The following is a 57,671-nucleotide window of genomic DNA, read 5'->3' on the forward strand; positions in this document are numbered from 1 at the left end:
TTAACAATGCGTGCGGACACAAGCGGACGCTTGCGCCATGGGTTTATATATTTATAATCTTAGTTCCCGGCGAGTCTGGAGACTCGCTTCATCTTAATTCATGAGTCTCCCGAAATCCTTCGGGATAAATTCCGACGCGCGCCAGTATTTTTTCCTTCAACGGACTAAGCAATCAATAACTAGCTACTGATTCCCGTTTTTGGCCTGTTTTCCGCAAAACAAGCCAAAAACGGGAATCACATAACCTTTAGTAACAGTCTGTAAGAAGTTGACTTCGGGATTGGTAGTAACTGAGCGGGTTGTTAAGTTTGGTCTGGCAGATGGTTTCCAAAAGAGCCGTTACGTCTTTCTGCATAGACAAAGACCCGCAGATCATCAGCACGCCGCCCTTAGCCAAGGTATCGGCAATAAAATCACCGTCGCGGTCAATCAAATCGCTTACATACTGCTTTTCGCCTTCGCGGGAGAAGGCTACGTGCAGGTTGGTAAGCTTCTGGGCCAACTGCTGTTCTTCTAGAAAATCTTGGTACGTACTGAAGGACGCCTGACTCCTGAAGCCACAGTACAAGTGACAGGCCGTTTTTGGGCTGTTTTGGTGAACCATGCCCAAAAACGGTCCTATGCCGGTTCCATTGGCAATCATGACTACCACGGGCGCTTTCCGGGGGAAATGAAAATGGGCATTATTCAGCAGGCGGGCCTGCATTGTCTGGCCTTGGGTTAACCTATGCAGGAAACCAGAACCTAAACCGTTGGGGTGCAAGCGCACGCTAATCTGTAATTCACCATCAATAACTCCAAGGGAATAAAGCCTCTCGCGGTGGTCGTTCTCAGGGTAGATGGCCAGCAAGTCACCAGAGGTTACGTTGGTGCGCTTGGCAGGCTTTAACCTGATTAAGAACGTCCCTTCTTGATGGTTGGAGCCAGAGTTGGCGGTTACCGTGAAGGTGTCCAGGCGGTGACGGTTGGCTTGCATGAGCTCAGGCAGAACTGTCATGGCCACGCCGCTCTGTTGAGACCAGGCTTCGGCCCAAAGCGCAAACTCCTGCGGCGACCGGTCATTGACCGTGTGGATGTCTACCAACGGCTCTGCCCAAGACTGGTGCGAAAGCCATTGGTGCACTTCAAAAGCATATTGGCAGAAATCCGGATAGGCATGTGACCCGAAGCCCACCACCGAGAATTTTACCTCTTGCGCTTGTGGAACGGTCTCTACCAAGGAGGCGAATTTCTGAGCGTTGGAAGGTGCATCTCCCAGGCCATACGTGGCCGTCAAAATGAGCAAATGTTCGGCTTTCGGGTAGACGGTGTAGTGGTTCAGCTCAGCTAAAAAGGGTTGCTCGCCTTGCTTTAATAACTGCTGGTAGACGGCCTGCGCAAATCTATTCGTGCTTCCGTTTTCTGAGCCCACCAAAATGATGAAGCGAGCTTCCTGGGCTGTGTATTTATTCTTGACGCGGTTGGCTCTGCGCTTAAGGGTAATGGCAAAGCCCGAGTAAATAAAGAACAGAATATTGCCTGAGGCCACCGCCAGAATAATCGCCCAGAGAATAGAAGTCCTGCCCGTGTGTACATCCAAACTTAGGGTAGTGAGGCGCTGGGTAGTAGGATATTTTACTTCGCCTAAGATGTCTCCTGTGATTTGATTGACGGCGAGCTCACGGTCCTTGAGTTTAACCGTGTAATAATCTTCTGGGTCTTCAGAGAACGGGAATTCAATAGATTCTACCTGCGCAAAGGTGGTGTTCTGGAAAAGCGTAAACGCTGGCAATGCCTTGGCCGGCGTGGTCTTGATGGCGTCAAAATCAACCTCGGTAGAGACTTTTTCATTTTTGATGAGCTCAAATCTTTCCAGAGACAGAAACGTGCCGGTCACGGCCAAGAGGAAAATAGGAATCAAGGAAAGGCGGCCAAGCACTACGTGGTAATACTGCGCAAAACTGTCTTTGACGATGCGGGTGAAGAAGCGCTTCAGGCCCCGCTGGCGCTGGATGATGAGAATGGTACCCGAAATGGTAATCAATAAAAGCAGAAACGCGGTGAGGCCTATAAAAAACCGACCAGTCTCTTTTAAAAAAAGGGAGCGGTGCAGGTTAGTGACCCACTGGAAGAATTCATTCTGGGGCTGAGGCTTGCCTAGAATTTCTCCGGTCAAAGGATGAATGTAGGCTTCTACACTTTCCCCATCAGCGTCACTGCCTTTGAGCAAAACAAACTGATGCGCATCTACGGACAGCTCTGTGATGTCTGGGTAGCGCTTTTTGAGGGCAGGAAGTGACTGCGCCAGCGTTATTTGGTCAATGCCATCTACTTTGTACGGCTGGGCGTTTAGAACCACTGGCTCAAAAGCCAGCAGAATGCCCGTAATGGATGCTACCGCCAGTAAAAGAAAAGAAGATACAGCCAGGGCTAAGTGGCTGTATCTCCAGATGGATATGGTCATGTGCTAGATTAGTTGGCGCTGAAGCGGACGTAACGGATAAAACCGGTGCCGTCATTTTTGGCCGAAAGGCTGGCAGTAGTCAATGGAATCTCCAGATCCTTTACGTAGTATTCCTTGTCTTCTACTGAGGTTTCAAAACGTAGTTTGTAGCCTGCGTTGATCTTGGCGGTCTCAATGTCAAAGGTGGTAATGCTCCGGTCGCCTCCGGCTACAGAGGCACCCGTGATGGCGCTGATGTTCGCCTTCTTTTTAGTCTGAAACTTATGCCACTCTTTTAGGCTGGTGTACCATTTTTTGTCGGGGCCCATCACGTAGAGCGTCTTCTCGTATTGGCCTTTGGGGTTGATGAGGGAGACGACAATGTAAGCGCCTTCGCCCACGTAATTAGACATCTGCAACATGCACTTATATTTGGTAGTCTGCGCCGAGGCCTGGAAAGAGAAAAGACCCGCGATGATGGCTACCAGACACGCTCTGAAAATCAACTTCATGTTATTGCTTTAAGAAATCAATAGATACTTTGTTTTTGGTTAGGAGCTCATTTTCCTTGGCCAATGAGTAAGCCGTTTCTTCAAACTCGGTGGCAAGGTTTTTTTGGGCTCCAATGGAAACCAGATACTTCAAGAGGACATCGTCTTTAGACAGCATGGCCGCTTTGTGCAAGACCGTAATGCCTTCTTTGTTCTTGGCGTTCACGTCTAGTTTCAAAGGCTCCAAACGCTTCAACAAGGCTAGGTCATTCTTAGTAACTGCGGCATGGTACAAGGTGCTACCGTCCTTCTGCGGGGCGGCAAAATTAAGTCCCTTGCTTTGCAACAGTGCCATTTTGGTGCCAAACTCATCTGTAGCAGCTGGGGCGGAACCGGGTCTCGGCACTGCATACGACTGTACCAGGTGGTAGGCCAGGTTAAAACCGTCTTTGTCTTTGACGTTAATGTCAGCTCCTTTATTTAATAGAAGCGTCACCACTTCTGGCGAACTGCTCTTCACGGCCATGGTCAAGGCAGATTCCCCTTTAACGTTTACCGCGTTGATGTTCTGTACTTTTGGTAACAACAATTCTACCGTGGCGGCATCTTTGCCTGCCGCGGCATACATGAAAGCCGTGTTGCCTTCGGCGTTGGCCTTGTTCACGTTCACGCCTTTGCCCAAAAAATAAGTGACCAATTCGGTTTGGTTAGGTCTGCGCACCAAGGCATGCAACACGGTCTCGCCGGTTTGGTCTGCAAAGGCAGGGCTTAGTTTAAGGTCTTCTACCAGGTACTTGAAAACTTCTAGTGTGTTGGGGCCGCGGCGTGAGCCTTGGGCTGCCATAATGAGGGCGTTGTCGTTGTACTTCACACCCTTCTGCAACAAGCTTTTCAAAAGAGCCACGCTGGCCGTTTTGGCGGCATAATTAAAGGCCGTGTTCCCGTTGGCGTCCACGTCTTTCAACGTCAGGCCTTTGGTAGTGAGATGATTGGTGAGCACGAAGTCCTTGTCATGGGCAATGGTCATCAATAGCAGGTTTGCGCCGTCCTTGTACTTTTTCTTCGGGTCCAAACCTGCTTTGAAGAAGGCATCATACAACGCCGGATTGGTCTGTCCACCGTTGGCGGCAAACGCGATAGGGGTGTTGCCGTTGCTGTCCTGGAAGTTCATGTCAGAGCCTTTGGCTAACAGGTACTGCACCAGCTCCACATTGCCTCTGTTGGCGGCCCAGTGCAGGTAAATGCGGCCGTCATGGGTAGGCTTGCCTACTTTGTTTTCGGGTTGATCCAGCAAGAACTTGATGGTAGCTAGGGGAGCATCATTGTTAATGGCGAGCACCGTAGGGTCAAACATGCCGGGGTTGTAGGCGGTGGCGCTGTTTCCTTTGGCCATTTCTGCCTGCACGGTGGCCACGTCTGGGGTAGACTTCCAAAACGCCTGCTCCAAAAGCGAATTCTTCTGTTGCGCCTGAAGGCCTAAGCAAAGTAAGAAGAGGGGTAACAGCAATAGTTTTTTCATGACGTATGTGTTGTGCTTAGAACTAGTTAAGGACAATGATTTTTTTGGTTTTAGCCCTATTCAAAAAGTAACCCCGCTTTGCAAGTGTGCATCCTGAAAGGTAAACGGCAGAAGGTTTTAATTATTTAGACTAATTCAAAATAATACGCAAATATACTATCTGCCCACAGATAACCATGGATTGATTAGAAAAATAATAGTCAATTAGTAAGGTAAGGCAAGGCTTGAATTTTCACCTGAAAGTAGAGAAGGAGAAGTCTTTCGTTTTTGGCCCGTTTCCCAGAAAATAAGCTAAAAATGGCTTTTTACAAATTAGGATAACTTATCAAGTTCCAGTCGGTTACCAGATCTAGCTACTTGCTAACTGTTCTCCCTTTTGTATCTTCAAGCAAACGAAACTGCCATGGACCAACGCATCATCAACCTTTTTGACGAGTACACCCACGAGCCGCTCACGCGCAAAGAGTTCATCACCAGACTGGCCAAACTGACCGGAAGCCTGACCTTGGCCATGTCTCTATTGCCCATGCTGGAAAACAACTACGCGCAGGCGGCCACGGTGGCAGACAAAGACATCAAAGCCGAATACATTACCTATGCTGGGGCAGAAGGTGTGACCATGAAAGCGTTCCAGGCACGGCCCGAAGGCAAGAAACTAGGAACGGTACTGGTCATCCATGAGAACCGGGGTTTGAATCCACATATTAAAGACGTCACCATGCGCGTGGCCCAGGCAGGCTATCTGGCCATCGCCCCTGATGCGCTTTCTCCGTTTGGTGGCACGCCCACCAACGAGGACGAAGCACGCGCCATGTTCTCCAAACTGGATGCCCAACAGAACCTGACCAATTTCTTGAAAGGACTGGAGTACCTGCAGAAGCATAAAAAAGGGAACGGAAAAACCGGGTGCGTGGGCTTCTGCTGGGGCGGGGCCTTGGCGGCTCAACTAGCTATACATTCTCCAGACCTGGACGCCGCGGTCGCGTATTACGGCCGTCAGCCTGAGGCAGCAGACGTACCCAAAATCAAAGCCGAACTGCTCTTGCATTACGGCGGCCTGGACGAGCGCGTGAATGCCGGTATCCCCGCGTTTGAGCAAGCCCTAAAAGCGTCTAATGTCCAATACCAGCTGTTTGTTTATGAAGGCGCCAACCATGCCTTTAACAACAACACCTCGCCGGCCCGCTACAACGAAGCCGCCGCAAATCTGGCTTGGGATAGAACGCTGGACTTATTCAAGCGCAAACTCAAGTAATCAGTAATCAATAACTCATTTAAAAAGGGAGCCCAATACGTTAGGCTCCCTTTTTATTTTGAAAGCAAAGATCTGCTCCATTCCACTAGGCTTGCTTGATTGTTTTGCATGGGTGGATTAGGTTTGGTAAGATACACGCTGTCTTTCTTCCAGTAAGCCGCGGTACCTACGTTTACCCAGCCATTAAGGCTATCTTCTTTGGGGGCAATATCAATAAAAGTGATGGAAGGAGGGACTTTGGTTAAAGGAGGAAGAGCACAAGTCTGGCAGTTTGAAGTAGTCAGCGTTTTATAACGTGCCTGCATCTCTTGATCATACCTAGCGGCTGTTCCTGTAATGAGGTCTGTGAACGCGGCGGTGATTGGGTTTTGCTGAGTTAACACGTATAAAACGAAAAGCAAAACAGCAACGGCTGGTACCAATTTAGGAAAAGCCAGAGGCAAGGAGGCGGTGCTCAAGTGGTTACGCACTAGCCAGGCCTGCAAGATATAGAACCAACCTAGGAGCAGGTAAAAGTAGATCACATTCTCTAGTCTTGGCGTAGGCCGCTCCCCGGTAGACCATACAAACAAAAAGTGCATGGCAAACAGCGTTACCAAGTAGAAGAATCCTACCAACCTCAAGTCTAAGGAGAAAAGCTTAGGTAGTACCGAAGTAGCCGATTTTTTAGGGCAGATATAGAGGATGTACACTAAACACCCAATCAACAACGGGATGGCCCACTTCATAAAAGCCACCATTGTCAACCCTGTAGCATAGGCAACAGACCAAAGAAGGTTTTGGGACTTCGCCTCGCCAACCATTCTTTGGTAATTGCCCGGGGCCATCACCATCACCAGCGCCGCGGCCAGACAAACTATAATAATGGCCGACAGGTGCACGCGCATTCTAGATTTCTGGCGCCAGTGATTGACAAGAAGCAGGCAGAGTGAACTCATCAACATAATGAGTGCCATTTCATTGGAACCAATGATCATGATGCCCAGAAGAGAGACTAGCACCGCATATAAGAACTTGCTACCCGCATGCTCGGTCAAACTCATTCGGTGAATAAAAACCAAGATCAACAAAAACAGCAAGCAGGAGACCGTGTAGGTGAGAAAGCCTGTGAGCCAGTAGAAGGATTCAGGCAGACTGGGGCATTGGACTAGGTACAGTAGGAAAAGCAAAGCGGTTAACGCCTTTCTGTTGATGGCAGGCCAAGTGGCTTTGAGCAACGCTTCCACCACTAGATACAACCCTGCCGCAAATCCTAGAATCATGAAAAAAGAGACGATGCGGTAACCCATAAAGGAGCCGTAACGCAAAGGATTCAACTGCAAAATGGCCGTCCCGAAATACCTGCCCGACCAATTCAAGTACGTCTCTTTTTGAATGGCCCAGAAACCTTGCTGGCTGTCTCTTAGGGCATAGCCGTAATCATCGGCGGCTGGGTGAATGTATTGGGTGAGCCAAAGCAGGACACCTAGCACCAGTAGGGCCAGTAGGAGAAGAGAGGTGAATACCCATTTTTCTTTGAAGAAAGAGGAAATCCTCATGGTGGTACTTCGGTTCTGGCTTAGTGAGAGATTCTGTCTGGTGACGAGGTCAAATATAGTCTTTCCTGTTTTAAAAGCGCAGAAGGGTTTTGGCCGTTATCCGTAGAAAGAGCAAATTACAGCCTCATTTGATTCTTACGTGTATGGCATATACTCCTTCACCAACGCGCTACAGCGCCATGGAATACCGCCGCTGTGGCACCAGCGGTTTGCAATTACCGGCTCTGTCTCTGGGGCTATGGCACAACTTCGGGCATGTAGATGTGCTGGAGAACTCCCGCCAAATCCTGCATGATGCCTTTGACGCCGGCGTTACCCATTTTGACCTAGCCAATAACTATGGTCCGCCGCCCGGCTCCGCAGAGGAGAACTTCGGGAAGATTCTGCACGAGGATTTCCGGGACTATCGCGACGAACTTATTATTTCTACCAAGGCCGGTTACCGCATGTGGGACGGTCCGTACGGTGAGTGGGGATCCAGAAAGTACCTTATCTCTAGCCTGGACCAGAGCCTCAAGCGCATGAAGCTGGATTACGTGGACATTTTCTACAGCCATCGTCCAGACCCCAACACACCTCTGGAAGAGACCATGGGTGCCTTGGATTCCATTGTGCGCCAAGGAAAGGCGCTGTACGTGGGCATTTCTAATTATGAAACTCCAGAAGCAACGCGCGCCATTGAGATCTTAAAAGAGCTAGGTACGCCTTGCCTGATTCACCAGCCCAAGTATTCTATGTTTGTGCGCTGGGTAGAGGAGAGCCTGCTGGACCTGCTGGAACAGCAGGGAGTAGGTTGTATTCCGTTCTCGCCGCTGGCGCAGGGCCTGCTTACCAACAAGTACTTGAAAGGCATTCCAGAGAACTCACGCGCGGCTAAACCTCATGGGTTTTTGCAGGAAGAAGAAATCACTCCGGAGCGGGTACAACAGATTAACCAATTAAATGACATAGCCCAAAGCCGCGGGCAATCCCTGGCGCAGATGGCTTTGGCCTGGCTGTTGAAAGACCCTCGCGTGACGTCTGTCTTGATAGGGGCTAGTACCCCGGCGCAATTAGCAGACTCGCTTAAGTGCATGCACAACACCAAGTTCAGCGCTGAAGAGCTATCGCAGATAGAAGCTATTTTGCAAAATAAGTAAAACCGTTTTTGGCTTACTTTCCAGAAAACAGGCTAAAAACGAACGGCTCCCTCTGAAAGCAGGTGGAGCCGTTCGTTTTTATAAAGTGCTTTTAAATAGCAGGGTTTGCTTTATAAGCCTCCCACAACTCGTCTACGGTTTTGCCGGTAAGGGCTTGCCAAACTTCAGGGGTGTAGGTTTGGTTGCGCATGTGGGCGTCTAAAGTGTCCACTAATTTCTTGTTCACCTTTTTCTCAGCCCAGAGTAGAAAGCGGGCAGTGATGCGGTAGCTGTTGGTGTAGTGGTGCTTCTCTGTCAGGTCAGGCAAAGACCAGTTGGCGCCGGCATTGTCCACGCCGTACACGTGGCGCACATAATCGGCAATGCCTTCGGTGAGCCAGCCGGGCCCGCTACTGGGCGGATACGCCTGTACCAAATGCATGGCCTCATGGGTGATCACGTCAATGTCGCCGGGGCGTTTTTGCAACCACTTGGAGGCGATGGTGATTTTGCCATCGTGCGCGTAGGCCACGCCTGCATAGGCCGTGTCGATGGTGAGCGTCACGGTCTTGACGGTTTTCTTGTTGAACCGCTTGGCTTCTTTGGGGTAGACCTTGAAAAAGGCGTTCACCAATTTGTCTTGGATGGCTGGGTCAAACGTTGGGTCCTGGTTCACGAACCTAAGGGTGTACTTGCCTTTTTTGATGGTGGTAGTTTGGGCATTGGCTTGATGATGTAGAAAGCCGAGGGCAAAAACTAAGAGAAGGAAGAGTGCTTTTTTCATTCAATGTAATTCTTGGGAAGAGAGCGTTTTCTTCTTTTCTGTCATCTTGGAAAGATCTTGTGGGCAAACTGGAGTAGCGTTTATTTAAGCGCTGGTCTAGCTTGCTCACAAGGTCCTTTCAGGATGACAAAAGAAAGAGTATTCTGGTGATAGTAGGATTTTTACTCCTTTACTGCTTCGGGGAGAACGAATATGGGAAGGCGCTTTCTTGGGTGCCGCGGTTGGTGTTGGGCTTATCCGTCATGTCAAACTTGAGACGGCCCCCTTTCATCAGGTCGAAATGGTCCACCCAGTTCTTGTCATAGCTTTTGCCGTTCACCTTTAACTCCTGCACATAGCGATTTTGGTCGCTGTTCTTAGGGGCTTCAATCTCCACCTTCTTGCCGTTCTCTAGCGTCAACGTCATCTTCTGGAAAAGCGGCGCGCCCAAAACGTACTGCGTGGTGCCGGGGCAAACCGGGTAGAAGCCCATAGCGCTGAACACGTACCAAGCACTGGTCTGACCGTTGTCCTCATCTCCGCAGTAGCCGTCTGGGGTGGGCTTGTACATGCGGTTCATGGTTTCGCGGGTCCAGTACTGGGTTTTCCAGGGCGCGCCCGCGAAGTTGTACAGATAAATCATGTGCTGGATGGGCTGGTTACCGTGCGCATACTGGCCCATGTTGGCAATCTGCATCTCCTTTATTTCATGAATCACACTGCCGTAATACGTGTCATCAAACACCGGCGGTAAGGTGAACACCGAGTCCAGCTTCTTGACGAAGTTTTCTTTCCCGCCCATCAGATTCACCAGGCCCTGCACGTCATGAAACACGCTCCAGCTATAGTGCCAGCTGTTGCCCTCAGTGAAGGCGTCTCCCCATTTAAAAGGGTTAAATGGCGACTGGAACGTGCCATCCTGGTTTTTGCCGCGCATCAAGCCGGTGCTCGGGTCAAAGAGGTGGCGGTAGTTTTGGCTTCGTTTGGCGTACAAGTCAATGTCTGCCTGCGGTTTCTTGAGGGCTTTGGCCAGTTGGTAAATCGCAAAGTCGTCATAGGCATACTCCAGTGTACGGGCGGCGTTTTCGTTGATTTTAACGTCATACGGTACGTAGCCCAGCTTCTTGTAATACTCAGCGCCCTTGCGGCCAATAGCCGAGATGGGACCTTCATTGTTAGCTCCGTGCAAAAGCGCCTCATACAGTTTCTCAATGTCATAGCCGCGAAGGCCTTTCACGTAGGCGTCTGCCACCACTGAAGCCGAATTGTTGCCCACCATGATGTCGGCGTAGCCCGGGCTAGACCATTCAGGTAACCAGCCGCCCTCCAGAAAGTCGTTGACCAGACCAGCCTGCATCTCTTGGTTGATACTCGGGTACATCAGGTTCAGGAAAGGGTATAGGGCTCTAAACGTGTCCCAGAAACCGGTGCCGGCAAACCTGTAGCCGTCGTGCACCTGACCGGTGTAGGGGCTGTAGTGCACAATCTTGTTGGCCGCGTTCACCTCGTACATCTTATGAGGGAAGAACAGCGTGCGGTACAGGCAGGAGTAGAAGGTGCGTTGCTGTTCATCAGAGCCGCCTTCCACTTCAATGCGGCTGAGGGCCTTGTTCCATAGGCTGCGGGCCTTCTCTTTGGTCTGTTCAAAACTGTCCTGGGCCAGTTCGCGCTGCAGGTTCAATTCTGCCTGCTCAAAACTGATAAACGACGAGGCCACTTTCAGATTCACCTTTTCGCCTTTGGCCGTCCTGAACCCAATGACAGCGCCCGAGTGGTTAGAAGTCAGTTCCAGCGAATCTTTCACCAGCGTATTGCCTCTGAACGTGCGGGAAAACGTGAAGGCCTTGTCTACATAGATGACGAAGTAGTTCCGGAAGTTCTTCGGGTTGCTGCGGGCGGCGCGGGTGGTATACCCAATGATTTTCTTCTGAGCCGGAAGCACCTTGATGTACGAGCCTTTGTCCAGCGCGTCAATCACCAGAAAAGAGCTGTCAGCTTTGGGGTAGGTGAACCGGAACTGGGCGGCGCGCTCCGTGGGCGTAATCTCTGTAGTCACGTCATGGTCTGCCAGGTACACGCTGTAATAGTAGGGCTTGGCGACTTCGGCTTTGTGTGAAAACCAGCTGGCGCGGCCGTCTTGGTCAAACTTCAATTTGCCGGTCACGGGCATGATGACAAATTGCCCATAGTCATTCATCCAGGGGCTGGGTTGGTGCGTCTGCTTGAAGCCCCTGATTTTGTCGGCAGCATAGGTGTAGGCCCAGCCGTTGCCCATGGTGCCGGTTTGCGGTGTCCAGAAGTTCATGCCCCAGGGCACGGCAATGGCTGGGTAGGTATTGCCGTTGGAGAGGCTGGGTTTGGAGTCGGTGCCCATGAGCGGGTTGACCAGCTCTTCGGGGGCAGAGGTTGTTTTTTTCTTTTGGCTGAATGTTTCAGAGGTGGTAAAAGCCAAAGACAGGAGGAGCAGGGAGAATCTGAATAGACGGTTCATGCGTTTTTGGGCTATTTCCAGAAAAATAAGCGGAAAATGGCAGATTTCCATTTTTGATTTTTGGTTGCTCCAGCTGATAAGAATGTAGCCGTATTAACTTCTCCGCAGTTGTTGGTGTTCTCACCAACGACTAAAACTGCTATTCAAACTAACTAGCCAATTGCAACACATTGCGCACGGCTTTGGCTATGCCTGAGGAATGCCGCTTTATTCGGTGCCCTTATGCCCTTCGTTGCATTGCTGCCGCCAAGCGCTCGCGGCCGCGGGGCCCCGTCTTCCCGCCTCGCGCTGTACCAGCTTGCCTCTTCTGCGTGGCACCGCCTTTGGCTGGGTAACCAATCCTGCCTGTTTTAACCGCTAATCTGTCAGAGGTGGCAACCTGCTTAGGCGACTCGCCGGAAAGACTGGATTCGGGTGCGGGTAGTAAAGGCTTCTACTACTCGCAGACTCCCCCCTCGAGGGGGGTGAAGGGGGGTGTTTACACCAGCATATAAATCAACCAGCAATCAACAATTATCAATCAACAATCAACAATAACATTGTATTAGGCTACTATTCTAACCATCTCCCTTTAGGAGAAGAGATTGCTCGTTTTTGGGCTACTTTCCAGAAAACAGGCCAAAAACGCAGTAAATAAAAAAGGCAGGAGAAGCTCCTGCCTTTTTAGTGTGTATGAAAGCTAAAGAAAATTTTATTTGCCCTGAGTTGCTAGAAAATGGATGAAGTCACAAACAGTTTGCAAAGGCACATCGTCTGGAATTTCTACCTGAAAGCGTTTTTCCAGGTCCCAGATTATCTCCACTATTTGTAAGGCATCCAGTCCTAAATCTTGGTAAAGGTGGGCGGTGGGTTTCAGTTTGGAGACCGGGAGCTTGGTGCGTTTTTGAATGAGGTGTATCACCCGCTCTTGTAGAGAAGGCGCTAATAGGGTAATCATAACTTCTGTGTAAGAATATGAAACAGATGGAGGTTGGGTAGAAGAAGGGAAAAAAACGGGCGCAAGATGCGCCCGCCTTTCTATATCATTCATTCAGGTGGTATTTAGACGATTGCCACGTGGCCGTGGTGTTCTTTCTGTGCTTCCAACTCAGCGGTTTCGCGCTCCAGTTCTTCGGCGGTTTTGTCAATTAAGACAATCTCCTCATTCTTATCCCAGCCAAACTTAGCCAAGATGCGGTCGAAGCCATAGTAGATGATAGGCACCACAATCAGGGTCAGGAACATGGACGAGCTCAGACCGCCAATCAAGGCCCAGGCCAGACCGTTCTTGGTCGCGGCTACGGAACCACCGGCTAAGGCAATGGGTAACATACCAATCACCATCGCTAGGGTAGTCATCAAGATAGGTCGGAAACGAATGCGGACGGCTTCCAGCAATGCGCTTTTCACATCATGGCCTTCCTTTTTCATCTGGTTGGTAAAGTCCACCACCATGATGGCGTTCTTGGCTACCAGACCAATCATCATGATAATACCAAGGATGGAGAAGATACTCAAACTCTGCGCGGCCAAAGCCAGAGCCAACAAGGCACCAATGATGGCGAGCGGAATAGAGAATAATACCACCAGCGGGTATACATAGGAGTCATACAGAGCTACCATGATCAGGTACACGAAAATGATAGACGCCAACAAGGCAATCCCCAACGTCCCGAAACCTTCGCTCTGGTTTTTCAGGTCACCGGCGTAGTCAATGGTCACCCCGTTTGGTACTTTGATCTCAGCCATCTTAGCTTGAATGTCAGCCCCTACCGAACCAGACGGACGACCGATTACCTGCGAGTTCACGTTCAGGGACGTCACGCGGTTGGTACGCTCCAGCTGAGACGGGCCCGTGGACTGTTTCACATCGGCGAACTGTCCTAAACGCACTACCTTGCCCTGGTTGTTGATGAAGGAAAGGTTGGCTATGTCGGTTACGTTGCGGCGGTCAAACTCATCCAGACGGATGTTGATGTCATAGTCCTCGGTGCCGGAGCGGAAGGTAGCGTCGGTGTTTCCGGAGAAAGCCATCTGCATACCAGCACCCACGCTTTCCAGGGTCATGCCCACGCTGGCCATCTTGTCACGGTCCACGACCACCTCAATCTCAGGATTACCGCCTTCTACAGACACTTCCACATCTACCGTACCAGGCACACTCTCTACCACGTTGGTCACGCGCTTAGAGAAGGCAATCAGGGTGTCCAGGTTAGAACCTGATAGGACAATCTGAATAGGCGCCTGGGCATTTCCCACCAAACCTACTGGTACTGGAGAAACCTCTACATTCGGCAGTTTGCTTTCAATGTCGGCTTTGGCCTGACGGCTGAATTGCTGGGTGCTGAACGCCCGCTCTTTCACGTCTACTAAGGCAACTGACAATTCTGCTTGGTAGGCAGAAGTCTGGCCCGCCTGCGAGGAAGCGGTAGTACCCACTGTGGTGAACACGCGTTTTACTTCTGGGATAGTGCGCAGGTATTCTTCTACTTGTTTAGTCGCGTAGTTAGTCTGCTCCACGGTAGAGTTTTTAGGTAACTCCAACTGCAAGCTCACCTCACCGCGGTCACCTGATGGAATGAATTCAGAACCAATGAACCCGAACGGCACCAACATGAACGAGGCGATCAACAACAAGAAGGTAACGCCCAGCGTGATAAACTTGTGATTGAACGCCCACTTCAAAGTGTTGGTGAACCCTTCAATGATTCTGTCCAATAATCTCTCAAACCAAAGGATGAACCGCCCGAACATATTCTTGTCAGACACGTGCTCCAGCTTGGAGAAACGGCTGGCCAACAACGGAATCAAGGTAAAGGCCACGAATAAGGAGATCATGGTCGCTATGGCCACGACCACCGCAAACTGGCGCAGGATGTCAGATACCAGACCGGTTGACAGGGCAATCGGCACGAATACCACCACAATTACCAGGGTGATGGAAGTAACGGTGGCCATGATTTCCTTGATACCATCATATGCCGACTGGGCCGGGCTTTTGCCCATCTCCATGTGCCGGTAAATGTTCTCAATCACCACAATAGCATCATCCACCAGAATACCTACTACTAGCGAGAGCGCCAATAAGGACATCAAGTTCAGTGAGTAGCCCAATAGGAACATGGCAATGAAAGTAGCTACCAATGATGCCGGGATGGATACCATTACAATCACTGCGTTCCGCAGGGAGTGCAAGAACAATAGCATCACCACCGCCACCAAGATAACGGCAATAATCAAGTCGTGAATCACCGAATCAGCGGCTTCCAAAGTAAAGTCAGAACTGTCTGAAGCGATGTTGAATTTCAGGCCTTCCTTGGCGTAGATTTTCTCCAGGTTGGCCAAAGCGGCTTTGGTCTGCGCACTTACCTCTACGGCGTTGGCGTCTGACTGCTTCTGAATAGTGATACCCACTGATGCCTTAGAGTTGATACGGCTCAACACGTCCACATCTTTCTGGGTATCCTGCACCTCGGCTAGATCAGATAAACGCACGGTTCCGTTCTGGTCAGATTTGATGACCAAGTTGCGCAGTTGGTCCAGGTTTTGGTACTTACCCGCCAAACGTAGCTGGGTCTGACCATTCTCATTCTTGATTCTACCCGTAGGGAAGTCCAGGTTGGAGTTCTTAATACGCTGTTGAACTTGCAAGATAGAGATGCCATAAGCCTCTAGTCTGTCGGCTTTGATGTTCACCTTAATCTCGCGCTCAGCACCACCCAAGACTTTAATCTGGGCCATACCCGGCACGCGGGAAAGCTCTGGCTTAATCTTGTTGTCAATCAAATCGAAGAACTCAGTTGCCGGCATGTTGGCCGTGGCCCCCATCTTGATGATAGGCAGGTCGTCAAAGTCAAACTTGTTCAAGGTTGGAGGGTCAGCATCTTCTGGCAATCGGGCCAGGATGGCGTTAATCTTCCGTTGGGCGTCCTGCAAGCTCAAGTCCACGTTGGTGCCTTGGTTCAATTGGATGGTGATGATGGAGAAACTCTCCAAAGAGGTTCCTTTCATCTCCTTCACATTCTCCAACGCAGACAAGGCGTCTTCAATCTCTTTGGTCACTGAGTTCTCTACCTCATTCGGGGAGGCGCCCGGGTACAGCGTGGTAATGGTTAATACCGGCGGGCTGAACTTAGGCAACAACTCGTAGTTGAGGGAGTTGTAGGAGACAACGCCTAGGAGCGTGAGGACCGTGAAGACCACCACCACCAGGGTTGACCGCTGTATAGATAATTTGGTTATGTTCATGTTCTAAACTTCTTCTGTAAAAAGAAAAGATGTGATTACTTAAGCGGCGTCACTTGAATGCCTTCGCGCAGGTTGATTTGGCCACTGCGAACCACTTGCTCTGTAGGTTGTACCCCGTCCAGAATCTCTACCTGGTTTTGGGTCACAATACCCACTTTCACTTTGCGTAAGAATGCTTTGTTATCCTTTACCACATACACGCTTGGGTCCTGGATGCTACCAACAATGGCTTCACGAGGCAACAACAAGGCGTCACGCTGGGCGTTTACCGGGAAGAAAGCCGTGCCGTACATACCGGCGCGCAGGTTGTTGTTGGCCGTGTTCTTCACTTCAATTTCCACGTCAAACTTCAGGCTGGCGTCTGCGGCGGCACCGATGGCCATCACGGTACCTTCGTATTCCTGGGCACCGCCGGCGTTAGCGGTCACTTTCACTTTCTGGCCTTTGTTAATCAAGAGCACTTCAGACTCAGAGGCTTTTACGTTCAGCTTCAGGCGGTCCACGTTCACGATGTCATACATTCTGGTTCCGGCATTGGCGTTCAGGTAGGACCCTACTTCAATGTACATCTCATTGATTTGGCCATTGATAGGGGCCGTCACGCGGGTGTTGCCTTGGTTCTGGCGGGCCGCTACCAACTGGGCGCGGGTGGCGTTCACGTTGATTTGTGCTTCTTCTACCTGGCGTTTGGTCACGGCGTCACCGGCAATCAGGTTTTTCATGCGCTCCAGGTCTTTCTGAGCTTTCTGGTAGTTAGCGTTGGCCGTGGCCAGGTTGGCGGCGCTGGTGTTGTCTTCTACCTGCAACAGCAGTTCGCCGGCGCGTACTTTGTCGCCTTTGCGCTTGTAAACACGCTGAATCTGACCAGAAATTTCTGATACCAAGGTCAGGCTCTGCACCGGCTTGAAATTCCCCTGCGCCGTGAATGACTTGTCCAATTTGGCAGACTCCACTTGGGTTAATGTTACCGGAATGGCTTCGCTCTTAATTTCAGCGACGGCGGCTTTCTCGGTCATTTCAGTTTTGTTCTTGTTCAAGGTGTAGGCAACCGCGCCAATTAGCACAAGCACAACAACGATATAAATCAGCTTTTTCATTTTATGGATGATGTACAGGTAAAGGTTATTTAATGAGATTTTTAAGTTCGCCGCGTGCTCTTAAGTGGTCTAATTGGGCAATTTTAAACCGCAATCTTTCATTGTTCAGGTTGGTCTGTGCTTCACGTAAGGTTACTTCTGCCTCCAGTAAATCTGTCAGCGGGGATAAGCCTTCTTTGTACAGGCTGTTGGTGGTGTTGTACACCTCTTGCGCCATGCGCACGTTGCGTTCTGAGCTTTCAATGGCCAGCTCACTGCTCTGGATTTGTTTTACCGTATTGGCAAGGCCCAGCTCAGTATTTAAGGATAGGTTTCTGATGGAAAGGTCTGCCTTCTGCTCTTCAATCTGGGCTTGCCTGATCTGGTACTTGCGTTGGAAACCGTCAAAAATGGGAATGTTCAAGCGCACGCCTAAGACAAAGGTGTTGAACCAAGGCTGGCTGGTGTCAAAGAAGTTAAACTCTCTGCGCTGTGCCTGGTAGGTGTATTGACCAAAACCGGCCAAGGTAGGGAAACGACGGCCTTTGATGTTTTCCACGTTCAAGCCGTATAATTTCTTTTGCGTCTGCAACAACTGGTAGTCCACGCGCTGTCCCAAGATTTCCTGCACATTTGGAGTGCTAATGGCCAGCGTGGCCGGCAAGGCGGTAGAATCTGATAACTCAAAGTCCTGACCCAGTGGTACGCCCATGAAAAAGCTCAAGGCGTTCTTTTGTTGCTGATACGCAGACTCCAGGGTCTGGCGCTGGTTCTCCAGGTTGGTTTTGTTGACCGTGATGCGATTTACGTCTACCTTCTTGGCGAAGTCATTCTTGTACTGCAACTGCAGAATCTTCTCCAACTGCACCAAACGGTTGTAGTTGGCGGCAATGGTGTTGAACTGCTCTTTGGTCTGCAGGGCGCGTAAATAGGCTGAGCTCACGTTGTAAATCACGTCCTCTTGCGTCATTTGCGTGCGCAGGCGGTACAAGTCACGGGTAGTGGCCGCGGCCTCCAGACCCACAAAATAAGACTTGCTGAAAATCAACTGAGACAGCTCCAGACCACCGTTGGCGTTGTACTTGGTGCCAAACTGCACCGGTATCAACTCCTCTGGTTTGCCCTGGAACACGTTAGGAATCAGTTGGGTAGGGATGGAAGGATACACGCTCAATTGACCAACCCCAGAAATCTGCGGCAGGCCAGAGCCCTTGGTTTCTCTAATCTTGTATTCAGCGCTTTCCTCATCCAACTGCGCCGATTGGATAGAAATGTTATTGTTGGTGGCTAGAGCAATAGCCTGCTGTAAGGTCAGGACCTGGCCCTGGAGCGGGGTAGGCGTTTGGGCAAAACTGAGACTAGTGGTCCATTGGAGCAAGAGTCCCAGTACTAAATACTTCTTATTCACGGTTTTACTAAAATTAATTGGTTTGTATCTTTCTTTGTAGTTCAGGAAAATGAGAACTAATAGGATAAAAAAATTATTTCTGCCGGTCTTTCAGCCACTGCTCCAAGAGCATGGGCACCTGTGATGACAAAAACTCCATGAACTCAATCCGGTCCAATACCTTCTGGTTCATGTCTGGGTTGGCGTCCCCTCTCAGGTCATTGGCCTGTCTCAATAGCTTGCTGAAGGCCAAGATAGAGTTCATCTTGTTGACCACTTCTTGGTTCCAGTTGTCTAACAGGGCACTGAAGTAGCGCTTACGGTCCCCGGAAAACGTGGTGTATTCAATATGGCGCATCTGCAACAACAGGTTCAAGGCATTGCTGGTGGCGCTTTTGCTGATGTTCAAGGTCTCAATAATCTCCTCAAAGGTGAGGTACGGCTTCTCAGAAACGAACAGCAAGCCAATGATACGCCCCACCACCGGCGGAAAGCCCTGTTGCTCATGGTAAATACCAATCTTCTCAATTAGTTGCCTTTGCTCTGGAGATAGTTTTAACACGGTTTGGTTCTCTTTGTTTGGAGTAAGAACGTTGCAAAGGTAAGAATAGGTTTCTTTAGTTCTTAATTTTGAGAACTAATTTTTATTCTTTTTTATGAAAAAGGTAAAAAAGCTTATCCCAAGGCTAGATTCTGTGATTTTAGAAAGGATGGCGGCCTTGGGATGGCGCAAATATAAGGGAATATTTGACCTGCGGATGAAGTAGTTGTAGGCGCAATGGGGGAATGATTACTTCTCTATTGGCTTTTTATAAACCGTTTTTGGCCTACTTTCTGGAAAACAAGCCAAAAACAGGAGTAGTGTTTAAATATGGTATTAGGAGTAGATGCCTCATTTTAAAGTAAACCTACAGTAAAACGTTGGTGTTATGCGTATGTAAAGTCTATCCGGGTGATGTTTATAAGTGTGTTTTTACATATTCCTATTTATCGGTTTTGATAACGAAAGCCTTTAACTCAGCCATCTTCCCATCCCTAAATCGCCAAACATCACAGTATGCGTAATCAGCCATTTGACCATTAGTATCCTTCAATCTTATTTTGCCAAGGGCAGTCACAAAATCGCCTTCTGCTATCAAGTTTTCAACCATAAACTTAGGAGGCTCTAAATACGCAGAGGCCATGTACCGCCGGACGGCCTCTTTTCCCCGCAAGGTCTGGTCTCCCACGAAGGTCCACACCGTGTCATCGGTGCAGAAAGACAAAAATCCTTCATTGTCACCATTCATAATAGCTGCGTTTGCCTTTTCTAATATTGTCTTATTATCATCTGCCATGTGGATTTCCTTACTATAGATAAAGTTTTACGCTACAATTATGGAGAGATGTTTTTCAAATAAGTAGCATCACTCTTTAAGATGATTTCTACAAGTCTTTTTCGGTGTTTAAAGGACAAGGATTTTAAAGTGCTCTTAACGGCTTCGGGCTTGCGTTGGTGGGCTTTTGAAACCGTAAACTGTCTGCCCGCACCAACATTTATTAATTGCATAAATGTTTCTATTTGCACTGTACTTCCACTAACGCAAAGCCCGTGTTAGCAACAGCATTTTTAATGTTTATCGTATTTCTTCCACTTTATTTCGGAAATGTCGGTGTACTCTTCATAAGGCTTTTCTGAAATGTAGTATTTTTTAATGTTTAGTGAGTCAGACTTATTCCACCAACCTTCAACTCTAATTCTATAGCCATTTTCTGAATATTCATAAATGCTGTCGGGATACGGGAACAATCTATTCTTACCCCACAATAGGCTCAATGCAATAACAGGTAAAAGAAGTGAAACCATTACTCTTTTTAAAGGATGAAATTTAAAAAACATGATAACAATGCTTGTCAAAATGAGTAACGAGTACAGTATTGTCAATCCATTAGCTAAATTATCCCTTGTGGTTTCTGATATCTCTGAAAATTCAGGCCTTTCCATCAGCATATTAAAAGGCCCATACATTACCCCATTAAATAGAATCATACAGTCTCCAATTGCTATAAAAACAAAAAGGAAGTAATATATAATCGGAATGTCTTTGCCCATGACTTGTAGTGTTACTGCTAACGGCCTCGTGTAAACAGCGTGCGAGGCCGTCGGCCGAAGGATGTTGTTTACACAATGTTAGAGAGCGTTTTTCTCTTTCTCTGTCAAGGGGAATTTATCCCTAGTTTCTGCAATTAAGTTCCCGAATCTGTCATAAGTGTATTTGTACTGCATCCTGGCGTCCAACTGCTTAATTAACTCTATTTTGTCAACTATTTTGCCCTTCTCATAGAAGCTGACAAAGACGTAGTCAAGCTCCTTGTTTTCCACAAACTTGACAAGTTGCCCGTTGCCGTCGAGTGTTCTCCTTGTAATGGCGATGGTATCTCCCTGCCAGCCGACAGTCGAAGTCTCTGGGTGCATCTTGCCCTTACTATATGAGTAATGTTCCGTGGAGGCCAGCACCGTGTCGCCGCCCATCATGTTAAACGACATCTTCTTTGTCAGCAAGCCGTTTTCGTGTTCATACCTGTATAGCTGTACTGTTTTCCCTATCTCGTCCTTTATCACAGTCTGTTTTGGCAACCCGTTTCGATAAGAATGCTCTTCGATGTGAATAACTGTGTCGTAAAGTGGCTTGACGCCTTTGATGGCGTCCTCTGCGTTGGCAGAGAAAAGTTCTCGGCGAAATTCTGATGTAAGTCTCCCGTCCCTGTCAAACTGCTTTTTCAAGATACTGACTGTGTCAGCCGTGCTCTCAATCCTGAACTCCTGCGCGAGCGAGTCTAGGCTGTTATACCTGAACACTTTCTTATAGGATAGTTCTTTATGCTCTCCCTCACTGATAAGCGAAGCCAATCTGCCTGAGCCGTCATAGAAGTAATTTATAGATGCTATAGTGCTGTCTGAGTAAATATAGGAAACGAGCCTGTCCTTTAAGATTCTTCCAGACCGGTCATAGGTGTAGTGGTGCACCTGCTTTGTTTCATGTATTACCTCTTGCGTTTCCGCACTTTCTCTTTTCTGTGAACAGCTTGCAAATAGTAAAGCAAGTACTACCGAGTATTGAATTTTCATTTTAATATTATAAATGCACTCTAACTAGTATATAAACCGAACTATTCGGCTTATCTGCACTATGTACGGAATGCAGGTCCCTACTAAATTCTTATCATAACTCACCAAAAGTGGGCTGATGAATATACTACTTTAGTTTGCAGTGTATCCATCAGCCCACATTTTTACTTTACGCAAGCCCACTGCAACCTATGGACTCTTCCTTAGAAGCATAGGTCTTTACACCTACTACTGCCCAAAACGCGTCCCGAAGAAGTCACCTTGTTTCCAGGTAGGGCGCTCAGGGTTGTTAGCCACCTGATAGCTTATTAAGAAGTTGAGCTGCACGTACTTACTGCCCGCCTCAAAATCAAAGGTGTCATTGAGTTCATCCTGTGGTTTGTGGTAGTGGATGGCGCGCCATTCGGCTACTTTCTTGTTAAGGTTGTTGAGGCCGTCGGCGGTTTTGTTGCCGTACTTGATGTGCAAGGCAGGTATGCCCTGCGTCACGAAGCTGTACTGGTCGCTGCGGATGAAACGGTTCTCGTTCGGCTCGGGGTCTGCCTCTACGGTCATGCCCAGGTATGAAGCTGCATTGGCCACCGGCGTCTCTAAGGTAGAATGGTTAGAGCCCAGCCCAACCACTGATAGGAGCGGGGCAATGATGGTAGGCATGTCTGTGTTGATGTCTGCCACAATACTGCTTTTAGGCACGGTTGGGTACTTTGCGAAATAGGCCGAACCCAGCAGACCCATTTCCTCTGCCGTCACCATCACAATTAAAATAGAGCGCTTCGGTTTTTCTTTGATGCGGGTGTAGGTGCGGGCAATTTCTAACAAGCTAGCTACGCCAGAAGCGTTGTCATGGGCGCCGTTGTTGATGGAGTCGCCGTTTACGGGGGCCGTGATGCCCACGTGGTCTAGGTGTGCGCTGTGCACCACGTATTCATTCTTCAGTTGCGGGTCAGAGCCGGTAATCTTGCCAATCACGTTCCAGGAGTCGAAGTCCTTGTTAGAGGAAGAATAGCTGGCCTTGACAGTCTGCTTTAAGTCTGCCGAGGCGGGTTTGCCACTGCGCAAGGTGGTAAACGCCTGAGCCGTATCCAAACCCGCTTTCACAAAGAACTGATGGGTAGCCGGCGCCGACAAGGTAGCCATCAGTTTGATCTTATCTGAGACGTAGTTTCTGGAGGTGGCTACCTTGCCATCAGCACCGGCCACGCTGTTCACGCCTCTGGAGAGGTTGGGGACGGTGATTTTCGGGTTCTGCGTGTTGGTGGCCATGACCACGCCCACCGCGCCGTGCTCGGCGGCGTTTCTCAAAATGGTGGTCACGTCAATGCTGTAAGAGGCCACGGTAGAAGGGAAGCTCTTGGGCGCCCCGCGCAAGACCATCACAATCTTGCCTTTCACGTCTTGGCCCGCATAGTCATCATAGCCCAGATCTGGGGCCGAAATGCCATGCCCTACAAACACCACCGGCGCCTCTACGCTGGTTTGCGACTGCTCTGGGTGCGGGTTAATGGCCACGTCTTTGCCCACGGTCCAGGTTTGAGCAGTGCCTTGGCCCGTCACCTGGCTGGAGAACGAAGCATCTGCCCCCGTGAAGGAACGACGCAGGCGTACCAGTTGCAGGTAGGTGTTGTTTTCGCCGCCCGGCTCTACGCCCATCTTCTTGTATTGGTTGACCACGTAGTCCACGGCCATTTGGTAGCCTTCGGTGCCCGGCTGACGGCCTTTAAGTTTGTCATCTGCCAGGTAGGCAATGTGTTTTTTGATATCGCTTGGCTTTGTTTTCTTCAAGGCCTTGGTCACGTTCTTGGGTACCTCCAGCGTTTGGGAGAAGGCCGTGCCCGTGCTCAAAAGCGCGCTCAGACACAGCAGGAGAGAGGATCGTTTCATGTTGTTGGTTGTATGAGATTGGAAATTGAAATTAGTAATTAAAGTTAGACGCAACGCTATTTTTCAGCCAGCCAGCGTCGTTTTTGGCTTGTTTTCCAGAAATCGGGCCAAAAACGAATGAGGCCCAAGTGCAGGCAAGCTGTTAAATAAAAAATCCCTGCTACGTGCATAGCAGGGATTTTAAAAATTAGGCAGATGTTAAATCGGTTTGAACGCTTAAGGACGTTTACAGAATCCTATCTATTGGACTGTTGACGCACCGGCACTGGAATAGGCTGAAGCGTAGGTCCGGTTAAGCGGGATAATAATTTCTTAAGTAACGAAGCGATGGACGATAGTGTGTTGCTTGTCATGGGTTCAGTTTAAAAAGTTAAGCGGGTTTAGCGTCTTGTCCAGACACCCGAAGTTCACAGAGCCCTAACTCTCCCTTCCTTTTCTACCAACGAAGTATAAGGTACTAGATTTTACGGGGATAAGCAGATTCTTACGGTAAAATCTTTTTTTATTCTTCTATGGTTCTATGTAGGTACAACAATTGTGCCGGGCTTTTGTGTTCAAACAGGTTTATTTTTTTCTGGAACCTGTTTTCCAAAAGAGGTGTAAAGGCACCAGTTCTCGTTTTTAGGGTGTTTTCTAGGAACTGTACCAAAAACGGTTTGTATTGAAAAACAGGATGTTGTAGATGTTGATGTGTGCTTAATTTCTAAGGATAGGATGGATTCTATATTTTAGGCAAGGTGTTTGCTGTTCAATCAATAAGGTGAAAAACTAGGGGAGATAGATGTGTTTCCTTTGAGCGGTTCACCTCCTAGATAATTCGTTTTTCAACCTTTTTTAACTCACAAAAAGAGATGAACATTTATAAACACCTTTGGGCCGCGGGCGCCTTGTCGCTGTTGCTGGCCTTCTTGGCAACCACGCCGCAAGCGCAGGCCCAGCCGGGCGCGCGGGTGTCTTTCCAAACCTTCTATGATGAGCTGGACCCGTACGGCCGCTGGATCAACGACCCTGAATACGGGTATGTGTGGTCTCCAGACGTGGACCTTGACTTCCAGCCGTATGCCACCCGGGGCCGCTGGGTCATGACCGAGTACGGCAACACCTGGGTCTCTGACTATGACTGGGGCTGGGCACCGTTCCACTACGGCCGCTGGGCTTACGACGACTATTACGGTTGGCTGTGGGTGCCGGGCAATGAGTGGGGACCTGCCTGGGTGGACTGGAGACGAAGCGACGGCTACTACGGATGGGCGCCCATGGGTCCGCGCGTGACGTACATAATGCCAGCCAGTCGCTGGTGCTTCGTGCCGGTCCGGTACATTACCAGCCCTAGAATCTACAACTATTACGTGCCTAGAACGCGGGTGGTGAACATCTACCACAACACCACCATCATCAACAACTACTATGAGCGCGACAACCGCAAATACGTGTACGGCCCGCGCAGACAAGACATTGAGCGCTCTACCAACCGCAAGGTAGACGTGTACCGCGTGGACAATGACAACCGCCCGGGCAGAAACCAGGTGGCTGATAACAGCGTGCGCATCTACCGCCCAGAAGTAACCGGCCGACGCACCGAGGCTCCGGCTAGAGTGGTGACCAGGGACAGCCAGGCACCGTCCAGAACCAGCCGGGACGCTTCTACGCTGGCGCCAAGAACAGACAGAGCCACTGGTGTCTCCAGAACTTCTTCTTCTGAAGCTCCAGCCACGCGTGGTAGAGTGAGCTCAGCCGAACGCTCTGAGCAACGCGCAACAGAGGCAGGCACGGTGCGCACTGAGTCCCGTCCGGCGGTGACCAGAGAGCAACGGTCTTCCAGAACGCAAACCGCTCCTGACTACCAGCAGGCCCCTTCCAGAACCGAGCGTAGCCAGCCGACCACCAGAACCAGAGAGCAGGAAGCACCTAGCCCACGCCAAAGAAGCTCACAGGTGGCTCCGGCTTCAGACACAGAGCGTAGACAAGATTACGCGCCGCGCCGCACAGAAACGAGCTCGCAGAGCACGTATGCCCAGCCGCGCGGAGAGACCGCCCCGCAACCGCAGTACCAGCAACGGGAAAGAGTTGTTTCTTCTCCAGCCAGTACGCCACCTGCGCAGGGCACCACGCAAGAAAGACCTGCCGGCGGCCGGGAACGGACTTCTAACAGAAGAAATTAAATAGAGTAAAGTGAATAATGACGCAAGAGCCGCCTTTGAAAAAGGGCGGCTTTTCGTTTTTAGCCTATTTCCCAGGAAACAAGCTAAAAATAAGAAGATGTAAGTATCTTTAAAGACCTATATTCTAGTTGCTGGTGATCTTCTAATCTCTACAAATGAAAATATCCCTTATTGCACTGGTGTGCTTCTTTCTGAGTGGCTCGGCTACTGTGGTTTTGGCTCAGGAGGGAGTCATTCACTATGATGTTATCCATGACATGCGCCAATTCAAAAAAGCAGATAGTGCAGGAATGAGCAACCTGCCTGACTCGTATCTCACTAAGCACGTGCTGTATTTTAATCCTGAAGCGTCGTTCTACACCAATGCCATTAGTCAAAAAGAGGAAAGACAATTAAATAGCGGCCAGATTGTAGGATTCCCCTTGTATGACGTGTACCTCACGCCTGCTTCCAATAAAAGGCTTCTCACGAATAGCTTAAAAGGACGCACCTATATGATTGAAGATACCATGGGGACCAGACCTTGGGTGCTAAGTGAAGAAACGAAGGAAATTTTAGGCTACCCCTGCCGCAAAGCCACCCTAACCAATTCTGAAAACAAGGGTAGTCTCACCGTTTGGTTTACTAATCAGCTTAGACCGGCGCTAGGTCCCTACCTGTATCATACCTTGCCTGGGGCAGTATTGGAAGTAGATAGTAACCAAGGGGCACTAGTCCTAAAGGCGACCAACGTAGAATTGCGAGCATTAACCAATAAAGAACTGGCAAAACCTGGCAAGGGCAAGCTAGTGACCAAGCAAGAGTTTGAAAATCTATTGAGTAAATAGGCATCTTGTCTTGGATGCATCAATCTTAACCTACCTCAAAATGAAAATACTACTACCAGCCCTGATTTTTGTGCTGACGTTTGCGCACTCCGCTTCTGCCCAGAGTGGATTTGAGCAGTGGGACAAGAATTACCGCCAAGTGAACATAGAGGAGATTCTTCAGTTTGAGCAACGGTACGCAGACAGCATTGATACCACCACTGGCAAGAGTAGCTACTACATGCGGACGGCCAAGTACCGGTTTGACCCACGTACCTTGGGCAAAGCAGAGCTATCCTACCCCAGGTGATGGGTTCTATGAAGAACGTCTTTAAGTTGTCTGGCGGTGAGGTAAGTCTGCTGGACCAAAGCATCAAGACTGAATATCTATTCCAGGTAGGACCATATCAAGTATGGGCGCCTATTCAAAAGCAGTTAGAGAAGCCATTAACGAAAGAAGTCCGCCCAGGCGATTCGGTCTTGCTGTATTGCTTGTTTCTAAACGAACATTCCAGCAACGGTCTGTTCAATACCTTCCTGGTTTCAGAGTTCATGAGTCAATAGACAACTCTCAGCCCAAGTCTATTCTACTGTTTTTGGCCTATTTCCCAGAAAAAAGGCCAAAAACAAATGCCGGCTCCTTTCCAAAGAGCCGGCATTTGTTGAGTCGGGGGATATGACTACAGGTAAGCTACTTATATAAAGAACACCAGCGCAAACAGCGCGCTAGACAAGAGCAGAAGCAGGTAAAAGGCAATAATTTCACCCAATGAGAACTCAGAAGGGTTTGATTGCAATAAGATCCCCATCCACACCCTGGGTGCCTTTTTTATTAGGCTAATCCTTAACATGATTTTATGAAAAGATAGAAGTTTTAGTAAATACGGCACAACGGTAATGTTTGAAAAAAGCTGAGATCTTGGGGGGAGATCTCAGCCTAGGGGGTTGTGTATGCTCACCCTAGTGACAAAAGGAACCAGTATTAGCACGTCAGCCAATAGGGGGGCTGGTTCCTTTATTTTGTCATTAGGTATGTGACAAATGTAGGCAGAGGACTTGTTCAGGAGAATGAAAGAATTGCCTATTTTGTAACATTCATTAAGGGGGATATAAATGGGGTCAACGGCTGTTTCTGTCTTTCAATTGCAGTTTTTTTTGTGTTTTATTGGCTTAAAATGCCTTGGTTTGTAACATTTAGGTTGTAGCCTATTTTCAAAAAGTCCTGGATTGTTTAGAGATTCTGATTGGTCAAGGCCTGCCTTAAGGAGCAGTTACCTCGTCGCGGGCCTTCTCCAGGAGATAAATAAGCACCAAGGCCAGCAGGTTCACTGTCACAAAAGAGGTTGCCGCGCCCGCGCCCAGACTGAAGTTAAAGGAGGACAGTGACAGGTTGAACTTGAAGAGCCAGTTGGCCAGAAACTCCAAGCCTAAGCCCGCCTTCACGCCCGCCACGTAATTGTACCCCAAACCACCAAACCCAAAGCTGAAGACCTGCAACACTTGGTTGGCCAATGATAGCGTAAAGGCAGACCGTTTTCCGTTCATTAGCAAGAAGCCGCAAACCACAGAAAAGGAGTACAACACCGCGGCCAGCAGCAGCCCCGCCCAGGTAGACGGCGCAGGATTGTTTAAGAGAGGCGCCATCCTGAGCAAAAAGAAGAGGCCCAACAAGCCGCCCAATAATTGATACAAGGCCAAAGCGAGGACCAGCGGCTTCACCTTGGTTTTGTTTTTTTGATATGTCAACATGTACACAAGAATAAGACTAGTAAAAAGCCCCGACTCTGGTAGTCAGGGCTTTTTACTAGTTAGAGTCTTTAGTTTTTATTGGTGGTCAAAGTCCACGTCTTTGTATTTGTCCTGCAAGGCGGCCAATCCTTTCTTGCCGTAGGCCAGGCGGGTAATCACCACAAACAGCACCGGTACAATAAAGATAGCCAGAAACGTGGCCGCCAGCATCCCGCCAATTACCACCCAGCCAATGGTCTGTCTGGACACCGCACCCGCGCCTGAGGCCAGTACCAAGGGTACCACGCCCAGAATAAAGGCCAGGGACGTCATGATGATAGGGCGCAGACGCAGGCGTACGGCATCTAGCGTAGCCTCAATCAATTCCATGCCGTGGTCAACGCGCTCTTTGGCAAACTCTACAATCAAGATGGCGTTCTTGGCGGCCAGACCAATCAAGGTAATCATCCCAATCTGGGCATACACGTTGTTGTCCAGCTTAGGCAGGAACGTAAGCGCCAGAATAGCGCCAAACATGCCTAACGGAATGGCGAACAAGATGGAGAACGGCACACTCCAGCTTTCATACAAGGCGGCTAGCAACAGCAACACCAAGATGATAGACAAGCTGAAGATGTAGAGCGTACTGTTGCCGGCGGCCAGCTCCTCGCGGCTCAACCCAGAGAAGTCATACCCGTAGCCTGCCGGTAAGGTCTGCGCAGCCACTTCTTCCAGCGCTTGCAAGGCCTGCCCGCTACTATAACCGGGCTTGGCGCTACCCGAAATCTCTACGGACCTGAACAGGTTGTAGTGTGAGATTACCGCCGGGTTTTCTACTATCTTAGAACTTACCAAGGCACTCAGCGGCACAGATTCCCCGGCGCGGTTGAGGACGTAGAACTGGTTCAGGTTCTTGATGTCCATGCGGTAGGCCGTGTCTGCCTGGGCCACTACGCGGTAGTTTCGGCCGTAGCGCGTAAAGTCATTGATGTAGCGGCTGCCCATGTACGAGGCCATGGTAGAATAGACATCCGTCAGGCTAATGCCCAACTTCTTCACTTTCTCACGGTCCACTTCCACCTGGTAGCCGGGCGTGCGGGTATTGAAGAAGCTGTAAGCCATGGCAATCTCAGGACGCTGGTTGGCGGCTCCCAAAAACTGGCCCATCACCTGCTCCAGTTCCTTGATGTCACCTGCTGTCCGTTGTTGCAGAATAAAGCTAAAACCACCAGATTGGCCCAGACCCGGAATAGCCGGCGGTGCTACCACAATGATGTTGGCTTCCTTAATAGTGGAGAATTTCTGGTTCAGCTCGGCAATGACGCCTTGCAGTTTCATGGATTCGTCTTCTCGTTGGTCCCATGGGTGCATCTGTATAAAGAAGGTACCGCTGTTAGACTTAAAGGAGAAGTTAATGGCGTTCAGGCCCGAGATGGACGTGGAGTTGCGGATGGCCTTTACCTCGGCCAGAATATCGGCCATTTGTTCTAAGATAGCCTGGGTTCTGTTTGAGGAGGATCCTTCTGGTAATTCTACTGAGATAAACAGACGCCCTTCATCCTCTGTTGGGATAAAGCCGGTTGGCTTCTTGGCAAACAAGCCCACGGTACCCACATACAAACAGGCCAGCAGAATCAAGGCAAGAGGAGCGGCCTTAATGCTTTTGCGCACGCCCGCAGAGTATGATGCTGTGGTACGGGCAAACCAATTGTTAAATTTGTAGAAGAACTTGTTCAAGCCCCTTGATTCGCGGTTCACGTTCATGGGCCGCAACATGATGGAGCAGAGCGCGGGCGTCAAGGTCAAAGCTACAAAGGCTGAGATTAACACCGAGATGGCAATAGTGATGGCGAACTGCTGGTACAAGCGGCCCACAATCCCGGGTATAAAGCCCACCGGAATGAACACCGCCGCCAGAATCAAGGCAATGGCAATCACCGGCGCCGTAATGTCCTTCATGGCTTTGCGCGTTGCTGCCTTCGGCGAGAGCCGCTCATGGTCAATGTAATGCTGCACGGCCTCAACCACCACAATGGCATCATCTACCACAATTCCAATGGCCAGCACAAACCCGAACAGTGTCAAGGTGTTAATGGTAAAGCCCAGCGGGATGAAGAAGATGAACGTGCCAATGATAGACACCGGAATGGCCAGGATAGGAACCAAGGTAGCGCGCCAGCTCTGCAAGAACAGGAACACCACAATGATCACCAGCACCAAGGCCTCTAGAAGGGTAGTCACCACCTCTTTGATGGACACTTCCACCACCGTTACAGACTCAAAGGAGACAATGTAGTCCACATCGGCGGGGAAGGTTTTCTTCATTTCGCGCAGGGCCTCATTGATGCCTTCGGCGGTCTCTACGGCGTTAGAACCTGGTGCCTGATAAATCAACATGATACCAGACGGATTACCGTTGATGGTGGCTTGCCGGCCATAGTCAAACTGGCCGAACTCCACGCGGGCCACGTCTTTCAGGTACACCAAAGAACCTTCCTCTGGATTAGTCCGGATGATCACGTTCTCAAACTCCTGCTGGGTAGCCAAGCGTCCGCTAACCGTAATGGGGTATTGGAACGCTTGGGTGTTGTACTGCGGTCTAGCCCCCACGGTACCTGCGGCCACCTGCATGTTTTGTTCCTGAATGGCGGCCACCACTTGGTTGGCACTCAGGTTGTATTGGGCCAGCTTGTCTGGCTGTAACCACAGACGCATGCTAAAGTCCTGCCCAATAGACGTCACATCACCCACGCCCTTCACGCGTAGCAAGGCGTCCTTCACGTAAATGTTGGTGTAATTGTCCAGGTACTGGATGTCATGCGTTTTCTTGGGCGAGTAAATGCCCACTACCATCAAGATACTCGGGTTCCGCTTCCGGACGGTCACGCCCAGGCGCCGTACGTCTTCGGGTAGGCTGGGCTCTGCTACGCTGGCACGGTTCTGCACGTCCAGTGTAGCAATGTTAATGTCTGTGCCTACCTCAAAGGTCACCGTCATGTTCATCTGCCCGGTGCTGGTGTTGGTAGAAGTGAGGTAAGCCATGCCCGGCGTCCCGTTGATCTGGGTTTCAATGGGCGTAGCCACGGTTTGCTCAATGGTCTGCGCATCTGCCCCGGTATAATTCGCCGACACCGAAACCGTTGGCGGCGAAATGTCCGGGTACTGGGTGACGGGCAGGTTCAACATGGCCAGCGTACCTACCAGCACGATCACAATGGAGATCACGATGGCGGTAATAGGCCGTCTTATAAATATGTCAGATATCATCTTCTTACTGAAATGCTTCTTAAAACCTTATTATCTGGCACCGGCGGCGGGGGCGGCACCCACTTGCACTTTGGCTCCCTGACGTAGTTTCTGAATGCCTTCCACCACAATCACATCACCGGCGGTCAAGCCTTCACGGGCCACAATCTTTTCCTGGAAGCGCGTGCCCAGTTTGATGTTCTGCTGTTGCACAGAATCGCCTTGCACTTTGTACACAAAGTACTCGCCCAACTGCTCGGTTACGGCCTTGAACGGAAGCGTGACCTGCTGGCCAATGTCCTGGTTCAAGACGTTCACGCTCACGGTCATGCCAGACACCAACTGGCGGTCTGGGTTAGGAAAGCTCACGCGCACCGTAATGGTACCCGTCTGCAAACCCACCGCCCGGTCAATAGCTGACAGCCTGCCCACATGCGGATATTTGGAGCCGTCAGAGAAAGAAAGCGTGAACAAGGAGTCTGGCTGGTTGCCCTGTTTTAAGCGGTTGAACCGTGGAAGCTCGGCTTCATTGATGACAAAGTCCACGGCAGTAGGGCCTTCAGAAGAAATGGTGTTTAACAGCGTCTGCCCCGGGCTAACCTGTGAGCCTACGCGCACCTGAGAGATGCCAATGGTGCCGCTGAACGGTGCTTTAATAACCGAGTAGCCTAAGTCTGTGGCAGCGCTGGCCACCTGGGAGCGGGCCACGGCCACCTGGGCACGGGCCGTCTCCACATCGGCGCGGGCATAGTCTACGCGTTGGCGGGCAATGGCGTCCTGCCTGGCCAGGTTCTCATAGCGCTCCAGGTCTTTTTGCACACGGTTGAGGTTGGCCTGGGCACTGCGCACTTGCGCCTGCGCCTGGTTGTAGGCCGCCTGGTATTTGGTGCGGTCAATCTCATACAGCTTCTGGCCTTTGGTGACGCGCTGCCCGTCTTTTACAAAAATCTGGGAGATGTAGCCGCTTACCTGCGGGCGAAGTTCAACTTCATTCAAGGGTACCACGGTACCCGGATAGGTGTCTGTGCCCATCACGTTTTCTTGCGTGACGGTATAAGTGTTGACGGCCACGGGGCCACCCATCATGGCGCCTTGCGGGGCTCCTTCTTTGTTGCCGCAAGAGTAAAGCAGGGCAGAGGTGAGAATGGCAATGGCCAGGGGAGAGAATGTTCTTTTCATGGTTTTACGTTTCTGCTTATTCAGTCACAGCAATGGTACCCAGGGCACGTTGTACTTCCAGCTTGCTGGCCAGCACGTTGTACAGGGCGTTATAGTAATTCAGTTGGGCGGTGCGCAAGTCGGTTTCGGCTACAATCAGGTCTAGGTAGGTTTTAATGCCCTCGTTGTACTGGAGCTTGATGACGTTGTAGACCTCGGTGGCCAGGGCCACGTTTTCTTGCAAGGTGAGCCAGTCTGTGTAGTCGCTTTTGTAATTGGCCAGGGCACGCTGGTACTCGGTGTTAATGCGGCGCTGCAGGTTGGTCAGCTCCAGGTCCAGGCTCTGGGCTTGTAGCTCAGAGATGCGCACGTTCTGCATTCTTCTACCCCCTTGAAAGATGGGAATGCCCACCTGTAACCCAACCGCCGAGGTAGGGTAGGACTGGCTGTACAAGTCTGAGAAGTTGGCGCTGAAGAAGTTGGGATTGTAGTTAACAAACGCTGAGGCTGTGGGTAAAAAGCCCCACCGGTAATAGCGCGTGTTCAAGTCCTGGATCTGGCGCTGCGTCTGGAGCTGTTGAAACTCCACGCGGCTGGCAAACGTCACGTTCTGGGTAGTGTCTACATAGATGTTCTGCTGCATCTGGTTGTAGTCATACGCCAACGCCAGCGGCTGTCCCATGGGCAGTCCCATGAGTTCTTGCAAGACGGCGGTACTGGCTTTAATGGCCTCTTGCGTCCGTTTGCGGTCTGCCCTGATGCTGTTCAAGGTGATGGTGGCCCGTTGGTAGTCGGTTTTATCTACCAGGCCTTGCTCATATTGGGCACGGGCATCCCGGTACTGCTTCTCCTGGCGCAAAATGTTCTCCTGCAGAATACGCAGTTGCTCCTGGCTTAATAAGATGTTGTAAAAGGCCTTGCTCACCTCCACCACCGTGTTGATTTTGGTGGACTTGGTGTTCAAATCCAGAGCGGTTCTGGTAAAGCGCGCGGCTCTGGAGGCCAGCAGCAGTTCATTGCTATACAGCATCTGGTTGGCCTGCAGATTGATGTTGGAAGTATATTTCTGCCCGATGGTGATCACCTGGTCCCCGAACACGCTCTGCTGACGCTTAATATTATGAGTGAGGGCATAATTGGCACCCAGTTGAGGCAGCCAGCCCGATAATTGGGCCTTGATTTGGCTTTCCCCAATCTCTTCCTCTAACTGGGCTTGCTGTACTTGTGCCTGATTTTTGAGCGCATATTCCACGCATTCCTGCAGCGTGAACCGACCAGCGGTACTGTCTTGGGTTACCTGCGCCTGTAGTCTGGGAGAAGCCAATAGGCAGCTGAAGGCTATAGACAGCAGATAGGTTGTTTTTTTCATATGTGCGGGTAAAAATTTGTTCTATAAGTGGGTGCGTTAGAGGTGCTTATAGCTTACGAATGCTATCCCAAACCATTTGCGCCAATTGCTTGAATTCTTCATTGCGTAACTGCACTTTGCCGTCCAGGTGCGCCTTGGCGGCGGTCATGATGCTGCTATGGATCATGATGGCCATGAGCTTAGGGTCCATTTCTCTGAGAATGCCATGGCGGTTGCCTGCCTCAATGAACTGCATGATCTCGTTCTGGGGGCGTTCGCTTTGGGCCTGGGAGCAGCGCGGGTAAAAGGGAGAGTTTACAAACTGCTCAATGAAGAAAGCCACCTCTGGGTTTTGGATGTAAAACTGACACCTACTGATCCAGCGCAGAAAGAAGCTCTCCTGAAAGTCCATGTCCTGGCGCAGGTGTTGCTCCACGGCCGCCTGCATTCTATACTGGCAGTAGCTGAACAGTTCCATGATGAGCGTGTCCTTGCTGTCAAAGTAGTGGTAAATGGTACCTGCTGCCACGTTGGCCGTCTTGGCCACCAGGCTCATAGGCGTGCCATGGAACCCGTTCTCCTTAATGAGCTGGAGGGTACTTTCCAGAATCGCTTTTTTCTTCTCTGCCAGGTTCTCCACTTCGTTTCCTATTTGCCTCTATTGAACGTTCATTCGGGTGCAAAGTAAGATTGAAAAAACAGGGGAGGCTAATTGAAAAAAGCTTTGATGTGATAGAAGTAGTTGATGAGGTGTAAAAATAAATAGTTAACCAGTTGATATATAGTATTTTATAGTAGTAGCTTTTGCGGTGGTACCTTTTGGGATACCCGTCCTTATTAGATAGCCGTTTTTGGTCTGTTTTCTGGAAAGTAGGCCAAAAACGAACTTTTTACTCACCGTGCTTGGCCAGGATGTGCTGAATGATTTTTGGGGCGTGTTCTCTTGAGTTTTCAATAAACCAAAGGTGCGTGTCCATGCCGCCACAGACAACACCCGCCAGGTACAATCCCTCCTGGTTGGTCTCCATGGTTTCTGGGTTGTGCTGCGGGTACAGCTTGTCATCTGCAGAAAGGTGCACGCCAAATTTGCGCAGCAAGTCAAAGTTGGGTTTGTAGCCCGTCAAGGCCAGCACAAAGTCATTGGGTAGGGTAAGAGGGCCTTCAGGGGTGAGGATATCTACTTCGCCGGGGCGGATGGCGGTGATGCTGGAGTTGAAATAGGCCTTGATGCTCCCTTCCTGGATGCGGTTTTCAATGTCTGGCCGTACCCAGTATTTGACGCGTCGGCCTATCTCTGGGGCACGCACCACCATGGTCACCTGGGCGCCTTTGCGATAAGTTTCCAGGGCCGCGTCCACGGACGAGTTGCTGGCGCCCACCACCACTACTTTCTGCAGGGCATAGTAATGCGGATCCTGGTAATAGTGGGTCACGTGCGGCAGGTCCTCGCCGGGAACATTCATGAGCGCGGGCAGGTCATAGAAACCCGTGGATACTATGACGTGGCTGGCGGTGTACGTAGCCTTTGAGGTTTGTACATGAAACTGGTCTTCATGCTTTTCTACCTGCTGGACTTCCTCAAACAACCGCACGTTCAAGGCAAACTTTAGCGTAACGCGGCGGTAATACTCCAGCGCCTCTGAGCGGCGTGGTTTGGGATTGTCTGAGATAAAGGGCACGCCGCCAATCTCCAGCTTCTCTGAGGTAGAGAAAAAAGTCATGGTCTGCGGGTAGTTGTACAAGGAGTTCACCAGACAGCCTTTCTCCAGAATCACGTAGGACAGTCCCGCCTGCTGGGCCTCAATGCCGCAGGCCAGGCCAATCGGCCCTCCGCCAATAATCACTATGTCATAAAAATTGTCAGTTGCCACCATGTCACAAATCTAGAGCACTTAGGGTTTTATGGGCCTGGTAGTATAACGGACTATATCGTTTTTGGGCTGTTTTCTGGAAATCAGGCCAAAAACGAAGCCACCTTGTTGACCCTCTTTTTCATAATCAACCCGTCTACGGGCAAAACAGGAGGGAAGATAAGCAACGCAACCATGTAGATTGAAGATTCTCCGTTTACCTTTGTTCCGGGTCTTCGTTAGAGGACATTGCCTTGGTCTAAGAATCAGTCGCCTGTTTTAGCTTGAAGGCCGCGCTTAAGATGTAATTGCCCATGCCCAGCAAAAAGTACCTGCAGGAGTTTCAGTACTTCTTATTCAGTCAGCATTTCTCTGATGGCATCAAGACCACCATTGGCGTGTTGTTGCCTTCCTTGCTGGCTTCGTACTTCGGGAACATGGCCGTGGGGTTCAGTTTGTCCTTGGGAGCCATCTGTGTGAGTTTGGCAGACTCGCCGGGGCCGGTTACGCACAAGCGCAACGGCATGCTGGTGAGCATGGTGCTGGGCGCGGTGGTAGGACTGGTCACGGGCTACGTGCGGCAGTACCCAGTGCTGCTGGGGCTGGAGATTCTGGTGCTTAGCTTTGTCTGCTCCATGTTTTTGATCTACGGCATGCGTGCGTCTCTTATTGGGTTGGCTGCGCTGTTGGTCATGATTCTGACCTTGGCCCAGCCCTTAGATCCCAGCGCCGTGCCGCAGTTTAGTTTCCTGATTCTGGCAGGCGGTGCGTGGTATATGGTCATGAGCCTTCTATCGGCGCAGATCATGCCGTACCGCCAAACCCAGCAGGCGCTGGCAGAGAGCATCAGGGAGGTGGCCAAGTTTCTGCAGATCAAAGCTGAGTTTTACAATCCAACCTCTGACCTGGAGCAGCAGTACCACCGGCTGGTGACGCAGCAAGTGCTGGTGAATGAGAAGCAGGCCGCCGTGCGCGAACTGCTTTTCAAGAGCAGGCTGGTGGTCAAGGACTCCACCAGAAAGGGGCGCACGCTGTTTATGATCTTCGCGGATATGGTGGATTTGTATGAACAGATCACTGCCATTCATTATGACTATACCGCCTTGCGCGCCCGGTTTGCCAGCACGGGCGTATTGCCTAAAATTGTCCAGCTTATTACAGGCTACGCCGATGCCCTGCACCACGTCTCTTTGGCGGTGCAGTCCAACCAAACCCACGGCAGTGAAAGCCCGCAGTTGGCCAGACAGCTGGAAGAACTGGGCCAGGCCATTCAAGATCTGGAAAACCAGCAGGACAGCGTGCAGGTGCTGGTACTCAAGAAGATCTTCGTGAATTTTAAGGTGATTGCCGAGCGGGTACAGAGCGTGGAGAAGTACCTGCAGTTAGGCGCCAGAGAAGATACTGCCTTCGCGCCGCGCGAAGAGTTTGCTCCTTTTGTCACCCACTTAAAGCTAGACCCGCAACTTTTCCTGCAGAACCTTACCCTTAGGTCATCGGTGTTCCGGTTTTCGTTTAGAATGGCCGTAGTCTGTTTGCTGGCGTATGTGCTCACCAAGGCTTTTCCATACGGCCAGCACAGTTACTGGGTGCTCTTGACGGTGGTGTTCATCTTAAAGCCGGGTTTCAGTTTAACCAAGCAGCGCAACTACCAGCGATTGTTGGGTACGTTGGTAGGCAGTTTTGTGGGGATTTTGGTGCTGTGGCTGGTAGAAGATTCCCTGGCCAGGTTCCTGTTTCTGGTGTTGTTTATGGTGGCCACCTACAGCGTGCAGCGCATTAACTACGTCTGGAACGTGCTGTTCATGACGCCGTTTGTGCTGTTGGTCTTCAGTTTTCTGGGCGCCTCTGGCCTAGCCGTGGTGCAGGAGCGCATGGTGGATACGTTGGTGGGCTGTGGCCTGGCGTTTCTGGCCAGTTACCTCATTTTCCCCAACTGGGAAGCCAAGCAGATGAAGACCTTTTTGCAGACCGCCCTAAAGGCCAATCTGGACTATTTGCAAATGCTGGCCAAACCAGAAATCACTGAGGTAGCGTACAAGCTGGCCCGTAAGGAAGTTTACGTGACCTCGGCTAACCTATCGGCGGCGTTCCAGCGCATGGCCTCTGAGCCCAAGAACAAGCAGCGCAAGAAGAAGGAGGTCTATGAGCTGGTGGTGCTCAACCACATCTTGTCCTCCTTTATCGCTACCATGGCTTCGGGAAGGTTGTCTGACCAAAGCCAGGTGCTGTCTGAGCCATCCAAGAAAATGGTCAGAAGGGCCTCACAAGCGCTACAGAATGCACTGCACGCTCTGGATGCCTCTCAGCCATTGGTTGCCGTAGACCCTAAGCCCCTGCCTGAGCCAACAGACGCCGCCGTCACGCCCCCAGAAGATACGCTGCTACAGGAGCAGCTTGCCTTTCTCAATAAAGTCTGCCATGACATTGCCAGAACTACCCAAGCCCTCAGCTAGTGTTTTAGCAAATTCCTTGATCCGTTTTTGGCCTGTTTTCTGGAAAAGAGCCAGAAAACGATTTAAGAGGTTGGTGAGAGATGTATGTCTGTACATTAGCGGTAGGTAGCGTTATTTAACTCCTCTTCTACATACCCCGTATAGCTTATCTTACAGCTTACCCATCACTTAAAGATAAAACTATGGCAATTAAATGGACCGTTGACCCCATGCACTCAGAAGTGCAGTTTAAAGTAAAGCACCTCATGATCACCACCGTGACGGGCTATTTTAAGACCTTTAACGTGGAGGTGGAAACCGAGAGCGATGATTTCTCTACCGCATCCAAGATTCTCTTTACCGCAGACGTAAATTCTATCAATACCAACAACGAACAGCGCGATACCCACTTAAAATCAGGTGACTTTTTTGACGCAGACAACCACGGCCAAATCAAGTTTGTGGGCAACCGCTATGAGAAGATAGGGGAGGATGAGGCCAAACTACACGGAGACCTGACCATTAGAGGCACCACCAAGCCTGTCACCGTGAACGTAGAATTTGGTGGCATTGTGGTGGATCCCTACGGCCAGACCAAAGCCGGTTTTACCATCAACGGCAAGATTAGCCGCAAGGAGTTTGGGTTGACTTGGAATGCGGTCACTGAGGCCGGCAGCGTGGTAGTGGCAGATGACATTAAGCTTCTGGCTGAGATCCAATTGGTGAAGCAGGCCTAGGCTTTTTTTATTAGGCACAGAACAGCCCGGTTTCTTGGTAGAGACCGGGCTGTTCTGTTTTTATGGTTTGGCAGATTAGGTGCTTAGATAAAGTGTTAGACCGATCTTAGGGTAATCTTTTTAGCTCAGTATCACGGATTTTTCTGCCGCCGTGGTTGGTGCCCTCACCAACCACCTCAACTGCTTCTCAATTCGCTTTTCTATTAACTAAAACCGTCCTTGTGCACGCATTTGGCAGCTCCCTTTGGTAAGACCGCCTGTACCGGTGCGCATTACCTTTCTTGTTTCATTTTGTCTGCTAAGCGCTCACGGCCGCGGGGCCTCGTCTTGGCCCTTCGCACTGCTGTTGTACTCTGGGCCTTTGGCCCCGCCCTGCCGGGCGACGAAACAACAGAGGCGCTCAGGACCAAGACTGGTTTCGGTCCCAATTCTGTATAAGCATAATGGATGGATGGTTGGTGGCAAGTAAAGTCCGTCCCTGTCGCTGCAGAGTCATGCGTGCTGCCGCACGGTTTCTTTATCTTGGCTCACGTGACCGAGCGGGTCTGCGCCCTGCCCGTAGCGGCGTCATACATAACGCCGTGTTTCTATGCAACTACACCTTTTCCTCTAACGCCTATAATCTGTTCTATGCCAACACCTGTTTTGACTCTTTTAAGCATGAGATTTTTATTCCCAAGCTACTGCCTTGTAGTTCCTAACCATATCACGGTAATAAAGGTGTGAGCCTTGTTTTGCGCATTCTGGCTTTCGGGAAAAAGGCCTACAGGATTAAAGCGTTTCCGGCAAAAGCATGTCTTATGGCAAGTGGCAAGACCTGTGCTACCGCGTATTGATTCCTCTAATTGTGGCTTGCAGGAATATGCACGAAGCGACTTAAGGGTAGCATTGACTTTGTCAGATATTTTCATCAGCAAATGACTCTTTCTGCCTTCAATCTTCGCCAAGCTTCCCAATTTCATTTCCTACTCTTTCAAATGTACAAGGTATTTGGTCAGGTTGCCCCATTGAATGGCTTGAAAACCTGCCCAGCCGCCGGTAGAAATGACGGTGTTTAAAAGGGGGCGGTCGCCGGCTTCCTGGCCGTGGCTGTTGGCTACTTCGTTCCTGCCAATCTCACAGGCCATGAGAGTGGTGCCCTGCCGAGCCACCAGAAACGTGCTGGTGGCTTCTTCGGTGAAGAAATGATCGGTTTTGCCGGGTTCTTCTGCCGGCGTAAGCGGGTTATGGCTGGGTTGTACCACAAACTTGGCCAGATCTTCTTCTTCCACTACCTCTATCACCTTTACCCAGTTCTCAATGGTGGTGGCCGGCAGAATGATTTTTATGAAGTCCCCCACAATGGGGTTTTGCGCGGCTTTGCGTTGGCCCTGGGCATTGTACAGCTCAAAGGTAGAGGTGATGCCCGCCATGTGTGACCAATCGTCCACGTTGAATAATTTTTGCTTGGATTGGGCAAAGGCCTGCACCGCGCTGGCCTCATCTGGAAACGTGTTCTTATGCTGGAAGAACTTGTCTTTGGACGCTTCGCCCAGCACGGCTTTAAACTCTTTCTTTATCTTATCAAACAGGTCTGTAACGCCCATATTATCTATTGGTTAAAAGGTGGGTAGGATACTCGTTTTTAGGCTGTTTTCCGGAAAAGAGGCCAAAAACGAACGGAGGCTTAGTCCATCAAGGATTGGTATTCCGGGTGTCGCTGTGCGTACGCTTCTACTACGGGGCAGGACGGGATGAAGCGGAAGCCTTTGGCTTTCACAAACTCCAGACCGGCCTGGACCAGTTGGTCAGCTATGCCTTGGTTTCTATACGTCTCGGGCACAAAGGTGTAATCTAGGTCCAGAACGTTGTCCTCTGTATAAGAATACGTCATTTCGGCTTCCTCATCGCCCAAGGGGACGTAAAACCTGAGGTCCTCTTCGTCATGGATGATTTCTAACGGCATTGGCTTTTGGTTGTTTTCTAAAAGGAAAGGATTGGAACTGCCCTAAAATAAATTCCGTCGTTTTTAGCCCGATTTCTGGAAAACAGGCCAAAAACGACGGAATCTGAATGTAAACTACCTTAGCTTACTTGGACACTATTTTAATCAACGTGCCGGCGGCCAACTGGTCATTTAACTGCATGCCGTTCAAGATGGCCAGTTCTTCATGGCGGGCCTGCGGCATCTGGAACGAGGTCAGGGCCTGCGCCAGCGTAGACGCTCTGGCCACGGTCTTAATGCGCACGCGCTCTGGCAGACGACCAATTTTCTCAGGGTCGGTGAGGGTCTTGAAGTTCTGCATGGTGTTAGAGAACGTAGGCGCATGGGCGTTAAAGTCTTGCGCCGATGTCACCCCAAAAATGCCGTAAATATTGCCCCCGTACTGGATTAAGTAGATCATAGCCCGTACCTGCGCCTGTTGCTGCTGCTGCTGGGCTTCTTGTGAGGGTTTCTGGTCAGCCACCATGGCAATGGCCGGCAAGCCGTTCACGGTTACTTTTTTAGACTCCAAAGGCTGTAGCTGGTACTTGGTTACCACCTCTTGCGCGGCAGACTCCAAGGCCGTGCCGGGCACCAAGGTCAAGAACATTAAGGCTTTTCCGTCTTTAGGGGCCATCTGCACTTGTTGCGGAGTATTTTGGTACTGCCAAGCCTGCGGGATGGGGAACTGGAACTTAAGCTCTGGGTGATAAAACACTTGGTTCTCCACGAAGCCCTGTTTAGGATCCTCACCGTAGATGATGCCGTCAATCAGTTTTAAGAAGCTGTTGCGGTTCTCTTTTAAGGGCGTATTAACCTGTTGTTTCCATTGGGCGGCTAGTTGTTTAACGGTGGTGTAGCGGTCGCCGGGATTGGGGTGAGAAGACAAGAAATCTGGCAGTTCCTGGGCACCTGCCTTGGCGCTACTGCGTTGCAAAGTCTGAAAGAAGTCGGCCATGTGCGTAGCGTCATACCCAATCTTGGTAGAATATTCCACGCCCAGCTCATCACTTTCGCGCTCATCATCGCGCCCAAATTTCAAGAACATGAGACTGGCGCCCTGTGACAGGGTTTCGCCCATCTGTGCTACTTGTGGGCTTAGGATCATGCCGCCTAGTAGAAGTCCCTGCGTTAAGGTTGCCTTGGTTTGCTGAGAAGCCGAGTGGCGGGCGGTTATGTGCCCAATCTCGTGGCCCAGCACGCCGGCAAACTGCGCCTCATTGTTCATGTGCGCCATGATGCCGCGCGTAAAATACACATAGCCACCAGGTACGGCAAAGGCATTGATGACTTCAGAATCTAGTACCCTAAAGGTGTATTTCAAGTCTTTCCTATGCGAAACGGCTCCCATTTGTTCGCCTTTCTCCTGGATAAACTTCTGCATTGCCGGGTCATTGTACAAGCCAAACTGCGCCACAATTTGGGGGTCTGCCTGTAGGCCCATGGCCTCTTCCTGCCCTTCAGAAACTATCATTACTTCTTTCTTGCCAGTGACAGGATTGGTGGCGCAGGAGTTGAAGAGTAAAAGCGCCGCCAGGGCACTGCTGTAGAATATGTTCTTTTTCATAGTTGCGTAGTGTTAGGGGTTGCGTTGTCTGGTTGCTAGTGCGCTTCTATAAGTGCAATATTTCTCTTGCAACGGCTTAACGCTCTTTAGGTTTCGTGGGGTGATTTTAGAGCGCAGAACAAGGCTTTTAGCGAGGAGAAATTGGAGGTGATTCTTTGCAGCTGAGGCGCTTGTTCTTACTTAATTTCAACTTGACTGCGCGGGCACTGGCGGTGGAACCTAATTAAAAGTACAACCCAAGGAATAGGATATAGGGTAAGATGAAGGATTTTCTACGGCAGAAAGGCCCCGAGACTGGCAGAATTTCGCTAATTTCCTGCACTCATTTGCGTTTTAACCCTTGCTCACATGGAACTTGTAAATGCCCCGGCACCCGCTGTCTACTCTAACCTGACGGTAGAAGAATTCATCCAGAAATACGCCAACCATCCTGTCTACACGCCGCCCACCGGCCCAGAATTGAACGCCAAAAACTGGCAGTCAGAATCTGCCCTGCGCATGTTCTTGAACAACCTCACCGCCGAGGTGGCCGAGGACCCCGAGAAACTAGTGGTCTACGGAGGCATTGGTCAGGCCGCACGTACGCCGGCAGACGCCCGCAAGATTGTGGAGTTGTTGTTGACCTTGGAAGAGGACGAGAGTCTATTGGTGCAGTCTGGCAAGCCCGTGGGCAAGATACGGTCCCACGCAGAGGCGCCACGCGTCCTCATTGCCAACAGTAACTTGGTGCCGCATTGGGCCACTTGGGAGCACTTCAATAACCTGCGCGAGCGTGGCCTGATGATGTACGGCCAGATGACCGCCGGAAGCTGGATTTACATTGGCACCCAAGGCATCCTGCAAGGCACCTATGAAACCTTTGCGGCCTGTGGCAGAATCCATTTTGGCGGTGATTTGCGCCACCGGTTGGTAGTGACGGGTGGTTTAGGCGGCATGGGCGGGGCTCAGCCCTTGGCGGCCACTATTGCCGGTGCCACTTTCTTAGGAGTGGACATTGACCCAGAGCGCATCAAAAAGCGCCTGGAGACCCGCTACATAGACAAGATGACCTATGACTATAACGAGGCCATGCGACTGGTGCTGGCGGCGCAAGCCAAAGGCGAAGCCATCTCAGTGGGCTTGGTAGGCGACATAGGCGATGTGCTGGAACGCATGATTCAGGACAACATCACGCCAGATGTGTTGACGGATCAGACCTCGGCGCATGATCCCATTAACGGCTATGTGCCCAATGGCATGACCTTGCCAGAGGCGAAGAGATTGAGAGAAGAAGACCCAGCGGCATATAAAGAGAAATCCCTGAAGAGCATGGCCCGCCACGTGCACTTTATGCTTGAACTGAAAAACCGCGGCGCCAGAACCTTTGACTACGGCAACAACCTGCGCGAATTTGCCATGCAGGGCGGCGAGAAGGATGCGTTCCAGATTCAGGGCTTCGTGCCGGAGTATATGCGCCCGCTGTTCTGCGAAGGCAAAGGTCCGTTCAGATGGGCCGCTTTGTCTGGTGACCCAGAAGATATTAGGGTAACCGATGAGGCCTTGAAAGAACTGTTCCCAGAGAACACCCACATGATTAACTGGCTGGAGCAGGCGCAGGAGAAGGTAGCCTTCCAGGGATTGCCATGCCGCATCTGCTGGCTGGGCATGGGCGAACGCGAAAAAGCTGGCTTGCTCTTCAACCAACTGGTGCGCGAAGGCAAGGTGAAGGCGCCTATCGTAATTGGCCGTGACCATTTGGACTGCGGTTCGGTGGCCTCGCCGTACCGCGAGACCGAAGGCATGTTGGACGGTTCTGACGCCGTTTCTGACTGGCCTTTGCTCAACCTGATGGCCAACACCAGCGGCGGCGCTACCTGGGTGTCATTCCACCACGGCGGCGGCGTAGGCATTGGCTACTCACAGCACGCGGGCATGGTGATTCTGGCAGACGGCACAGACCGTGCCGATCGTTGTCTGCGCCGCGTTCTGCACAATGACCCGGCCATGGGTATCTTCCGTCACGCAGATGCGGGCTATGAAACTGCTCAAGAGAACGCTGAGAAATTCGGTCTGAACGTATAAGAAATACCTGTGATGAGCCTTTCCGTTTTTGGCCTGTTTTCTCGTAAACAGACTAAAAACGGAAAGGCTTTTTACAAAACTTTATGGTGAATTCTACATGAACCGCTAACCATGTGCAGGGCATCTTGGGGATATCATCATCACGCTAAGCACAGATTAAATCTCTAGCTACAACAGGCATAGAGCCTGGCACATTTTTAGAACATCCTATTTAATTCTATTACCTTATCCTAAAACTATGGCAAAAGCATCGTTTCTCTTAATCGGGCCGTTTGCGCAGGCGGTGACCATGGCCGGTTTGTCCCTGAACGGACCTCTGTTGGATGAAGCCCTGCCTATTGCAGAACAAGCCGGGGTTCTGGTGCATGACGGGAAAATAGTGAAAATAGAGGCCTTCGCGCACCTGCTCAAAGAAGCCGAAGAACAACTGTATTCCGTTCAATGGATAGAGGAGCCAATGGTGTTATTGCCCGGGCTGATTGATGCGCACACGCACCTTTGTTTTGCGGGGTCCAGGGCTAAAGACTACGCTTTGCGCATAGCGGGTAAAACCTACTTAGAGATTGCCAGAAGCGGCGGCGGCATCCTGGACACCGTGCGCAAAACCAGAAAAGCCAGCCAAGCAGAACTGGAGCAAAGCCTGCTGCAACGCTGTCAACGGCATTTACAAGAAGGCGTGACCACCTGCGAAGTCAAGAGTGGCTACGGGCTAACCCTGGAGGATGAACTGAAAATGCTGCGCGCCATCCAGAACGTAAGCCAGCAGCAGCCTTTGGAATTGGTGCCTACCTGCTTGGCGGCGCACATGGTGCCGCCGGAGTTTGAAGATGGGGCCACCTACCTGAAGCATGTAGTGGAAATTTTGCTGCCCCAGGTAAAAGCCGAAGGCCTAGCCAACCGCGTGGACATTTTCATAGAAGACACCGCCTTTGACGAAGCAGACGCCTTAAGCTACCTGAAAGACGCCCAGGACCTGGGCTTTGACATCACCGTCCACGCCGACCAATTCTCTACTGGCGGCAGTGAAGTAGCCGCCCGCGTGCATGCTGCCAGCGCTGACCACCTGGAGGCCAGCGGCGAAGAGGAGATTGATATAATGAAAGAAGCCGGCGTGGTGGCCACCGTTTTGCCAGGTGCTTCGGTAGGTTTGGGCATGCACTACGCTCCCGCCCGCAAAATGCTGGACGCCGGCCTCTGCGTCGCCATTGCCACGGATTGGAACCCCGGCTCCGCGCCCATGGGCGACTTATTGCTACAAGCCGCCTTGCTGGGCGCTGCCCAAAAACTTACCATGGCTGAAACCTGGGCCGGCATCACCTTCCGCGCCGCCCACGCTCTTCGCCTATCAGACAGAGGCACCCTGACCACCGGTCAACTAGCAGACATGATTGCTTTCAATACTGATGATTACCGGGAGATTCTCTATGTGCAAGGCAAGCTGAAACCAAGCAAGGTTTGGAAGAAGGGGATATTGGTGTAGTATAGGAGACACAAGATTTAAGACACAAGACAAAAGACCCACAGGTTGTGAGGAGGTTCTTTTCTAGAAAGCACTTCCTTCTTTTCTTGTCATCCTGAAAGGGCTATGTGGGCAAACTAAACACGCAGTAGCAATGAAACAATCATCTCTATAACTTTTAATAATGGAGTAAACTCACTGAAAAGGCGCTACTACAGCTTGCCCACAAGGTTCTTTCAGAATGACAAAGTGGGTGAATTACCTTTAGAAATTACCATGGCAAATTTTGCTGACTGTTTTTGGCCTGTTTTCTAGAAAACAGGCCAAAAACAGTCAGACTTTAATAAAAATCAACCTGCATTTAAGCAACTTAACTATCGTTACAATACATAACCAAGCCCCATGTACAAACCCACAGACGCCCAGACCTGGAAAGGAAGAGTAGATGCAGCAGATGGTGAGTTGGGCTTGCGCTGGCACCAGGTCATGCAATTGCTCAGGCTGTCGCCGGACCAGGAATTGCCACAGGTGGCGCCGGGCAGGCGGGGGGTTGCTTTCTTGGGGTTCTGCTGTGATGAGGGCGTGCGCCGGAACCAGGGCAGGGTAGGGGCCGCCAGTGCGCCGCCGTTGATTCGGCAAGCCATGGCGTCCTTCGCGAACCACTTATCTAGCAATTATTCCCTTCATGATGCGGGTGATGTGCTAGTGTTGAATCAGCATCTAGAAGAAGCGCAGATGCAATTGGGCAAGAAGGTCCAAGCCTTACAGGAGCATGGGTACAAAACCATTGTCTTAGGCGGAGGGCACGAAACGGCGTATGGGCATTTTCTGGGCTTGCAATCTGGATTGCAGGGAGAGGAGACATTGGGTATCATCAACTTTGATGCCCATTTTGACTTGCGCAGTTATGCCAATCAACCTAGTTCCGGAACGCCTTTTTTGCAGATAGCAGATGCCTTAGAAAAGCAGAACAAAGACTTTAACTACCTCTGTCTGGGCATTCAGGAATATGGCAACACGCGGGCCTTGTTCAACACCGCAAAAAACCTGGGTACAGAATATGTACTGGCGCAGGACTTGCATATGTTCAAAGCCGAGGCTCTAAAAACCGACGTGCAGGCCTTTCTATCCAAAGTAGACAAAGTGTATGTGAGCATTGATTTAGACGTCTTCGCGGCGGGGTATGCGCCTGGGGTGAGTGCCCCGGCGGCCATGGGCGTTCAACCAGACATTGTGCTGTTGCTCTTGCAAGAGATAATGAAATCTGGGAAGGTGCTGAGCCTGGATGTGGTGGAGCTGAATCCTCAGTTTGACATAGACAGCAGAACGGCCAAATTAGCAGCCTCGCTCATCTACCACAGCGTTATGAATTGGCGTTAGTAGCCGTGGGCAGGTGCAGGGTTTCTTTGTAGCGCATGCGGTAGGCGTTGAGCGCGGTGGTACCCAGTTTCTGCAGCAACATGTAATTGGCTACCGCGCCCACGGGGGCGCCGATGATGGGAATAAATTGCGCCATCTTGGCCAGGTCAATGTAGTCGCGGTACTCTTGCTGGAAGGTGCGCCAGTCAAACTGATTGATGTCCTCGGGGAGGTGCTGTTTCTGGGTTTCCCAATCCACCATCTGCAAGTACACCTCGCGGCGGTGCTGGTGACTGCTGAACGCCAGCTGGAAGATGTGCAGTAAATACACCCGCTCCCTGTAGTCACGCACGTCAAACCCCGACAGGCTACCTATCTCAAACAGCAGTTTCAGTTTCAGGCTCAACAGCAGTGGGAAGTCGGCCAAACCCAGTAGGATACCGCCGGCGCCTGTGATGCCTCCCTCGGCGGCGGCTGTCTTTTTATAGAACTCAATGCGCTCTATCACCGCGGCTTCCTGGGCCTGCAGGCTGGAATAGGAAACCGGCGGCCGGGACGTAATCTTCGCCCCAAACAGCACGGCCTTAATCATTTGCCTCAAGGTAGTGGTGATGCCCTTATGGACCTTCTCCGGAATGAAGCTGTTTACCTTCTTTTGGAAACGGGCCGCCAACTGGTTGATGATAGTAGGCCGACGGAGCATCTGCTCCTGCCATGCTCGCAACTCATGCATGACCTGTTGCTCATACTGGTGGTGTTCCATTTCCATTGAATTTCCTTGAGTTTACCGCGGTACCATCCCTCAAAACGCCGCTTGAATTTGTGAAGTTTTATTAGTCGCTAGTTCCTAACTCAATTCCTAACTCAATTCTTAACTCCAAAATCTTATAGCCTGTGTCGCAATTCAATTGGAGTTGGTTTTCTTCCAAAACTTCCATCTCCCAAATGACTGAAGGAATCTGAGTTTTTAACTCAATGATGGTAAGACCTACAGTGTCAAAATACAAGAGAGACGAGTGAGGACTTTTGGTTGAGTCCCATTGTTGGAGGAATATGCCGTCTTTATAGTGAAAGAACCAGTCTCCAAATGTTTTGCCATCAAAATCATGGAGTAATGGCTCACTTTTAACTGAAAAATAGCCCGGTCCGAATCGAATCTCACCTTCAAGGTTTTGGAACAGTTTGATGGAATTCATTTCAGTCCAATAGGTCCATTGCTCTATTGTGCTGGATTTAGTCAATTGGGCTTTCATTCGGAGCTTTTCTCCTTTAGTCCATGAAAATCTTTGGTAGACCGAGAGGAAGCTTGCAGGAATCATTAAAAGAAGTCCTCCTAGCAGAATTATGGGAGTGAATAATAAAGACAAAAAGTGAAAGGAGAAGCTTTTTAAACTTCTCCTTCCTTCTGGCTTACTAACTAAGCCTGATTCTTTTACTTTTATTTGACTCAATGATTAGTGGCTAGAAGACACTGCCTAATTACCTATTTACTGCGTTTCCCGCCTCTGGTGCCCGCGGTGCGTTTGGCTGGGCCAGAAGCTTTAGACTTGCGGTTGGCCGCTGACTTAGGATTGCCCGGATTAGCCAATGGTCTTGAGCCAGTTTTGGTAGGCGCCGCGCTTTTGGGTCCTCTGGTAGAAGCGGGTTTTGGTCTGCCGGTGGCTTCTGCCTTCGGTTTGCCAGCGCCTGTTCCGGTGCCGGTTTTCTTGGCCGGGTACTTGGCCTTGCGCTCAAAGTATTCACGTTTTACTTCTCCGGGCAGGGTGCGCTTGTGCTCAGAGGCCGGAAGCGACTGCTGAGGTTTGGCGTAGTGTACCTTCACGCCAAACTCTTCCTCTTCGCGAAGGTCTGAGAAGTCGTTCTCAGCTTCCTCAGCGGCCTGTTTGGCGGTGGTTCTTGTCTTAGCCGAAGCCTCTTCGGTTTTGGAAGAATCTGATACTGCTTCCAACAAACCTTTCATCTCATCCGGTGACAAATGACGCCAATGGCCGGTAGGCAAGTCGGCTAGCTTCACGTTCATGATGCGCGTCCGCTTCAAGCTGGTGGCCTTGTATTCCAAGGCTTCGCACATGCGGCGCACCTGGCGGTTCCAGCCCTGCGTGAGCACAATGGTAAAGCTTTTGATGCCGCGTTTCTGCACGAAGCACTTCTTGGTCACGCCTTCAAACAAACGCACGCCGTTGCTCATCTTGGCAATGAACTCATCGGTCACGGGCTTATCTACCGTCACCAGATACTCCTTGTCATGATTGTTGTCGGCGCGCAGAATCTTGTTCACCAAATCCCCGTCATTGGTCAGGAAAATCAGCCCCTCAGTAGGGTTGTCCAGACGACCGATGGGGAAGATGCGTTTGGGATAGCCGATGAAGTCAATGATGTTGGTTTTGTCCTTCGGGTCTGTGGTGGAGGTCACCCCGGCCGGCTTGTTGAAGGCCAACACGATAGGGCGGTCCGACGGCTTCTTGGACTTGATGGTTTCGCCGTCCACTGCCACTACGTCGCCGGGTTTCACAGAGGCCCCCATTTTGGGGATGCGGTCATTGATGGTCACGCGGCCTTCTTCAATGTAGCGGTCGGCCTCTCTTCTAGAGCAGAAGCCAGAGTCACTGATGTATTTATTTAAGCGTACTTGTTCGTCTTTTGACATGGTGATGTGATTCTTGGGTGATAGAATGTTGCGCGGGTGACTCCTCTTTACTTACCGCCGAAGGTTTTTACGTACAGGTATTCCACCTTTGTACGAGCCCAGGGCGTCTTGCGGAGAAACTTGAGGCTGGATTGGATGCTGGGGTCGCTGACAAAGCAGTTAATCCTGATGCGTTCGCCCAGCTTCTCCCAACCGTAATACTCTACTAGTTGAGCTAGAATGGTTTCCAGGGTTTTTCCGTGAAGGGGATTGTTCTTCTGTGTTTCCACGCGCTTCTTCTATGATAATGTTTGTGACAATTGCTCCAAGGCAAGACCAGTGGTAACCTTCTTGAATAGAAGCTTTCTAGTCTGTACTCAACAATTCAAGATTTTGATGCGCACTGAAGCAAGACGCAAAGGTACCAACATTTGCGCGGACTACAGGATTTAATTGAGAAGGGAAGGGAGAGATGCCGTTTTCGGGCTGTTTTCCGGAAAACAGCCCGAAAACGGATATGAATATGTTACAGGCAGTATTTCTCTACGGCCACGGCCACGCCATCTTCAATGCTTTTCAAGGTGACTTCATTGGCCACAGCTTTTACCTCATCGCGGGCGTTGGCCACGGCAATGCCCAGTCCCACTTCCTGCAGCATGTGAATGTCATTGTAATTGTCCCCGAAGGCAATCACCTCAGACAGCTGGATGTTGTGTTTCTGCAGGATTAACTCCAGACCCGAGGCTTTGGAAATGGCTTTGGGCGCCAGTTCCAGGTACGTGTCTTTGGAACGGTAGATGTGAATCTCTTCGCCAAACTGCTTATTTAAGGCTTGCTCTAAGGCATGAATCTCTTCTTCAGGACCCATGAGCATGATTTTGTGCGCGCCGGTGTCGGCTTGTTGCCAGTTTTCCAGCACTTGGGCGGGGTGTTGCAGGATGGCCTTGGCTTTGGTGATTTTCTCTTCGCGCTCGGTCCACTGGTCCATTTGCGGGGCGTACCAGAAATCCTCTTGGTACAAGCTCATGTGCACCTGCGTGCCCTGAGTCATTTCCAGAATAGGCTGGCAAATGGACACCGGTATCATCACAGTCTCCAGCACCTCGGGCGTGTGAGCGCCATCTGCATAATGCAAGACATAGCCTCCGTTGTAGCAGATGAGCGATGATGGGTGCACGCCCAATTCCTTCTGCAAATGGTACATAGCGCTGGGCATTCGGCTGGAGGCCAGAACCACCGGGAAATCTTTGGGCAAGCGCTGTATAGTGGCAATGGTTTTAGGAGATAACTGACGGTCTTTGTTCAAAAGGGTGCCATCAATGTCTGTGCAGAAGGCTTTCAAAATCATAAGGCAAAGGTAATAAAGCAGATTCTATAGCCCATTCTTTTTTAAAATGTTCAGGTCACGCGCCTGATTTCCAAAAAGGTAGAAGCAGTAAATTGTAATCCCCACAAAGCAAATTGTTAAGAGGGTGCCCCATTGTTTCTTAGCTTTTGATTCGCTCCCCAGCTTTTCAACTATCTTAAGGTATCTGCCATTTTTTATGAAATATAAATAGTTGCCCAACACAAAAGCCGCCAACAATAGAATCCCATTGAGAGGAGTCTCTAAATGTATCTCTGGAAAGAATCTGACTTTGAGGTAGCTGTACACACTAACTGCGTCGATAAAACACAGAAATGATAAAAACATTAGAGCAGAGAACTCTGGTGTCCTCTTAGTTTTTACCCAATTGGTAAACAGAAGCAGGTTATAAAACAGGTAATTGTAAAAATAGCTCATCACTATCTAGTGTTTTCTTTTCGTCTGTACCCTGAAAGACTGAGGAGACTGCTTGATAATTATTATAAATCCAACTCCCTAATCCTAACCTTCTCCCTCAGTGAGAAAGAACTGACGTTGACTCATTTTTGGCCTGTTTTCCTGTAATCAGGCCAAAAACGAAATTACTTGTCATCGTCAATCTTAATTTATTTAGCCGTTTGCAACAACTTCTCAGCCCTAAATAAACCATCGGCGGCTTGGAGAATCTTGGCTTTCAGTTTTGGATTGTAATCTGGATTCTGAGCTAAAAACGAGCGCACGGTATTGGCGGCAGACGTGGTGCCATAAGACCCGAAAGTTGTCGATAGCCAGCTATAAGGGAAGAAGATGTCACCGGTCTGTTGAATCTCGGTGAGCAGGTTCAGGCTCTCAGCCAGGTATTTCTCTGAGGTGGCAGTGCGCAGGGGATGGTGCAAGTAACCCAACGCTGACAAGACCCAGGACTCTTTCTCACGGTTCTCTGGATTCTTCAAAGAAGCAAAGAAGGCATCGCGCACTTTCACGTCACCAGACAAGGCAGGAAGCAAGAACTGCATGCGCTGTTTACGGTCTGGATTGGGGATGCGGCTCATCTGCTGTTGCAAAATCTCAGCGCTGTTGGGGTAGTCGCGCACGGCCAGGGCCAAGGCCAAAGAGGTGTAGTCGTCCTCGGTGAGTTTGGCGCCCTCGGGGGCTTGTTCCTCTTTCCAGATTTGGTAGAGTTGCTGTTGCGCTTCTTTGGTCAGGGCAATGCTCTGGTAGGTTTTAAACAGCAGTTTCTTGAAGTTAGGCTTGGCCTGTTTCTGCACCGCATGAACCAACTCTTTCTCCAGTTCTGGGGCCAGTTTGTTTCTGTCTGCGGCAGATAATAATCGCCAGTAGATGTCACTTAGTTGGCCGGTCATCAGTTTCAGGTTCAGTTCTTCAGGCTCCTGCGCCAAGCCTTTTCTATAGGCGTCCAGCAGTTGGCGCGGCGTCACCGACCTGCCGTTGAGCATGTTCTCATACAGGTTAATGTACGCCGAGGCTCTCTCAACCGGGCTCTTCAAACTATACATAGAACCCAGCAGTTTGGCATCTACCGGAAACACGCCATAGCCCTGACCCGTGCTATTGAAAAGCACATACAAAGGCGCGACTTTGCCCACGGCACCTAGCACGGTCACTTGTGCCTGGTTGGCGTTTACAGTCACTTGCTCCACGCGGTTAGGATACACCAGGGCTACTTCAAAAAACTGGGGCCAGACGCGGGCCGAGCCATCTTCGCCTTTCTGCGAGATGCGCAGTTCAGAGATGGTGCCGTTGGCGGTCTTCAGGTCATAGTCAAAGACTGGGCGGCCGGGCTCATTCACCCACACCTGGTTCCAGGCTTGCAAATCTTGCGGAGTAAGCGCGTCTAGAATCTGGATGAGCTCTGGCCAAGTGGCGTTGCCGTTGGCGTACGTTTTCAAGTACTGGCGCAGACCTTGCTTGAACGGCTCTTCGCCCATGAGGCGCTCCAGTTGGCGCATCATGATGGGGGCCTTGTGATAAATGATGTTGCCGTACATGGAGCCCGCGTCCTGCAAGTTCTCCAAGTTTTGCCGGATGGGGTTGGCACCCGCCGTCCGGTCAATGCCGTAGGCCGCCGGGAAATGGTCGGTTAAAAACTTGAGGTCATAATTGGAGTTGGCCACGGCTACCTGTGTGATTTTATCGGCCATGAAATTGGCGAAGACTTCTTTCATCCAGACGTCATTGAACCACTCCATGGTCACCAAATCCCCGAACCACATGTGCGCCGTCTCATGCGAAATCAAGCTAGAGCGGGCAATTTTCTGGTCCTGCGTAGCGCCTTCGTCCAGGAACAGGGTAGAGGCTTTGTATTGGATGGCGCCCACGTGCTCCATGCCACCGTACTGGAAGTCTGGGATGGCCACGAAATCAAATTTCTGGAAGGGGTATTTTATCTGGGTGTAGTCTTCCATAAAGGCCAGCGCATCGCCGTGAATCTGGAAGATAGGCTCCAAGCTTAATTTCAATTTCTTTTGGTCGGTTTCGCGGTGCAGAAAGTGCATGGTGCGGCCCTTTACCGCTTGGCTCACGTGCTGGAATTTTCCGGCGGCAAATGAGAACAGGTAGGTACTGATGGTGTCTGATTTTTGGAACCGATAGGTCTTGTCATTGGCCGTCACCGTAGAATCTTGCAGAGCGCCGTTGGCCAAGGCCTTCCAGTCTTTGGGCAGGGTCAAGGTCAGTTCAAACGTCGCCTTCAGGTTGGGTTGGTCGAAGCAGGGGAAAACGGTCCGGGCGCGGTCGGGCACCAAGAGCGTGTACAGGTAGTCTTCGTTTCTGTTCAGAGACAAATCTCCGGCAATGAAGTCAATCTCCACCACGTTGGCACCAACTTTCAAGGATTTAGCCGGAAGGACAATGTGCTCTTTTGCAATACTTACGGGCACTGGTTTGCCGTTTACCTTGACGCTTTTCAGATGGTCGGACTTTTCCTTGAAATCCAGTTGCAGGGGCTGGTCGTTGTCCTTCAGCACGAAGCTGATTTTCTCACTGGCCTGGATGAGTGCTTGCTTCTGCGCCGGAATGTTGAGGTGCAGAGAATAGCCCAGGTTTTGCAGGACGGAGCGCCGGTGTTCGGCTAGCTTTTTAGAGACACCGGCCTCTACGGCGACTGCCGGAGAAGCTGGGCCCAATTTGGATGGACTGCAAGAAAGGGAGGCCACCGCGGTGAGAAGTAACAGGCCGTTTGAGAGGGTTTTGATATATTTATGTTTCATGCCATGCTAAAGCTACAAAGGAATAGGCGAATTCCTGTCTAATTCCCTGAGGCCCTAGCAAAGGCATGCACATTAGATGCGTTTTTGGCTTGATTTCCAGAAAACAAGCCAAAAACGGGTGCTCATTTCCTGATACGCATAGCATGTTTGATAAACCAACCTTGAAAGTAGTAGTCGCCTCTGGCAATCCAGTGAAGGTAAGCGCAGTGTTGGGCGGTTTGCAGCAGATGCTCCCGCACACCACCATAGAAACGGTTTCCGTGACGGTGCCCTCTGGCGTGGCAGACCAACCCATGACCGATGCAGAGACGCTCACCGGCGCGCTCAACCGCGTGCAGAATGCCAAAGAAGCCCACCCCGAGGCTGATGCCTGGGTAGGCATTGAGGGTGGCGTGGATTATCTGCAGGGAGAACTGGCCACCTATGCGTGGGTCGTCATTCAAACCGAGGATTTGGTGGGCAAAGCCCGCTCCGGCACGTTCTTCTTACCAAAAGCAGTGCAAGAATTGGTAGAACAAGGCTTGGAATTAGGAAAAGCTAACGACCAGATTTTCTCCCGCATCAACTCCAAGCAGAAAGGTGGCGCCATCGGCATCTTGACGGATGAAGTGCTGGATAGAAAACAACTCTATGAACAGGCGGTCATCCTGGCATTGGTGCCGCATAAGAATAGAGAGCTGTATAGGACTCAGTCGTCTAATGCCTAGCGTATAAAGGTAATTACCTTGACTTCGTTTTGGCCCAATTTCCAGAAAACAAGGCAAAAACGGCCATCCATTTTAACCTTCTTCCATGTCCAGAACTTCAGCAACAGACACCTCGCATATTCAGCTTTTCCCGCTGGGGGACAGTGCGTTGGTGGTGCAGTTTGGCGAAGGGATTTCTAGTGAGATTCATAGACAGGTGCGGGCGTTTGCGGAGTACGTGGAGGCGCATCCGTTTTATGGATTTGTGGAGCAGGTGCCGGCCTACACCTCGGTGACCATTTATTACAACCCATGGCTCACCAGCCTGAAAGGGAAGGTCAACCCGTATGAAACCGTGGTTACTCTGGTGGAAGACATGCTGGAAAAAGGAATAAGCGCTTCCCGCAACAAAAAGAAAATCATCCAAGAGATTCCGGTGTGTTACGGAGGTGATTTCGGGCCGGATTTACCTTTTGTAACTGAGCACTCAGACCTGACCGTAGAGGAGGTCATTGCCCTCCATGCAAAGCCGAAGTACCTGGTCTACATGATAGGCTTCGCGCCCGGCTTTCCGTATCTGGGCGGATTGAATGCCCGTTTGGCCGCGCCTAGAAAGTCCACGCCCCGGCCAGTGATTCCTGCTGGGTCGGTGGGGATAGCGGGCCAGCAGACGGGCGTGTACCCCATGCAGACCCCGGGCGGCTGGCAGTTGATAGGTAGAACGCCTCTTCAACTGTTTGACGCCAACAGAGAAAACCCCAGCCTGTTGCAAATGGGTGATTACGTGCAGTTTGTGTCCATAAGTCAAGAGGAATTCCATTCTTTACAAGCGGAGCAACATGGGGCTTAAGATAGAGAAGCCGGGCCTGCTGACCACAGTGCAGGACCTGGGCCGGAATGGGCACCAGAAAGAAGGGGTGATTGTGAGCGGCGCCATGGATGCGCTGGCCCTCAGGATAGGCAACCTTTTGGTGGGCAACCCAGAGAATACGGCTTCGCTGGAAATGTCCTTGCTGGGACCTGTCCTTTCGTTCACGCAGGACCATGTGATCGCTGTCACGGGTGTAGACCTTTCCCCTAAAATTGACGGGGAGCCCATTCCGCTGTGGCGGCCGGTCTTGGTCAAGAAAGGGGCCAGGCTCTCGTTTGGTGCTCCTAAAACTGGGGGCAGGGCTTATCTGTGTGTGGCCGGTGGTATTGCGGTGGAGCCCATCCTGGGAAGCGCCTCTACTTACTTGAAAGCCGGTTTCGGAGGCTGGCACGGGAAAGCGCTTGCCGTTGGCGTTGAACTGGAGACGAATGCGGTTTCACCAGAAATGCTTTCCTTCTTGCAGAAGTTAGAAGGCAGACTAGCTGGTAAATCTTTCGCTGCAAGTTCCTGGACACCATCGCCTGAGGTACTGCCAGCGTATTCCCATAACCCCACCATACGGGCGGTGCGCGGGCCGGAGTATGACTGGTTTACGCCCGAAAGCAAGGCCTCTTTTTGGCAGGCCCCTTTTCAGATAACGCCGCAATCAGATAGAATGGGGTTTCAACTGGAAGGAGCTACGTTAGAATTGCAGAAACCGCAAGAGTTGCTGTCCACGGCGGTGACTTTTGGGACGGTACAGGTACCCTCCAACGGAAACCCCATCGTGCTCTTGGCCGACCACCAGACCACGGGCGGCTACCCCAGAATTGCGCAGGTCATCACGGCTGACCTCTCCAAGTTGGCGCAAACAATGCCAGGCCAATTTCTCCAGTTCCAGGTAGTGATTTTGGAAGAGGCGCAATACATGTACATAAAACAAGAGCGGAACCTGGAGAAGCTAAAGCAAACTTTATCCCTTACATTCAAGGCATGAATACTTCTTTGACGGTAGATGTAAACTGTGACCTCGGCGAAAGCTTTGGCGCCTACCACCTTGGCAACGATGAGGCCATTCTGCCCTTTGTCACGTCCGCCAACATTGCCTGCGGGTTTCATGCCGGCGACCCATCAGTCATGAAGAAAACGGTACGGTTGGCTTTGGCTAATAGCGTAGCCATTGGTGCGCATCCAGGCTTTCCAGACTTGGTAGGCTTTGGCCGGAGAGAGATGGCCGCCACCCCCGAGGAAGTGTATGACATGGTAGTCTACCAGATAGGCGCGCTTTCTGCGTTTGTCCAGGCCCAAGGCGGACAATTGCACCATGTAAAACCACACGGCGCCTTGTACAATATGGCGGCGGTGAATGCAGGTTTAGCCCAAGCCATTGCCGAGGCTGTTTATCATGTACACCCCAATTCCATTTTGTATGGCTTGGCCGGAAGCGAGCTTATCACAGCCGGACAAAAACTTGGGTTGACCGTAGCCCAGGAAGTCTTCGCGGACAGAACCTACCAAGCGGATGGTACCTTGACGTCGCGCAAGCAACCCCATGCCTTAATCATAGACCAGCACGAGGCGGTAGCGCAAGTTCTGCGCATGGTCCAAGAAGGGAAGGTGCGGTCCCAGCAGGGCACAGACGTGCAGATTCAGGCAGATACCATCTGTGTACACGGCGACGGGGCCCATGCGCTGGAATTTGCTCGGATTTTACACCAAACACTTACGCAAGAAGGCATCACGCTCAAAGCCATGGACACCGTATGAAATCAACCAAAAAC

The 57,671-nt window shown here is 50.7% G+C and carries 46 protein-coding genes (1 of these 46 running past the window's edge); 16 read left to right on the forward strand and 30 right to left on the reverse strand.

All coding sequences use genetic code 11. The annotated features are described in order from the left end of the window. Positions 1-247: 247 nt before the first annotated feature. Genes ABD880_RS00005 through ABD880_RS00015 form a run of 3 tightly spaced genes read right to left on the reverse strand, consistent with a single transcriptional unit; the run spans position 248 to position 4,432 of the window. Positions 248-2,443, reverse strand: a complete 2,196-nt coding sequence (locus ABD880_RS00005) for a PepSY domain-containing protein (RefSeq protein ID WP_345161043.1) — start codon at positions 2,441-2,443, stop codon at positions 248-250. A gap of 8 nt (positions 2,444-2,451) precedes the next feature. Beyond that, a complete protein-coding gene (locus tag ABD880_RS00010) occupies positions 2,452-2,934 on the reverse strand; it encodes a DUF2271 domain-containing protein (protein WP_345161045.1) in 483 nt (160 codons plus the stop codon). 1 nt (position 2,935) lies between these two features. Next, entirely contained in the window at positions 2,936-4,432 is a 1,497-nt protein-coding gene (locus ABD880_RS00015; protein WP_345161046.1) for an ankyrin repeat domain-containing protein, read from the reverse strand. A 403-nt stretch (positions 4,433-4,835) separates the two neighbouring features. Here ABD880_RS00015 and ABD880_RS00020 point away from each other — a divergent pair, with 403 nt between their 5' ends. After that, positions 4,836-5,687, forward strand: coding sequence for a dienelactone hydrolase family protein (locus ABD880_RS00020; protein ID WP_345161048.1), 852 nt, complete (start codon positions 4,836-4,838; stop codon positions 5,685-5,687). Positions 5,688-5,740: 53 nt separating this feature from the next. Here the strand turns inward: ABD880_RS00020 and ABD880_RS00025 are convergent, their stop codons facing one another. Then, positions 5,741-7,225, reverse strand: a complete 1,485-nt coding sequence (locus ABD880_RS00025; protein ID WP_345161050.1) for a DUF6056 family protein — start codon at positions 7,223-7,225, stop codon at positions 5,741-5,743. Positions 7,226-7,368: 143 nt separating this feature from the next. Between ABD880_RS00025 and mgrA the strand changes: the two genes are divergently transcribed. Further along, positions 7,369-8,364 carry an L-glyceraldehyde 3-phosphate reductase gene (gene mgrA, locus ABD880_RS00030; protein ID WP_345161052.1) on the forward strand — a complete coding sequence of 332 codons (996 nt, stop codon included), beginning with the start codon at positions 7,369-7,371 and terminating at the stop codon, positions 8,362-8,364. Positions 8,365-8,455: 91 nt separating this feature from the next. Here mgrA and ABD880_RS00035 read toward each other — a convergent pair whose 3' ends face one another. The 11 genes from ABD880_RS00035 to ABD880_RS00085 all read right to left on the reverse strand — a co-directional run bounded on the left by ABD880_RS00035 (position 8,456) and on the right by ABD880_RS00085 (position 23,277). Next, a complete protein-coding gene (locus tag ABD880_RS00035) occupies positions 8,456-9,127 on the reverse strand; it encodes a basic secretory protein-like protein (RefSeq protein ID WP_345161054.1) in 672 nt (223 codons plus the stop codon). 169 nt (positions 9,128-9,296) lie between these two features. Next, on the reverse strand, positions 9,297-11,597 hold the full coding sequence (locus ABD880_RS00040; protein WP_345161056.1) for a GH92 family glycosyl hydrolase: 2,301 nt from the start codon (positions 11,595-11,597) through the stop codon (positions 9,297-9,299). 691 nt (positions 11,598-12,288) lie between these two features. Further along, entirely contained in the window at positions 12,289-12,534 is a 246-nt protein-coding gene (locus ABD880_RS00045) for an acyl carrier protein (RefSeq protein WP_345161058.1), read from the reverse strand. Positions 12,535-12,638: 104 nt separating this feature from the next. Beyond that, on the reverse strand, positions 12,639-15,824 hold the full coding sequence (locus tag ABD880_RS00050; protein WP_345161060.1) for an efflux RND transporter permease subunit: 3,186 nt from the start codon (positions 15,822-15,824) through the stop codon (positions 12,639-12,641). 35 nt (positions 15,825-15,859) lie between these two features. Further along, positions 15,860-16,861, reverse strand: coding sequence for an efflux RND transporter periplasmic adaptor subunit (locus tag ABD880_RS00055; protein WP_345161062.1), 1,002 nt, complete (start codon positions 16,859-16,861; stop codon positions 15,860-15,862). A gap of 85 nt (positions 16,862-16,946) precedes the next feature. Then, complete coding sequence (locus tag ABD880_RS00060; RefSeq protein ID WP_345161064.1) at positions 16,947-18,308, reverse strand: TolC family protein; 1,362 nt, start codon at positions 18,306-18,308, stop codon at positions 16,947-16,949. A 73-nt stretch (positions 18,309-18,381) separates the two neighbouring features. After that, positions 18,382-18,849, reverse strand: a complete 468-nt coding sequence (locus ABD880_RS00065; protein WP_345161066.1) for a GbsR/MarR family transcriptional regulator — start codon at positions 18,847-18,849, stop codon at positions 18,382-18,384. Between the two features lie 421 nt (positions 18,850-19,270). Next, on the reverse strand, positions 19,271-19,624 hold the full coding sequence (locus tag ABD880_RS00070) for a nuclear transport factor 2 family protein (protein ID WP_345161068.1): 354 nt from the start codon (positions 19,622-19,624) through the stop codon (positions 19,271-19,273). A 272-nt stretch (positions 19,625-19,896) separates the two neighbouring features. Next, a complete protein-coding gene (locus tag ABD880_RS00075) occupies positions 19,897-20,379 on the reverse strand; it encodes a hypothetical protein (RefSeq protein WP_345161070.1) in 483 nt (160 codons plus the stop codon). Between the two features lie 78 nt (positions 20,380-20,457). Further along, complete coding sequence (locus ABD880_RS00080; RefSeq protein ID WP_345161071.1) at positions 20,458-21,396, reverse strand: hypothetical protein; 939 nt, start codon at positions 21,394-21,396, stop codon at positions 20,458-20,460. 228 nt (positions 21,397-21,624) lie between these two features. After that, entirely contained in the window at positions 21,625-23,277 is a 1,653-nt protein-coding gene (locus tag ABD880_RS00085; protein ID WP_345161073.1) for a M28 family metallopeptidase, read from the reverse strand. An 851-nt stretch (positions 23,278-24,128) separates the two neighbouring features. Between ABD880_RS00085 and ABD880_RS00090 the strand changes: the two genes are divergently transcribed. The 4 genes from ABD880_RS00090 (at position 24,129) to ABD880_RS00105 (ending at position 26,809) form a co-directional block, all read left to right on the forward strand. Next, positions 24,129-25,439: a DUF6600 domain-containing protein gene (locus tag ABD880_RS00090; protein ID WP_345161075.1), complete on the forward strand. Its 1,311-nt coding sequence runs from the start codon at positions 24,129-24,131 to the stop codon at positions 25,437-25,439. 155 nt (positions 25,440-25,594) lie between these two features. Beyond that, positions 25,595-26,266 carry a GLPGLI family protein gene (locus ABD880_RS00095; protein ID WP_345161077.1) on the forward strand — a complete coding sequence of 224 codons (672 nt, stop codon included), beginning with the start codon at positions 25,595-25,597 and terminating at the stop codon, positions 26,264-26,266. A gap of 40 nt (positions 26,267-26,306) precedes the next feature. Further along, complete coding sequence (locus ABD880_RS00100; RefSeq protein WP_345161079.1) at positions 26,307-26,555, forward strand: hypothetical protein; 249 nt, start codon at positions 26,307-26,309, stop codon at positions 26,553-26,555. A gap of 8 nt (positions 26,556-26,563) precedes the next feature. Then, positions 26,564-26,809: a hypothetical protein gene (locus ABD880_RS00105; RefSeq protein ID WP_345161081.1), complete on the forward strand. Its 246-nt coding sequence runs from the start codon at positions 26,564-26,566 to the stop codon at positions 26,807-26,809. Positions 26,810-27,505: 696 nt separating this feature from the next. On the opposite strand, the gene ABD880_RS00110 is transcribed toward ABD880_RS00105, so the two are convergent. The 6 genes from ABD880_RS00110 to ABD880_RS00135 form a co-directional block, all read right to left on the reverse strand. Continuing rightward, positions 27,506-27,994, reverse strand: coding sequence for a hypothetical protein (locus tag ABD880_RS00110; protein ID WP_345161083.1), 489 nt, complete (start codon positions 27,992-27,994; stop codon positions 27,506-27,508). Positions 27,995-28,069: 75 nt separating this feature from the next. Beyond that, a complete protein-coding gene (locus tag ABD880_RS00115; protein WP_345161085.1) occupies positions 28,070-31,240 on the reverse strand; it encodes an efflux RND transporter permease subunit in 3,171 nt (1,056 codons plus the stop codon). Between the two features lie 30 nt (positions 31,241-31,270). Further along, on the reverse strand, positions 31,271-32,398 hold the full coding sequence (locus tag ABD880_RS00120) for an efflux RND transporter periplasmic adaptor subunit (RefSeq protein WP_345161087.1): 1,128 nt from the start codon (positions 32,396-32,398) through the stop codon (positions 31,271-31,273). 16 nt (positions 32,399-32,414) lie between these two features. Next, positions 32,415-33,746 (reverse strand): TolC family protein, encoded by a 1,332-nt coding sequence (locus ABD880_RS00125; RefSeq protein ID WP_345161089.1) that lies wholly within the window; start codon positions 33,744-33,746, stop codon positions 32,415-32,417. Between the two features lie 46 nt (positions 33,747-33,792). Continuing rightward, on the reverse strand, positions 33,793-34,365 hold the full coding sequence (locus ABD880_RS00130) for a TetR/AcrR family transcriptional regulator (RefSeq protein ID WP_345161091.1): 573 nt from the start codon (positions 34,363-34,365) through the stop codon (positions 33,793-33,795). Positions 34,366-34,615: 250 nt separating this feature from the next. Then, positions 34,616-35,599 (reverse strand): YpdA family putative bacillithiol disulfide reductase, encoded by a 984-nt coding sequence (locus tag ABD880_RS00135; protein WP_345161093.1) that lies wholly within the window; start codon positions 35,597-35,599, stop codon positions 34,616-34,618. A 290-nt stretch (positions 35,600-35,889) separates the two neighbouring features. Here ABD880_RS00135 and ABD880_RS00140 point away from each other — a divergent pair, with 290 nt between their 5' ends. Together ABD880_RS00140 and ABD880_RS00145 are read left to right on the forward strand one after the other, a co-directional pair. Continuing rightward, complete coding sequence (locus ABD880_RS00140; protein ID WP_345161095.1) at positions 35,890-38,028, forward strand: FUSC family membrane protein; 2,139 nt, start codon at positions 35,890-35,892, stop codon at positions 38,026-38,028. A gap of 182 nt (positions 38,029-38,210) precedes the next feature. Further along, entirely contained in the window at positions 38,211-38,744 is a 534-nt protein-coding gene (locus ABD880_RS00145) for a YceI family protein (protein WP_345161097.1), read from the forward strand. Between the two features lie 965 nt (positions 38,745-39,709). Here ABD880_RS00145 and ABD880_RS00150 read toward each other — a convergent pair. The 3 genes from ABD880_RS00150 to ABD880_RS00160 all read right to left on the reverse strand — a co-directional run bounded on the left by ABD880_RS00150 (position 39,710) and on the right by ABD880_RS00160 (position 42,274). After that, entirely contained in the window at positions 39,710-40,330 is a 621-nt protein-coding gene (locus ABD880_RS00150; RefSeq protein WP_345161099.1) for a hypothetical protein, read from the reverse strand. Positions 40,331-40,410: 80 nt separating this feature from the next. Next, the gene (locus ABD880_RS00155) at positions 40,411-40,689 is read right to left on the reverse strand and encodes a GNAT family N-acetyltransferase (RefSeq protein ID WP_345161101.1); all 279 of its coding nucleotides are present in this window, start codon (positions 40,687-40,689) and stop codon (positions 40,411-40,413) included. Positions 40,690-40,813: 124 nt separating this feature from the next. Beyond that, positions 40,814-42,274: a M48 family metalloprotease gene (locus ABD880_RS00160; protein ID WP_345161103.1), complete on the reverse strand. Its 1,461-nt coding sequence runs from the start codon at positions 42,272-42,274 to the stop codon at positions 40,814-40,816. Positions 42,275-42,622: 348 nt separating this feature from the next. On the opposite strand from ABD880_RS00160, the gene ABD880_RS00165 reads away from it, so the two are divergent. The 3 genes from ABD880_RS00165 (at position 42,623) to hutG (ending at position 47,174) form a co-directional block, all read left to right on the forward strand. After that, positions 42,623-44,335: a urocanate hydratase gene (locus ABD880_RS00165; protein ID WP_345161105.1), complete on the forward strand. Its 1,713-nt coding sequence runs from the start codon at positions 42,623-42,625 to the stop codon at positions 44,333-44,335. Positions 44,336-44,573: 238 nt separating this feature from the next. Continuing rightward, complete coding sequence (hutI, locus tag ABD880_RS00170) at positions 44,574-45,815, forward strand: imidazolonepropionase (protein WP_345161107.1); 1,242 nt, start codon at positions 44,574-44,576, stop codon at positions 45,813-45,815. Between the two features lie 381 nt (positions 45,816-46,196). After that, positions 46,197-47,174, forward strand: coding sequence for a formimidoylglutamase (gene hutG / locus ABD880_RS00175; RefSeq protein ID WP_345161109.1), 978 nt, complete (start codon positions 46,197-46,199; stop codon positions 47,172-47,174). On the opposite strand, the gene ABD880_RS00180 is transcribed toward hutG, so the two are convergent. From ABD880_RS00180 to ABD880_RS00205, 6 genes are all read right to left on the reverse strand, one after another. After that, entirely contained in the window at positions 47,158-47,916 is a 759-nt protein-coding gene (locus tag ABD880_RS00180) for an EcsC family protein (protein WP_345161111.1), read from the reverse strand. The two genes, hutG and ABD880_RS00180, sit on opposite strands and share 17 nt — an antisense overlap. Before the next feature lie 70 nt (positions 47,917-47,986). Beyond that, a complete protein-coding gene (locus ABD880_RS00185) occupies positions 47,987-48,604 on the reverse strand; it encodes a hypothetical protein (protein ID WP_345161113.1) in 618 nt (205 codons plus the stop codon). A 32-nt stretch (positions 48,605-48,636) separates the two neighbouring features. Next, complete coding sequence (gene rluF / locus ABD880_RS00190) at positions 48,637-49,800, reverse strand: 23S rRNA pseudouridine(2604) synthase RluF (RefSeq protein ID WP_345161114.1); 1,164 nt, start codon at positions 49,798-49,800, stop codon at positions 48,637-48,639. 47 nt (positions 49,801-49,847) lie between these two features. After that, positions 49,848-50,069 (reverse strand): VF530 family protein, encoded by a 222-nt coding sequence (locus tag ABD880_RS00195; protein WP_345161116.1) that lies wholly within the window; start codon positions 50,067-50,069, stop codon positions 49,848-49,850. Positions 50,070-50,305: 236 nt separating this feature from the next. Next, complete coding sequence (locus ABD880_RS00200) at positions 50,306-51,127, reverse strand: Cof-type HAD-IIB family hydrolase (protein ID WP_345161118.1); 822 nt, start codon at positions 51,125-51,127, stop codon at positions 50,306-50,308. Between the two features lie 623 nt (positions 51,128-51,750). Beyond that, positions 51,751-54,354: a M1 family metallopeptidase gene (locus tag ABD880_RS00205; protein ID WP_345161120.1), complete on the reverse strand. Its 2,604-nt coding sequence runs from the start codon at positions 54,352-54,354 to the stop codon at positions 51,751-51,753. Positions 54,355-54,497: 143 nt separating this feature from the next. On the opposite strand from ABD880_RS00205, the gene yjjX reads away from it, so the two are divergent. From yjjX to ABD880_RS00230, 5 genes are all read left to right on the forward strand, one after another. After that, a complete protein-coding gene (gene yjjX / locus ABD880_RS00210; protein ID WP_345161122.1) occupies positions 54,498-55,061 on the forward strand; it encodes an inosine/xanthosine triphosphatase in 564 nt (187 codons plus the stop codon). An 85-nt stretch (positions 55,062-55,146) separates the two neighbouring features. Continuing rightward, positions 55,147-55,890, forward strand: coding sequence for a 5-oxoprolinase subunit PxpB (pxpB, locus tag ABD880_RS00215; protein ID WP_345161124.1), 744 nt, complete (start codon positions 55,147-55,149; stop codon positions 55,888-55,890). After that, complete coding sequence (locus tag ABD880_RS00220) at positions 55,880-56,887, forward strand: 5-oxoprolinase subunit C family protein (protein ID WP_345161126.1); 1,008 nt, start codon at positions 55,880-55,882, stop codon at positions 56,885-56,887. The genes pxpB and ABD880_RS00220 overlap by 11 nt, the downstream gene beginning before the upstream one ends. Next, the gene (gene pxpA, locus ABD880_RS00225; protein ID WP_345161128.1) at positions 56,884-57,657 is read left to right on the forward strand and encodes a 5-oxoprolinase subunit PxpA; all 774 of its coding nucleotides are present in this window, start codon (positions 56,884-56,886) and stop codon (positions 57,655-57,657) included. Before ABD880_RS00220 ends, pxpA begins: the two co-directional genes overlap by 4 nt. After that, positions 57,654-57,671, forward strand: partial view of an NRAMP family divalent metal transporter gene (locus ABD880_RS00230; RefSeq protein ID WP_345161130.1) — the beginning only. 1,173 nt of this gene lie beyond the right edge of the window; the window shows 18 of its 1,191 coding nt (coding positions 1-18); the start codon lies at positions 57,654-57,656; the stop codon falls past the right edge of the window. The genes pxpA and ABD880_RS00230 overlap by 4 nt, the downstream gene beginning before the upstream one ends.

Source organism: Nibribacter koreensis (assembly GCF_039541795.1).
In the GTDB taxonomy this organism is placed as follows: domain Bacteria; phylum Bacteroidota; class Bacteroidia; order Cytophagales; family Hymenobacteraceae; genus Nibribacter; species Nibribacter koreensis.

What these genes read in the sequence shown, in the direction of transcription:
- ABD880_RS00010 (WP_345161045.1), bottom strand. Translation starts at nt 2,934, where the DNA reads ATGAAGTTGATTTTCAGAGCGTGTCTGGTAGCCATCATCGCGGGTCTT.
- ABD880_RS00045 (WP_345161058.1), bottom strand. Translation starts at nt 12,534, where the DNA reads ATGATTACCCTATTAGCGCCTTCTCTACAAGAGCGGGTGATACACCTC.
- ABD880_RS00160 (WP_345161103.1), bottom strand. Translation starts at nt 42,274, where the DNA reads ATGAAAAAGAACATATTCTACAGCAGTGCCCTGGCGGCGCTTTTACTC.
- hutI (WP_345161107.1), top strand. Translation starts at nt 44,574, where the DNA reads ATGGCAAAAGCATCGTTTCTCTTAATCGGGCCGTTTGCGCAGGCGGTG.
- ABD880_RS00155 (WP_345161101.1), bottom strand. Translation starts at nt 40,689, where the DNA reads ATGCCGTTAGAAATCATCCATGACGAAGAGGACCTCAGGTTTTACGTC.
- hutG (WP_345161109.1), top strand. Translation starts at nt 46,197, where the DNA reads ATGTACAAACCCACAGACGCCCAGACCTGGAAAGGAAGAGTAGATGCA.
- ABD880_RS00075 (WP_345161070.1), bottom strand. Translation starts at nt 20,379, where the DNA reads ATGGGCAAAGACATTCCGATTATATATTACTTCCTTTTTGTTTTTATA.
- pxpA (WP_345161128.1), top strand. Translation starts at nt 56,884, where the DNA reads ATGAATACTTCTTTGACGGTAGATGTAAACTGTGACCTCGGCGAAAGC.
- ABD880_RS00115 (WP_345161085.1), bottom strand. Translation starts at nt 31,240, where the DNA reads ATGATATCTGACATATTTATAAGACGGCCTATTACCGCCATCGTGATC.
- ABD880_RS00125 (WP_345161089.1), bottom strand. Translation starts at nt 33,746, where the DNA reads ATGAAAAAAACAACCTATCTGCTGTCTATAGCCTTCAGCTGCCTATTG.
- ABD880_RS00070 (WP_345161068.1), bottom strand. Translation starts at nt 19,624, where the DNA reads ATGGCAGATGATAATAAGACAATATTAGAAAAGGCAAACGCAGCTATT.
- ABD880_RS00120 (WP_345161087.1), bottom strand. Translation starts at nt 32,398, where the DNA reads ATGAAAAGAACATTCTCTCCCCTGGCCATTGCCATTCTCACCTCTGCC.
- ABD880_RS00085 (WP_345161073.1), bottom strand. Translation starts at nt 23,277, where the DNA reads ATGAAACGATCCTCTCTCCTGCTGTGTCTGAGCGCGCTTTTGAGCACG.
- ABD880_RS00150 (WP_345161099.1), bottom strand. Translation starts at nt 40,330, where the DNA reads ATGGGCGTTACAGACCTGTTTGATAAGATAAAGAAAGAGTTTAAAGCC.
- pxpB (WP_345161124.1), top strand. Translation starts at nt 55,147, where the DNA reads ATGTCCAGAACTTCAGCAACAGACACCTCGCATATTCAGCTTTTCCCG.
- ABD880_RS00015 (WP_345161046.1), bottom strand. Translation starts at nt 4,432, where the DNA reads ATGAAAAAACTATTGCTGTTACCCCTCTTCTTACTTTGCTTAGGCCTT.
- ABD880_RS00100 (WP_345161079.1), top strand. Translation starts at nt 26,307, where the DNA reads ATGAAAATACTACTACCAGCCCTGATTTTTGTGCTGACGTTTGCGCAC.
- ABD880_RS00180 (WP_345161111.1), bottom strand. Translation starts at nt 47,916, where the DNA reads ATGGAACACCACCAGTATGAGCAACAGGTCATGCATGAGTTGCGAGCA.
- ABD880_RS00080 (WP_345161071.1), bottom strand. Translation starts at nt 21,396, where the DNA reads ATGAAAATTCAATACTCGGTAGTACTTGCTTTACTATTTGCAAGCTGT.
- yjjX (WP_345161122.1), top strand. Translation starts at nt 54,498, where the DNA reads ATGTTTGATAAACCAACCTTGAAAGTAGTAGTCGCCTCTGGCAATCCA.
- mgrA (WP_345161052.1), top strand. Translation starts at nt 7,369, where the DNA reads ATGGCATATACTCCTTCACCAACGCGCTACAGCGCCATGGAATACCGC.
- ABD880_RS00035 (WP_345161054.1), bottom strand. Translation starts at nt 9,127, where the DNA reads ATGAAAAAAGCACTCTTCCTTCTCTTAGTTTTTGCCCTCGGCTTTCTA.
- ABD880_RS00090 (WP_345161075.1), top strand. Translation starts at nt 24,129, where the DNA reads ATGAACATTTATAAACACCTTTGGGCCGCGGGCGCCTTGTCGCTGTTG.
- ABD880_RS00110 (WP_345161083.1), bottom strand. Translation starts at nt 27,994, where the DNA reads ATGTTGACATATCAAAAAAACAAAACCAAGGTGAAGCCGCTGGTCCTC.
- ABD880_RS00205 (WP_345161120.1), bottom strand. Translation starts at nt 54,354, where the DNA reads ATGAAACATAAATATATCAAAACCCTCTCAAACGGCCTGTTACTTCTC.
- ABD880_RS00095 (WP_345161077.1), top strand. Translation starts at nt 25,595, where the DNA reads ATGAAAATATCCCTTATTGCACTGGTGTGCTTCTTTCTGAGTGGCTCG.
- ABD880_RS00105 (WP_345161081.1), top strand. Translation starts at nt 26,564, where the DNA reads ATGAAGAACGTCTTTAAGTTGTCTGGCGGTGAGGTAAGTCTGCTGGAC.
- rluF (WP_345161114.1), bottom strand. Translation starts at nt 49,800, where the DNA reads ATGTCAAAAGACGAACAAGTACGCTTAAATAAATACATCAGTGACTCT.
- ABD880_RS00020 (WP_345161048.1), top strand. Translation starts at nt 4,836, where the DNA reads ATGGACCAACGCATCATCAACCTTTTTGACGAGTACACCCACGAGCCG.
- ABD880_RS00200 (WP_345161118.1), bottom strand. Translation starts at nt 51,127, where the DNA reads ATGATTTTGAAAGCCTTCTGCACAGACATTGATGGCACCCTTTTGAAC.
- ABD880_RS00165 (WP_345161105.1), top strand. Translation starts at nt 42,623, where the DNA reads ATGGAACTTGTAAATGCCCCGGCACCCGCTGTCTACTCTAACCTGACG.
- ABD880_RS00135 (WP_345161093.1), bottom strand. Translation starts at nt 35,599, where the DNA reads ATGGTGGCAACTGACAATTTTTATGACATAGTGATTATTGGCGGAGGG.
- ABD880_RS00220 (WP_345161126.1), top strand. Translation starts at nt 55,880, where the DNA reads ATGGGGCTTAAGATAGAGAAGCCGGGCCTGCTGACCACAGTGCAGGAC.
- ABD880_RS00005 (WP_345161043.1), bottom strand. Translation starts at nt 2,443, where the DNA reads ATGACCATATCCATCTGGAGATACAGCCACTTAGCCCTGGCTGTATCT.
- ABD880_RS00040 (WP_345161056.1), bottom strand. Translation starts at nt 11,597, where the DNA reads ATGAACCGTCTATTCAGATTCTCCCTGCTCCTCCTGTCTTTGGCTTTT.
- ABD880_RS00140 (WP_345161095.1), top strand. Translation starts at nt 35,890, where the DNA reads ATGCCCAGCAAAAAGTACCTGCAGGAGTTTCAGTACTTCTTATTCAGT.
- ABD880_RS00025 (WP_345161050.1), bottom strand. Translation starts at nt 7,225, where the DNA reads ATGAGGATTTCCTCTTTCTTCAAAGAAAAATGGGTATTCACCTCTCTT.
- ABD880_RS00050 (WP_345161060.1), bottom strand. Translation starts at nt 15,824, where the DNA reads ATGAACATAACCAAATTATCTATACAGCGGTCAACCCTGGTGGTGGTG.
- ABD880_RS00145 (WP_345161097.1), top strand. Translation starts at nt 38,211, where the DNA reads ATGGCAATTAAATGGACCGTTGACCCCATGCACTCAGAAGTGCAGTTT.